Raw genomic sequence first — 52,656 nt, 5'->3', positions numbered from 1 at the left:
CTGCGCGTCCATGCCGAGGGTTTCCAGATGCAGACGCCCGGCCTGTTTGTCGAGCAGACGCATCACCACCCTTTCACCATGCCCGGTCGGCACCGTTGAAACACGAATATCAATCGGCCGCCCCGCCACGCGTAAGGCGATACGACCGTCCTGCGGCAGGCGTTTTTCAGCGATGTCGAGCTGGGCCATGATCTTGATCCGCGACACCAGCGCACCGTGCAACGCCTTGCGTGGTGAGACCACGTCACGCAGGGTGCCATCGACGCGATAGCGCACCACTGAATGGGTTTCGAACGGCTCGATGTGAATGTCGCTGGCCTCATCGCGCGCCGCTTGGGTAAGCAAGGCGTTGATCATGCGGATCACCGGCGCACCGTCCTGGGTGTCGAGCAGGTCGGTGATTTCCGGCATGTCCTGCATCAGGCGGTCGAGGTCGACTTCATTCTCTGCCGCGCCGACCACAGCAGCGGCACTGCCGGTGTCGGCATAGGCAGCGGCGAGCAAGCCATCCAGCTCATCATCGCGCACCCGCTGTATCGTGGTCGCACCGAATTGGCGCCGTGCCTCGCTGATCGACCAGCCCGGCGTCGACGGGCACACGGTCAACACGCCATCGCACAACAGAATGCGCTGCGCCTTGGCCCAGGCGTAAGGCAGTGAACTCATCTCATGCCCTCCCCAACGCGAATGATCTCCCCCGTGGCAATACGATCCCCTGTAGGAGCTGCCGAAGGCTGCGATCTTTTGATCTTTGGCCGTTTGAGTCCGTCGAAGAGCAAGATCAAAAGATCGCAGCCTTCGGCAGCTCCTACACGTCGGTTTTCCAGATCAAGGGGCGATGTCGGCGTCATTGGATCGGTACCGCTTTGATGGTTGCGCGTGGGCCGGAACTCGGTAACACCGCCGGCACCCCCTGCGCCGCCGTCGGCAACTGCGGCGCCTGCATGTCCGGCATCGCCCAGCTGCGTTCCGGCTGCAACCCACCTTGAGCGCGACGCATGAAATCGTAGCGATTGAGAGTAATGCTGCGCCCCGCTTCGCTGTCGCGGATGATGTACGGCCGCAGGAAGACCATCAGGTTGGTCTTGGTGATCGCCCGACGTTCGTTGCGAAACAGTGCGCCGATCCCCGGCAAGCTACCCAGCCACGGCACCGCGTCATTGCTCTGGCTGTAGCCGTCCTGCAGCAACCCACCGAGCACCATGATCTGCCCGTCATCGAGCAGAATGCTGGTATCGATCGCCCGTTTATTGGTGACAATCCCCGCAGAATTGGCACTGGCCGAAGCCCGCTCATCAATGCTGCTGACCTCCTGATAGATATCTAGCTTCACCGTGCCGCCCTCGGAAATCTGCGGGCGTACGTTGAGCTTCAAACCCACCTCTTCGCGAGTCACGGTCTGGAACGGGTTATTGCTGGTACCCCCGCCGCCAGTCACATAACTACCGCTGACAAACGGAATGGTCTGGCCGACAAAAATGCTCGCCGCTTCGTTGTCCAGCGTCAGCAGGTTCGGCGTCGACAACACGTTAGTGCCGCCCTTGCTCTTCAAGGCCCGGGCCAACACTTTCAGGTCAAGAATCTTGCCGATACCGGGAATGTCGACGGTGCCGTTGACGTAGCCCAGGTTCAAACCTTGCGGCAACACGTCGATGCTGGTCTTGCCGTTGGTGTTGATCCCCGAGCCGCCCAGATTTGCGCCACCGATCACGCCATTGCCGCCGAGGTTGCCGGTCTGCCATTGCACACCGAACTCGCTAGCATCGTCCTCGCCGACTTCGACGATCAGGCTTTCGATCACCACTTGCGCGCGGCGCTGGTCGAGCAGATCGATCACCTCGCGCAAGTTGCGATACAACGGCTCCGGCGCAGAAATCAGCAAGGTGTTGGTGGTGGCGTCAGCCTGAATCGTCACGCCGCCGGCACTGAAGGCGACGTTCTGCTCGCTGCTTTGCGCGCCGCCGCTACCGGTTGTGCTGCCACTGCTGCCCTGCGCGTAACTGCCGCCCGTGCTGCCGCTGCTGTTAGTGGTCGACGTGCTGCCGCTGCTTTGCGTACCGCTCTGGCCGCTCTGCCCAGCATTGCCGCCAGTGCTAGCACCCATAGAGCTGAGCACCGACCGCGCACTGTCACTGGTGCCGCTGTCGCTCTCGCCCGTGAGCAAACCACGCAACGCCTGCGCCAGTTTCGCTGCTTGCGCGTTACGCAGATAAACCACATGCAGATTGCTCGGATTGCTCTGCGCGTTATCCAGTTTATAGATCAGATTGCGCGCCAGCTCCGTGCGCTCTGGGCTACCAGCGCGAATGATGATGGTGTTGGAACGCGGATCACCAATCACGGCGATTTTCTGCGTCGGATCATTGCCCGGCGCATCGAGCAAATCCGCCACCATCGGCGCGATGTCAGCGGCGATGCCGTTCTGAATCTGCACCACATCGGTGTCGATCGCACTCGGCGAATCAATGCTCGCGATCAACTGCGCAACGCGGGTCAGGTTCTCCGCGTAATCGGTGATGACGATGGTGTTATTGCCCGGATAGGCGTTGATCGGATTGTTCGGCGACACAATCGGCCGCAGCACCGGAATCAGGTTCACCGCGTTCTCGTATTGCAGACGAAACGTGCGCGTGAGCATGCCGTTACCCGCCGGTTTGTCGGCACTGTAAATCGGCCCGCCAAGCAATTTGGCATCAGCCTCCGGCACCACCTGCGCCACACCGCCAACATCCACCACACTAAACCCCTGCATGCGCAACGCCGCCAGCAACATGTCGTAAGCCTGCCGCGCCGGCACCTGACCTTCCGAGACCAGGGTCAACGTGCCCTTCACCCGAGGGTCGACCAGAAACTGCTGCCCGGTCGACCGCGACAACGCCCGCACCACCGCTTGAATATCCGCGTCGACAAAATTCAGCGTCACCGGTTGATCACCCAAAGGATTGCTCGGCAAGGCAATGCCCGACGCCGCCGCGCCACTGCGCACACTCTTGCTGATGTTGTGCAATTGCTTCGGCGCCGGTCGCGCTTGGGCCTGTGCGCGTTCGCGGTCGAGCACCGCGTCGCCGCTGCGCTGAGTATTGGCCAGCGGCCGGCCGAGTTCACTGTCGACCAGCAACGGCGGCTGATTCTGTGGTGTGGTGCTGGTGTTGCTGCATGCGCTCAGTGCCAACAACAGAAACGGCGCGGCCGTACGTACATAATTGGAACCTGACCACTTCATGAAGCTTCCTTAGCGCCCTGCGCCTGATCCATGCGAACGGTTCCCGACAGAGTGCCTGCCGTATCATCGACCTTGACCTCACCTGCACGCTGCAAACGAGCCTCGACCACTTCAAGTGAAAACTGCACGGGGTGGATTAACAGCCAACTGATGACGGCATCAGCGGGTGCATCCTCGAACGTCAACTGCCAAGCGGTGCCAATTGCCTGCAACTGGTAGTGACCAAGCAGCCCGTTGCCATCGAGAGATTGCTGCAATGACCGCTCGACGTTTTGCCCAATGGGCGCTGTCGCCACCTCGCGCAACAACAGATCCAGCGCTTCGGCCTGGCCACGCAACTTCGGCGTTTCGGTCTGCCAATGTTCAATCTTTTTCAGCGGAGGCTGGACGAGCAGCAGCCAGATCAGCACGCCCCCCAACATCAATGCGGTGCCCGCAACCAGGCGTTTTTCGCGCAAGCTCAGCGGCGCCCAATGCCGATGAATCTGTGCACGCAGCAGCAGCCAGCGAGCCCGATAGATCGCCAGTAGATTATTCATCGTCGCGGTCCATGACGGCATCGTCCTCAACCGCTGCCGGCTCAACCTGCGGGCTGAAAATCCACACGTTGTCTTCGCGTCTGGCGACCAACCCTGCCTGCGTCAGCGCTCCCGGCAAAGCGCCGTCGGCGGGTGCCTGCGCAGTATCGGCAGCCAACTCCAACTGCAAACGTCCCTGCTCAAAGGTCATGCGCTGGACGCTGCCCGCCATAAACGGCAGCGCGCTCGCGGCATGTTGCACCAGGTAGGCAAACCCATGATTCGCGTCGGCCGTCACACCGCTGTGCCGGGCTGTCAATTGCTGGCGAGCCTGCTGCAACGGATTGAGAATCACCGGTAACTCTGGAAAAGCCTGCTTCACCCGCAAGCGCATTTGAACCTTGAGCTGCTCGCCCTGGGTCACCTCACGTGCCGCGTAAAGGTTCAGACCAGACACCCAGATCGCAACCGCCAAGGCACAGCAGAAGACGGCCTTGCCCCAACCGCGAGCGGGGCCGGCAGCCTTGCCGATGCCTGCATGCAACCCCCATCCCGGCGCAACGCCACACCAGCGCTGCTCCGCAGGTCGTGGTTCGACGACTGTTGCAGGAGCATCCGCGCCGATCCACTGCAAGCCGCGACCACTGGTGACGAGTTCATCCAGACGTTCCTGCGCCAAGGGTTCTACCGAAGCCTGCGCACGGCTGAAGCGCAGCAGCAATTGCCCGTCCAACACGCACGCGCTGACCTGCCCCTGCGCGGGCACCGGCAACGCATAAGGCGCCGGGTAAAGGCCTCGCAGCTTCAATCGGTGCTGAGCCAATAACAGCCCGAAACGATCCAGAGATGCCTGCGCGAGCCAGGCCAGCGACACTTGCCCTGAGACCTCACGAGCACTGTGCGCAACGTACATTTGTTCAGTGCCACCCAGAATCAGCGCCTGCGCGGCACACTTCACCGCCGCCTCGATCTTCACCGGCGCCAGCGGTGGCAACTGCAAACTGGTCAGTACGCTGTCCGCCGGATGCAGAAAAAACTCGACGGGCTGTAACGGCCACTCCTGTTCAATCAGCAACAGCGTACTGACACCGGTCTGACTGACCTGGTCGTGCCGATCCAGGCGCGCAAATTCAACCTCAGAGTCTGAGGTCAAACCCGCCAGCGGCGGCAAGGCGACTCGCAGGCGAGTCATACGCCGAGCCTCGACCAGACCACTTTCGGCAGGTCGTCGGCAGGTCGATGCAGCAGCGCATCCAGGCTGACGCGGCGCTGGTCACGACGTGCGTGTCCGCGCAGCAGAAACCAATCGCTGCTGATGCCGACGTTCAGTCCGTCGACGGTCAGATGCGGCAAGTGCAGACGGTTGACGAAGTCCCCGCGATTGAGGAACCACTGGCCACGATCGCGCTCTCCCACTACGGCCCTGGCCTGCGCGAGCGATAAACCCGGTACCACCGCCACCAATACCTCGGCGCTGGCAGTATTACCGTTGACCCAGGTCTTGGCAGGAATCAGGCTGACGTACTGATTCAAGCGACCAAGCAGTTGCTCGTTCATGCCTTCGAGGCCACGTAAATCATCAAGGCTGCGTAACATCGGCTGAGTGGCCGGCAAGGGCCTTTGGCGCGCACTCGGCGACGTCGCGCGGACGCCGTCAAACCCAGTCTGCGCCATACTCTGCCCGGCGGCTTGCAGGTCGGGCATTCTCGGGTAGGAGGCAATGACGCGCTGGCTGATGCGCTGGCTGAGGGCAGCATCGATTCCGATCATTTCGCAGAGGCGTTCGAAGCTGCGCAACTGTCCGCCATCGACGCGCTCATTGCTGAGTAAATTGCGTAAATTGAACTTGCCCTGCTGATCCTCGATGCGCCCCTCGAAACCGCCCCCCGGCAAATTCAACAAATGGCTTTTGACAGGCTGCGCCCAAGGTTGATCGAGCCGGGTCAGCGCGTCCTGTTGACGCGTGTCCCAGAGCAGTTGCCGACTCAGCTCCAGCCCCGCCAACAGCGCGGCCGCGCCCTGCACTCGGGATTGTTCCGCTTCAAGAGAGCGGGTAAAGACGCTCTGCCGGGTGAGCATGCCAGCGGCGATCACCGCAACCACGGCGGCAATCAGCAAGGCGCTGATAATGGCCATGCCGCGCTGTTTCTGCGCCTGTGGCGAGGATGATTTCATGGCCGCTCTCAGAGCTGCCAGGAACCAATATCGGCATTGACGCCGTCGCCGTCGGGTTGGCCGTCTGCGCCGAGGGAGAAGATATCGATCTCACCGTTCGCGCCAGGATTCAGATAGTTGTAAGGACGACCCCACGGGTCGTTGGGCAAGCGTTCCAGATAAGAGCGCCAGTTGCTGTTTTTCGCATCCGCCGGACGCTCCACCAACACCTTGAGCCCCTGATTCAGCGTCGGGTAAGTGCCGTGGTCGAGGCGGTAGAGTTTGAGCGCCTGCATCAGGCCGGCGATGTCTTGTTTTGCCGCAGTGGCTCGGGCCTGATCAGGTCGGTCGAGCACCTTGGGCACGACCATCGCCGCCAGAATGCCGAGGATGACCACCACCACCATGATCTCGATCAGGGTGAAACCCTGCTGGCCTCGACGGCCTGCGGACTGAGATTTGACGCGCGCGAAATCCATTTCAACCTTCCTTGGCATGATTACATTCGGCGCGCAGTGTAACAAAAGCCAGTCATCGTACAACAATCATTAACGCACTGTTTTTCTGCACATTCGCCAAAAGACGGGTGTTATTCTGCGGGTCGGTTTCAACCGCAGAGACAAGCATGGAAGCGTTGCGCAAGGAGCAAGGTTTTACCCTCATCGAGGTTCTGGTGGCCTTGGCAATCATCGCCGTGGCGATGTCTGCGGCCGTTCGCGTTGCGGGTCTGATGACCCAGAGCAATGGTCTACTGCGCGATCGCTCGATCGCTTTGCTGGCGGCGCAAACCCGGCTCGCCGAGCTGCGTCTGGAGGAAGATTTTGCCCCGGGAGTGAAAACCTTCGAGTGCGATCAAGGTCGCCTGCAACTGCGCTGTGACCAACGCGTGACCCCGAGCACCGACGGACAACTGATGCGCGTGACGCTGCTGGTTTCCGATCGCGAACGTCAGGCGCCACCCCTGGCGCGACTCGAAACCTTACTCGGCCGGCCGCAGGAAAAGCGCCAATGACGCTGCTCAGGGTCGAGTCAGTCGAGGCAGCGAGGGGGAGTCTGGCAGCGTGCTGACTTTTAATCGGCTCTGTTCTGCGCCACGCTCAATGACCACCGCATCCTGTTCAATGGCGATCACGCGCACACCCAGGGCCAAGCGATCACCCACCAGAAAACTGCGCGGCGGACCGTCGTTGAGACTTAGAATTGCCACCGCAGCGTGCGCCCCTGCCAGCACTCCGGAAACTTTGATATCCAACGGTGCCGGCTGGTTGGAAAACCACTGCAAAGCCGCTGTGTCGGCGCGCGTCGGCAGCACTTGGGGCTCCAGCGCCGGAACGTGGGATTGTGCCGGCGTCAGCAACAACGCAGACCAGAACAGTCCCCCTGCCAGTGCAGCGATCAGCGCCGCCGATTGCACAAGCTGCGTTGCGGATAAGCGAAAAGTAAATGCCAAGACCCAACCTCCCTGTTGTCCTGCGTCGCAGTCTACAGGACAACATTCGCTTTTCTATCGGGATTGATGGTTCGAATCCGCCAGGATGGATGCACAACGAAGGAACGTTGCGGTATGACCAAGGACAGACAAACGGGCTTCACCCTCATCGAATTGATGGTGGTGCTGATCATCATCGGTATTGCCAGCGCCGCCGTCAGCCTGAGCATCAAGCCTGACCCGGCGCAACTGCTGCGCAAGGACGCCAATCGCTTGATCCAGTTGCTGCAAATCGCCCATGCCGAAGCCCTGGCCGATGGACGCCCGATCACTTGGCAGGCGGAGAAAAACGGCTTTCGTTTCAGCCGTCGCAATGAACAAGGCCCCGGCTTCGATCACTTCCTCGCCGATCCGCAACTGCGCCCTCGTCACTGGGAAACGCCATCGCTGAAGGTGCGAGTGACACCCAGGCAGCCGCTGATACTGAACGCCGAGTGGTTCGATTCACCCGTGCAACTGCAACTCTCGGACGGCCAGAACACGCTCACCGTGCAACGCACAGCCACGGGCAAATTGACCTTGGCCAACCAGCCATGAATAACCGGCAAGAGGGTTTTACCCTGATCGAAGTGATGGTCGCGATCATGCTCATGGCGATCGTCAGCCTGATTGCCTGGCGCGGTCTGGACAGCGTGACCCGCGCCGACATGCACCTGCAGGCGAGCACCGAACACACCGAAGCACTGCTGCGCACGCTGCATCAACTGGAACGAGATATCGCCTTGCGCGCCAGCATCGAACTGCGTGAGCCACTGTTGAACGACAACGATGACGAACGATCCGAGCAGCCAGCGGCAATCAGCGTGCGCAGTGCCGACGACCAGAGCTTTCGTCTTGACGTGATCCGCAGTGCAGCCACCTCGCAGAACGGCTTGCAGCGCGTGCGCTGGTGGTTGAAAGATCAAACCCTGTACCGCGCCGCCGCCACGCCACGTGATCGCTACCCGCTGCCTGCGCCGAAACAGGCAGTGGCGGTGCTCGACAGCATCAGCGATCTGCAAGTGCGCGTCTGGGAACCCGAGATGGGTTGGCGCCAGCTCAGCGGCAACCGCAAAGAAAACCCCCAAGGCCTGGAAATCCGCCTGACCCGGCAGACGCCTCAAGGCGAAGAACACTACCGCCAGGTCTTGGGCCCACTGGATTAGTCTCTGGGCGATATTGCGTATTGCCCTGACACGCACGGCAACTGTAACGTCGAAAGTCAGTTACCGAGGAAATCTCATTGCACGACTCTAAACTTCTCGAAGATCTACGCGCTCGCTTCAACGCTGGAGAGCCTCTGGATTTCACTTTTTTCTGGGGACACCAGCGAAGCAAAGACGCCGTCACGGCTTCGTGCTTCAGCCAGTGGTACGAAGCCGAATTCGTTGTCGAGGGGCAACGCTACCCGACAGCCGAACACTTCATGATGGCCGAGAAGGCAGCCTTGTTCGACGATCAGGAAATTCGTGCACAAGTACTCCAGGCCCCGACCCCGAACGCCGCCAAAGCCCTCGGCCGCAAGGTGCACGGGTTCAACGACCAACGCTGGCTGCAACACCGATACGACATCGTCGTCCAGGCAAACCAAGCCAAGTTCTCCCAAAACCCGGAACTGAACGAATACCTGATGCGCACTGGATCTCGGGTCATTGTCGAAGCGAGCCCGGTTGATGACATTTGGGGAATTGGGCTCGCGCAGGATCACGCAAATGTTAACGATCCGAATCTGTGGAAAGGCCTGAATCTTTTGGGGTTTGCACTGATGCAGGTTCGGGACGGCAGGGTTGGATCGTCCTGAGTTTTATCGGCGGTGGCGTCAGCAACGAAAAAGCCTTGGCGTGTGCCAAGGCTTTTCTAAGGGGGTTTTACACCGCTTTAGGTCGCACTACCCGCAAGTCATAAATTGCAGGTGTATTGATATTCGAAGGGGAAGAATACGGTATCGACCACCAATGAAAATGGCGCATCGATCAATAAAAATGGAATCAACTTGCCTTTGGATGTACCGACCAACCACCAGTCGAGCCGAACACCGATGTAGGGGCATCGATGCTTGTCATAATCCATCCGCATGGCCGTTGCTGCACAGCCGCTTGAGCTGGCGATCAACACCAGTAACATCAGTTTTTGAAACACTTAATATCCTTATTAGTTGTTGATACTGAGCTGTGTAAACGGGGTTGCAGATGAATTGCCCTCTACGACGGGCCGCCCACGTGGGTGGAGTAGAGCCCTACGCCGATTACCGAGCACGATCGTAAGGACAATGAGAGATCTTAACCAGATTGGAATTGGCAAGATGCATGAAGCACGCAGGCGAGGATGCAGATCTGATGGACTTTATTGATTTTCTGGGAAACCTTTGCAGCGCATTCAGTAACTATCAAGGCTATGAAAAGCCTCGCCGGGTGTTTACCCGAAGATTCGTTGCGTTCTGCGTATTTGTGGCTGTGTTTGAGCTGATTGCGCTGAACCTCTACTACGCATAGACGGGATTGAACTGAAGGATTCAGCAAAGATCGCCAAGCCGGAGCGAATCCAGATCTTATTAAAAAAATCACTGTGTAGTTTCGCGCAGGCACAAAAAAGCCGATCCATCCGATCGGCTTAACTGTCTGATTCTACTCAGGAATTATGGTCGGGACGGAGTGATTCGAACACTCGACCCCTAGCACCCCATGCTGGAGAGCATAGCGACCTAAGCACTTGTTTTATAACGATAACAGCCCTTTCTGGTCGTGGCAAAACATCCTCTTTTTTGTGCTTATGCAAACGGAAACACGCGGCCTCCAGAGGAGGTTTTGCGCAACACCGGATGCACGCCATCGCCCCCTCCTCGCACCCTCCAAAAAAGCATCTATCGTGGGAATTGCAACTCTAACTTGCATTACCAAGGAGATGGTCATGTCAAAATCAGGTGGCGGAAAAGCAGGTCCAAGTTCAGCTGGAAAATCTGGCGGCTCGAAAGCTCCAGCAGTTGCGAACCTCCCGAGTACAACCGGAAAGCCGTCTGGAGGCGGCCGTGGCAACGCTGCACCTAAAGGCAAGTAACCATAAATAGTCGCAGTTCCTCCGGCGCCCAGGTTCCCGGGAGCCGGAGTTTCTTTGAGACGCCACCATGTAACGGTGACCCAGAAACCTACGCAAGCCACTGATACATAAGGAAAAGCTCCAGATTTTCTAGGGGTACAAAACAGCGATATCACCCTATAAGAATCAATAACTTAGCGTTGTAAATTCCTAAAGTAGCCTCCCTCCCCCGGCGTTCTGCCAACCGTCAATATCCTTTAAATGCGGTGCTACGCTTCCTTGATCCACGGAGGAAAGCACATGCCAAATTCAGACCTACTCCCTTCCCTGCTGTTCAAGATCAACGAAAACCAGCTCGCCTTGGAAGCGGCCATCATGGAGCTGTCCAATTGGGTCGAACAACGCGGCGCGACCGACGTTGCTGAAAACGTGCGCGGCGCCCTGGAAGCGATCGACCGAAACGAGGAGTTCATCAAGATGACGCTCGCCGTCATGATGACGCCGTAGTGAGCATCTCGCCGAGTCGAGCAGCTCACCATCAAAATTGACTTCACGACGCTCATCGATAAAGCTCAATAAATGAAAAACATCGCCGATAGGCAGGATAGTGCCCCCGGCTGGGGATTTTTCAAATTGGTGGTAGCAGGTTCAAGCGTATGAAAGAGATCTATCTTCTAATCGAGCACGGTATGGATCAGGGCGAGGTTTATGTACTTGGCTGGTTCGATGACGAGAAAAAAGCTCAGGACGTAGCGCAGGAAAAAGAGTGGGAGGCTTACCGTGCCGGGTTAAAAGCTGAAAACTTTTGGCCAAATCAAAATCCGTTGCCTCCAGATCAGACCAAATATCGCCGCTTCTGGGTGAAAGAAATTTCCAAATTTGAGGGCGCTTCGGCCCCCCGGTCCTCTGCTGTCCATTGACTCTGTAGCCGCCCCGGCTTCATCAAGAAGACCGGTCGACCGTGTGGCGTTAATCCTTACAGTCCGTCGCCAGACCCTCGCTCAATCTACGCGCCTCGATTACTGTATATCCAAACAGTATCAGCAAGGCGCAATGATGGACCGCTACGGAGTTGAAGACACCGACGACTGGCTCGGCAGCCCGACGCCGCTCGAAACTTGCCGGCACCAGCTGGCCCTCTACGAAAATGAGTTCGAGGAACTGAACCTTCAGCTGCAACAGTCCAGGGAGCGGATATTCAAGCTGGTTGAGATGCACGCTGCGGCTTCGGCCGAGTGCAAAACCCTCCGCTCTCAATTGAGCGTTGCGAAGTCTGAAGCGGCAGATGCCAGCAGGCGCGCTACCGACATAGAGACCAAAAGCAATTGGGAGCTGATGGCTAAGACTAGACACGTTAGCGAGCTGGCTACTCAGATACGGATCCTTAATGGAGACAGCCCGTTCAAAGACCCATTCCCCCATCAGCGCGAAACCGACCGCACGTAATTCTGGCACGCCTGTAGCGCAATCAATCCACGGTCGCCGGTGTCGGTGATGGCGATAATTCGTTGAGCATGCGCCGGGTCAAGTCGGGCGCGTACGGTTGCATGATCCACGCCGCCGGCGCTGGAGGTGGCTGGCACGTTGCAGTCTTTGGCAACGTCGGTTGCATCGAGGAGGACTGACAACCGCACATCAGCAGTGGCAAGGCGATCGCGCAGGCGATCTTGGTCACGTTGGGCATCGGTCATTTTCCTGAAGTGGGTTTGCTCGCTGGCCGCCAGCCGCTGCTCGAGCGCCAGACGCTTGCCCTGCTCGGCCTGCTGCGCGGTGGCAGCGGCCTGTGTCAGTTGATTGAGGGTTTCGGCGTGCTGCTTGTCTTGCTGGGCCAATTGATTCCCACAGCGCCAGTCTTGAAACTGCCAAGCACTGCCGAACCCGGCGAGAACCAGCGCCAGCGCCCCGAGAAGCCGCCACGGAACGACCATCACGGCACATCCTTGAAGAAAATGTGCCCGCCCAACTTCAGCGTCTGCTTGGCCTTCGCCGCCCAGGCCGGCGCTTTGATGCTGGTGGCGTAATAGTGCGTGGCGCCGCCGGTAGGATCAGGCACCTTGCCGTCGATCACCTGGTCGGCAGCGATCCGACATTGCGCCAGCTCGCGGAAAGGAATCTGCTTCACGCCGATCAGGAATTGATAGTTCGGGTCGGCCTTGTTCCAGCAGCTGAACTGGTACGGCTTCTGGCAGACGCCGGCGTAGCCCTCGCCCCACCACGATTTATCCTTTCCGTCGAACACGCGGTTGCGGATCGTCCAGGCCACGGCCACTTGGCCGGCAGTGCCCTCCCCGCGCGCCTCACCCCAAATTGTGCGGGCGAGGATGTCTCGGTCTTTATCATTTACAGGCATCGCTTTTCTCCAGACGAAAAAAAGCCCGCGTCTTGGCGGGCATAGAAAAAGATCTGCAGCAGCTGCTGCGATGTGATAGACATTCTTTTCTCAAGCAAGAATTAGACGTACAGTGGCGCTCTGAGGTTTATTCTGTTAAATAAAATAGGATTGAGTCGCTCATGGAACTAAAGCACTTATCAGAAGCAGTGATGCATCGATGGAAAACCAAAGAAGTTCATGACACTGATTTTTATGGCTTCACAATAGGCTCAAGACGCATCAACACAATACTCGACATAGGTGCAAATCTTGGCCAAAGCATTATATCCTTCCGAATACTTTTTCCAGACGCGACCATTCACTCGTATGAAGCAAACCCGATACTTATAGACGAACTAAATAGCCTGGCGAACGAAGTACCCGGAAACATAGAAATAAACCCCTACGGCCTAGCCGACAAAGGGGGCAGCTTTTATTTAAACATACCATATTCAAACGAAGAGGCCTTCATAGAAGAGGCGTCTATAACAGACTCATACTACGAACTACCCTGGGTCAAGCAAAAGTTCTTGGAGCGCGGCGGGCTTACAAGGCTGGAGAAGGTCAAATGCGACTTGAGGGTTGGTGATGATTTAAAATTATCTCCCGACCTAATTAAGGTTGACGTCGAAGGCGCCGAGTCGATGGTTCTTCGCGGATTAAAAAGAACAATCGAGCGATCGAAGCCAATAATAATGGTAGAAAACTCAGATTGGCACAACGTATCCACAATCATGAAGTCATTGGGATATGTTGCACGACGTTATGATCACGATGAAAACAAGTTATTGCCGATGAATGGGCCAACAACAAACACATTCTATATACACCAAGGCCTTAGCCTGACTGATTCCATCAAGAAATTATTATTTCTCAAATAGCTAACAAAGCTGTATTGGGCACTCTAAGCCGGATGCCCAATACGCGGTTGGTTATTGAAGTTACAGCGCCGGTTAATCTTGATCGGCGTTTGGCTTGGCTTCCGGCGAGGCAGGCCACTCAATCGTCATCGGATATCCCATCTGCGCTACGACCTTACTGAGATCAACTCGGTATTTCTTCCAGAGCTTCAGACTAGCCAAGACTTCTGCATTAGCCTCATCAATATCGACAGCATCCTGCAAAGGCTTGATGTTGTAATCTGCGATTGCACGCAGCCGCGAAATTTCAAGCGAAGCCTCAATAAGTTTCTGAGCTTTCAACTCGTCCTCGCTGAACCTTGGGTCCGGTGCATTACCTGCAGCCAGCCATAGCTGATAGGCCTGCCATTCCGTGTTTTCCGGGTCCGCTGGAATCCAGAACCCGGTGTCAGTGGTGACACTTTCGCCTTCTGATTGCTTGTAATTCATAGCTCGGCAGACGCCTCCCAGTGGCAAAGAAATGTTTCACCAGCATTACGAGCACAGTGCGCCCAGATGTACGCCGTGCTTGCCTGAACAGTGCGAAATGTATCTCCCGTGAATCCATTGGTCTGAACTCCGCCATCGGAATTACCCACCGTAAAGGCATTTACGATCCCCTGCTGGTCCCAATATCGCAGCGTTGGGGTGGATCTCTTCTCAACCGAGAACTTGGTCCGCCCCATTGCCCGAGTCCCTGATCCTGAGCAAGAAAGGGTCATACCGTTTGAAATGTTTGGGGGTGCAAATCCTGAAATTGTTCCGGGCTTGATGTCCGTCGGATAGGACTTCTCGTAGTAGCGCTGGCAGAGAATCAGCTCTTCCCCATAACTCCGGTCCTCGTACCCCGTTGGCAGACTGCCCAGCTCAAGCTTCGGATAGAACAGCGTTCCGCCGATGAACCTGATCGTGCTGTTTGATCCGGCGGTCAGCGTTACCTGAGCGCCGTTCGCGACCGCTACGGTATTGACTGTTGCTGTAGCAGTGCCTTCCCAGGACAAGGTGTAAATCCCCCCACCAATGAAGCTCCCTTCTATCACCTGTTCAAGCCCGCCAGAGGGCGGATTCACAGTTCGACCATTCTTGTTGACCTGGGAGGAAAGGCTCTGTCCAGAGGTGACAATTCGCCACCGGTCGAACGTGTATTGACCGGCGGCCGTGGTCGCCTCCGCGCCGTAAAGCCGTTGATTGACGTTAAAGAGCGGATTCATGATTAGGTTGCGGCGCGGCCCAACTTGAAGCTTGGCCCTGGCGCCGGCGACGGTATTCGACTCAGTACCGCCTTTGCTGATGGGCTGCACGTCATCAATCTGAAGCGCCTCGCGCGCGCTTGCAAGATCAGTAGCCCCGGTACCGCCCTTGGTCAGCGGAAGGATTTCGTAATTGCCGGTAGTCCCGAGTGCTGCCAGTTTATCGCCGTAGTCATTGAGGATTGCGCGGACCTGATCGGAAAGATCCTTCTGGTATCCCTGCACCGGCATGATGGCGTAGAAGCCGCCAGCCACTGTCGGGCCTTCGTAGTTCGGCGAGATCGACAGCGCGGTATTGCTGGCGATGTTGGTCACCTCGTACCAACGACCGTCCGGGCCGCGAAAACCATCACCGACCCGACTGTTGGCAATAAAAGCCGTACCCGTGCCGATCACCGCGTTGGAATTTTGGGTGACAGAGACCGTTCCCGTCTTGTACCAGGGCATTGTGTATCTCCAGAAATGAAAGATTCAGGCCAGCAATTTGGCGCAGAGAAACGGGCGGTGGCCCTGATTGGTCCACGCAGTGAAAGCGAGGCTGTACATCATGATTCGGCCGTTGGCGTAATCGACGCCGATCGCACAACTACCGCCGGTACCTTCATTATGACAGGCCATAGTGAAAGGGTTTATTGATACGTACTCCCCAGCTCCAAGCGCTTTGTTGATGCCCCAGATATATCGGCGACTAACACTCAGTTGCTCAGTGCCTATATACGTCCAGTCTCCCGCCGCGAATGTCACGATGACCGCTGGCGCACCGCTGTCATAGCAAAGCGCACCGTTCTGATCCCATAAGCGAAGACCATAGGAGGCGCTGCCCATCGACGCCCATGCCGCAACGAAATACTGACCGCTCAACGACTCATTGACCTTTGAGGCGTTCATTGAAAACCCCGTCCAGTTGCCAGGGCCTCCGGTGAACCAGACCGAGTACGGAACCTGAATTACCCCCGTTTGATCAGGACGAATGAAAACAAGCGGCGGATCTTGGCTCGTTACTGCGCGAGGAAATGTTGCCGTGGCATTGGCCGTCCCTGAATACGATCCCCGCGTCAACATACAAAGCCGTGGAGCCTCCGAGTCGATTTGCACGAAAGCGTTGTCATTGATGCTCTGAAAACCGTAACTCATGTCCCATACCTAATCGCGTAAGCCTTGGCCACTACCGTTGACCCAATTGTGGAAGCGCTCGCTGATGGGTTTTTCCTGAGCACAACAACCTGGCCTACCGCGGTAGTGACGAATGGATAGGATTTTTGGTTAGCGCTGCCGTCCGTCTCTGATGGCTGCACGTCCTGCAGCCTCGTCGGGATGATCATGAACACGCAGTTGGCGGGGTTGAATCCGGGGATAGCGATTGTGTAACTGGGCACGGCACCGCTGAAATCGATGACGCCCTGCCAGATCACTTGGTAGGTGAAGCTGTTGGTGTCCATAGCGAGCTGCCCGCTCTCGTTAAAGACACGCAGTCCAAATAGCGCCATTGATTACCCCAGATAGCCGAGACGAACACGCAAGACGTTATTGGCGTCGTAGACCGAGACGTTCAGTGAGTTGATCACCAGACGCCCCTGCCCCGGAACGATGCCGTTTATTTCGAGTGTGCCGTCTTTGTTCAGGATCCAGCCTTGCTGGCCGGCGATGTAGTTGGTCGAGCTGATATAGCTACCGATCTTCGCGTTGGTGATCGTTCCGTCCTGGATGAACGCCGAGTTCATGAACACCTGCCCGCCTTGTACGGCGAACGGAACCGCGATGGCACCGCCGGCAATGGTGTTGACGATGGCGAAACGGTCGGCACTCACCAGGAACTGGCTCTGCAATCCTGCTGGCCCGTTTTCAATACCAAGCCCGATACCGGCAGCGATGTACTGGCCCGTGCCGGAGTTGTATTGCATCTTCACCGACCAACTGGCCGATATCTTCCCGTTCACGTCGTTGACGATCGATGTATTTTGCTCGATTGCTGTTTGCTGACTGCCGACGGTTGTGCTCAGCTGAGTGATCTGCTGCACAGAGGCCTGCTGGTTGGTGACCACCACCTCTTCAAGCTCGGTGATGTTCGCCGCGTTCTCTCCGATCTTCGCGTCGAAGGTCGTCACACGCCTTGCCATTGCCTCGTTCTCGGAGGCGCGAACCTTCGACTCGGAAGCGATTGCGGCGGTGCTGGTGTGGCTTTTGATCGCGTCCGCGAGATCGCCAGCACCGTCATCGTCTCGATAAGAGGCGCGAAGGGCTTCGAAGGCAGTGGCTTGAGCAGTAACGACGCCGTCGATCTCAATGATCTCGGCGGTGTTTGTCGCCACCTGCTGAGCAAGGCCATTGGCCGTTTCCACCGTCTGACCAACGTCGAGCCAGTAGAGCGGGTTTGGCGGTGGCGTATCGACTGGTACCGGACCGGTAGCCTGATAGATCCGCTTGCCCTGCACTACGAGGTCGTACTCTTCGTAGGTGGCTTCGGGGTCGTACCCCTTCAATCCGTCAAGCGCATCGATCTGCGCCTGCAAGCCTGGGATCTTGTCGATCTCGTCTCGCAGATCCTGGCCAAGCTCTGTTTCTGTAATTTGGCCGGCGATCATTTCAAGAATGGCGGCCGCGTCCGAACTGGACTGGCCCTGCACGCCAAGCCCGATCGGATGCCACGGCCCGATGTTGCCGATCTTGTCGACGATGCGGCCCCAGAAGTAAAAGGTCACGCCGGCGCGTAGGCCGAGCATGGAGAAATCACTTTGCGGGTAGGCCAGGTCTGTCAGCTTGGTCGCGGCATCCAGCTCAGTCGTCGGCCCGTACCAGATCTCCGTGCGCTGGCTGTCCTCGGCGCCAGCAGGGAAGCCCCACTTGAGATAGATGCCGAACAGCAACGGTGTTGCGGTCAGGAAAGCCAGTGCCGGCGGCAGCCCTTGCTTACCGCTGAGGTTGGTCAGGATCGAGTTGCGCCACGGCGACGTGATGTCAAACGCGCTCACCGCGCGAACCCTAGCCACATAAGCGCCGGCGTAGATGCCGACCACGTCCACGTTGGTCATGCCGGTGCGCTGCAGCTTGATCCAGTTGCCGCTGTCCTTGCGCCATTCAACGTCATAGCCGACCGCGCCATCCACGGCCGGCCAAGTGATCGTCATGGTGGCCACGGCCAGACCCTGAACAACCGATGAAGTCGACGACAGCGTAACGCTCGTCGGCGCCGGAACAACGGTGATCGGGATCACGCTGATCGGGCGTTCTTCCAGGCGTGCGCCGGTGTCGATGAAAGCGAACTTACTCGGCTCGAACTGCAGCGCGCTGATTTCGTAGTCGCCTTCGGTGGTGCGCTTGGTGCGCAGCACGCGATACAGCGGGATCGCCAGATCATCAGCGTCGAGCGCCCATTGCAACTGCACCACCGGCGGTTCGCTGTAGGCGACCGTGACAGTCACGGCGCGGCCGTTGACGCTCTGCACGGTGCGGCCTTCAGCGCGGCCGCCCGGCAGGTTGATGATCAGTCGATCGCCTGCCTTGGCCTGGGTGTCGCGATCGAGCGTAACCACCCGCCCCGCCACCGCCGAGATCCGGCCGCCGACTTCACGGCCCGCCAGCAACGAGTCAGCTACAGGGATGATGTGACCCGGCAGCGGAATCACGCCCTCCATGCCGGTCTTGAACGACACGGTGCGGTCTTGGTTGTTGCTGAGGATCGCCCACTTGCCGCGGCGCTGAGCCTCGGACGCGCGGGTGCAGCCAATGGCGCTCAGCTCGGTCGGCCGGTCGCCGTAGCGGCGTTGCAGATCCAGGTCAGCGAACGGAATGACGTCGGTGTCGTAGTTGTTCGCCGGGTTGTCGTAGCTCACCAGCGCCCGCGTGTAACGGGTCTTCGCCGAGGCGCTGCCGTACGAGAATTTTCCATCGATGACGTTTGCCCGGGTGAAGACGTAGTCGAAGTCCTGCGCGCGCGGCATGTCCGCCTGCATCACCAGTTGGCCCTGCGCCCAGTACGTCATGCCTCGGTAAATCGCCGAGATGTCGCGCAGTAGCGACCACGCATCAGCCTTGCCCTGCAGGTTCATGTCACAGAGGAAGCGCGGCTCCTGCCCGCCCAGTCCGTTCGGCACCAGCTGGTCGCAATACTGAGCGATGCGGTACAGCTCCCATTTGTCGACCATGAACGGCTTGATGCGCTTGCCCAGGCCGAACCGGTCTTCGGTACAGATGCCGTAGGTGATCCACGCCGGATTATTGGTCCAGGCCGATTTCATCGAACCGTCCCACGTCCCGGTGTAGGTGCGCAGGATTGGGTCGTAGTTGCTCGGCACCATCCAGCGACGGGCCTTGCACTTCACGGTGACCGCCGGGATGTTGGTGAACTGCTCGGCGTCGAACTCGATGTAAAGCAACGCAGTGTTCGGGTAACGCAGCTTGGCGTCGATGACTTCGGTGTAGCCGGCCACCAGCATGGTGTCGGCGATCTTGTTGGTGTTCTGGTTCGGCGTCAGGCGGCGCACGCGGATCTGCCAGCCAGTTGTAGCGTCCGGCAAATCGATGCGGCGCGAGCGCTCGTAGCGCGTAGTGGTCTTGCCGTCGACCGCATCCACCAGCACCTGCTGATAGGAGCCGCCGTCGGTGGCCACGTCGATCGCGTATTCGATGCGATAGCCGCCGACATTACCCTGGTCATCAGACCGTTGCAGCGCTGGCCAAGCCAACCGCATGCGCACGGCGGATAGCTGAGTGTTGGTGATCGAGCGCACCCATGGCGAATCGCTGCGCAGCTCAATGTTCAGCGACGTCTCGTTCTCCACGGATGGAATGCCCGGGATGTAAGTCTGATCCACCGATCCCGGGCGCCAGTCCCACTTCACGTTCGGGAAGTTGTAGTTGCCGCTGGCATCTCGGATCGGTGTGTTGTCCAGGTAGATGTCGTAATCAGTCGGGACGCTGTCGAACTCACCCTCACCCACGGCGATCAGCAGCTTAGCCAAGTTGGTCGAGCGCAGGCTGTCGCTAGCTTCGGTCGGCGACTTTGGCTTGCTGTTGCCGCCCTTCTCGCCACGGATATCGATCTGTGCTGCTGCGCCCATGCTTTCCTCCAGGCATTAAAAAACCGCCTCTTGGGCGGCCTAATGGCATTTCTATAAAAGTCGTGATGATAGAATTCGCATGCTGAGCCCTCCTACGATGAGGCGCTCGACTCAGTCATCAAGGAAATAAGTGCTGATGAAAAAAGCTCCAACTTGGCTACGAACAATCCTTTCGCTTCCGGTGTACGCAATTTCAGCCGTGTTGTGGATTTTCACTGCATACACAATCATCACCTCTTCGGTAAAAATGCTCTCCAGATATGTAACGCCCCAACAGATTGGTCAGGGATTGGCCGAATTGATTTTCGCTCTAGTGTTTGCCGCAGTTGGTAGCGGATTATGGATGCTTGCCAGGTACATTCGGACCTCAAACTTTAAGAAGCAACCGCGCCCTTCCGCCTCCCCTCAGTCATAAACTTTTTACACTTTGTCCTCAGCCAGGATGGAGGCTGAGATGATCATGCCACCCCAGCGGCGCTCGCCGATGCAGATCGGTACCGGGTTGCCGCTGGCCGTGGTGTTCTTGGCGCTGCCGAAGGCGTAGGACGGTGAGTTTTCAGGGGATGCACTTTGCTTCAGGCCTGAGGCTTGGGGGCTGAGCATTTGGATCACGCCGCCGGCAGTCATTGCCAGACCAGCCGAGAACAGAGATGGACCAGCACCACCGGCAAAAAATGATGCGGCAATCAGCACGACGCCGATGATTGTTTGAAGTACGCCTGCGCGCTTGCTTCCTGAAATCACTGGAACAATTCGAATTTCCTGAGCGCCCCCGAGTGCAAAATCTTTTTCGCCCACATTTTTCCGATTTCGGAAAATCGCGAATCGCATACCGCGCCGGTCCAGATCCTTGATCGCTCCTTCAAACCCGTCGATTGTGCATTTCAATGCCTGGAACGCTTCGCCAACGGATTTACTGCCAAGCTCTCGATAATGCACGCGTCCGAATAGCCTTGCCAGCGGGCCAGATAGGAGGATGGTGGTCATCGATGGTTTAGAAATTGCTGCGGCTGCCATGGGTTATCTCCTGACGAAAAAAAACCGCCAATTGGCGGTTTTGATAAATTGTTCGGTTTACAGGCACTCGCGAACTGCTGCCTCAAGTGCCGAGCGGCCCCACATTTTTGACCACGGCAACCGCTGGTACAGTGCGACTTTGCTGCCTGCTCCAGCGCTGATAACTTCAAGCACCTCATCGGTCATCATGTCAGTAGCAACGACCAGCCGATAGCCGTTCTCTGTCTCAGACATGGTCGAAGTCGAGCGCTGCTCCTGCCACTTCGGGAATACGCACAGAGCGTACTTCTTGGCTGATTTATTGGTGGATGCGCTGATGGTCGGATCGTTCTTCTTCACATCTCCGGGCGACGAGCACCCCGCCAACAGCGCTACCGCTAACGCCCCTATCACAATCCGCATATTTACTCCTCATGGTCTCGCACGCTGAAGGTGAAGAAATAGAACGAAATTTTTTCGTCCTCGATATCCCTTAACTCGTAACGGATTCTATCCAGACCGCGGTCGATGCGAGTTACGACGAGGTCCATGAATTGGGTTAGTCCGCCCCCGAAGCCGCTTAGGTTCACTGAGCTGACATCATGAAAAATAGCCGTCACACCCTCGATTTCTGGATCTTCCGAGGAAGACATAGTCAGGCTGAGGCTGTACTTGAAATCCACCATTTCGAGCTTGATCGCAGCTACGCAATTGTGCTCGAAAAGGAGTTCGTTTAAGCGAGGCAGCTCCATTTATGACTCCGATTGCAGATCGGCTGAAGCACGCAGCGCTACTGCTCCAATACCAGTTCCAGTTGCGCTCGTGATTTCGAGTCAGGGATCGACCTTCTCATCGAAAACTATTTGATACTGTTTTCTACCAGTACCCTCAAGAAGGTCCTTCAGAGCTTGGGCTCGACGATCTAAGCAGGCTTTAAAACCTGAGCTTTCAGGGGGGCCGAAATCTAAGCAAGGGTCACGATTATCAAGTGGTTGCCTCTTGTGGGAGCACCCCAACAGAAGCGCTACCGCCAGCGCTCCTACGATCAATTTCATGCAGGTCACTCCTGTGGAACTACAACTAGTTCGCCCGTTTTTTAAATTTGAAACCAAAAGGCTTACGGTTTTCCTTAGAAGTTACACATTTTCGGGCATGGCTCGGAGGACGTGACCTAGATCATGATCACCGTAGTTAACAACCCAGCTGTTATCGTCCAGGCGTGCCAAATGACCTAGGCGCTTGCCATTGGGGCAGAACAGTACCCCTTCCACCACCTCATACGTGCGCTCACCTAAGCGGATCGATCTACCTTTCCCGTCGACCAAAAGGCCGATCAAGGCAGTAGATGCACGGTCCTTGTAGACGCCCCATTGACCTTTCTCGTACGACCTCGGCATGACAGCTCCTTTATCAACCTGCAATTCAATGAACGATCATTCCCTAACCAGAGCAATCCATCAAGTGCTTACTGTCCGGACGTCCAGCATGGATAGAATGCCAGTGGCACGGACCTTTATTCGATAGTAGCTTTTGGCCTCCATCGAAATAAGGAACAAAGGAATGGCAACAAAAGCAAGGTTTTTTAAAGTTATTGTTCGCGACGGGAATGGTAGTCACATTTCTTTTGAAGCTGCGCATAGCGAAGCTGATCTTCGAAATAGCATCACCCCCCTGCTCAGCCCATACCAAAATCTAGAGTCAATCCAGCATCTAGGCTTCCGATTGGTAGATACCAATCCGGATGAAGAAAATGACGCCGTCGAGTTCAGTGTTCAGATGAAATCCGGCGGGCGATGGTACTGCCGCAAAGATGACTTTTCTTATCCGCACCTACTGCAACAGTTTGCCAAGAACGTTCAAAACATTAACGATTTCTATGAGGAGCGTGACGCGGAAAGGTATATGGAATAGCAAGGGGAGACACCCAGTCCTTTGCCTGCAAGCCCAAGGACTGGGATTGCGCCAATTTCGGCGCGGATATCGCAAGGAGCATCAAATGAGTGAAAAGAAAGTTCTGAGTTCATTCGAGACGGGAACCCTCGCAGCGATCACCCTAATTGGGACGGCCCTTGCTAGCCTGGATTTGTCGAAGCGCACGAAAATCAGCAATGCGGCGCAGGAACTTATGGAAGCGCTACCTTTTGATCGAGATTACGCTGATGGCTCATCGGGCAATCATTTGGCGCTTCGAGCGCTGATAAAAGGTTTGCACCCAGTTGAGTCACCGAAATCTGACGACTGATCCATTCCAACAACTTCCCTGCGTCAGCGCGACCAGGGAAGTCGCTAACGGGCTTATTTTTCGATTCTATTTCACTCATCAATAGCTCCAGCGGCACCGCCGCGTCATTCGGTTGGTTGTGCATTTTTGTGCCTGAGGATCAGGCGCGTGCGATCCAGCCACGGCCCGCCGAAGACAATGACCTCTGACGGCCTGCCGTACAGGTGGTGCAGCAGGAACGGCCCAGGGCCGAACGTTGCAGCATCCTCACCCGGCAGCGCTGGATCAGAGCCGAGGAATATCCCGGCGTGGTTTGGGTAAACGGTGCGCCCCACCTCCATCACGATCATGTCGCCGCGCTGCGGCTGGTCGACGCGGTAGAAGCCGGCGGCCTCGTAGTTCGCTTCGTACAGGCTGGTGTTGTCCTTGCTCTCCCACCAGCCATCAGCGCGCTTGAAGGCCTCGAACCCCAAGCCCCACTCGCGCCTGTACCAGTCCGCGCAGACCTGCCAGCAGTCCCAGGCGCCGTGCACGAATGGCCGTTTCAGCAGCGGCACATCGCCAGACGGCATGATCGTTCTCAGATCCCCTTCCGGCCAACTGAGTATGTGCCACGGCAGCGCGGTCGCTTCGCACATGGCGAGGTCACGCGGTGAAGGTCTGCTGGTTGCGTCCGGGTGTGAATGAACTACGCCGATCACTTCGCCGACGTCTTCGGCCGCCGCGTATTCCTCCGGGTCGATTCGAAACTCCTCGTTCGGCTCGGTTGAGACATTGATGCAGGGGAAGTACTGCTGCTTGCGAGCCACGGCCAGCAGCAGCCCGCAGCACTCTTTCGGGTACTCGGCGGCCGCGTGCGCCTGGATCGCGTTCAAGATGTGCTTTCGCATGTCAACTCCGTGCGATCAAAGAAACAGCAGGGAAGCCACCGAACGGCAGCGGGTTACCTTCGCCGAAGCGCGGGATGCAGCCCTTACCGAGCGTGGCATCGCATTCGTCCAGTTCGGGGTTGTCGGTGATCACGCCATCCTTCGTGACGTATGGCCCGGTGTACCCGCAGTTCGGCCCGCGATAGCCGCCAGTGAGACACCAGTGGCAAAGGGTTGTGGCCTGCCGGCCGATCGATTCGTTACCTACGTCGCCCGGGCTGGCCAGCTCCCAACTGACACTCTCCCCGTCCTCGTTGGTTTTCTGGTCGATGTACCAGACCTCGATCGTCTCTTGGGTTGGGTCGGCCGTCGGGTTACCGGCGGGGAAGTTCGCCGCGTCGAGGTAGCTTCCGAGCGTGTGCCGCATCGTCAGCTTGAACTCGAGCAAATCCTCGAACGCGAGGCACAGCGCCGTGATCCGCCCATTGACGTTACCGACCGACAAAGTGGGCCGAACCGCGGTGCCGTCGCCGTTTGCTTCAATGCCGTCAACCTGCATCGGCCAGGCGCTGTACTCCTGGCCCTGCCAGTAGATCGGCTTCGCCGGCAGTTGATCTGCATTGTCGACGGCGGCGATCAGCTCGGCTGCTGTGTGCGGTATCGCATGCCCGTGGAAGCGCAGAACGTCTGCACCGTAGTCCGTGCCGTCCAATTCGAAGAGCAGCACCTCGCTGCCAGGTTCAAGCACCTGGATGTCACTGATCAGCGGCATGATTGCCCCTTATGGTTGGAATGCCCGTTCGAACGTGGCAGTGAGTTTGAAGACCCCGCCGCCCATTGGTATGGGAGCGGGATTTTTGCAGGTGAACAGTCCGAGTTCGCCGAGCGGCGTTGTCCAGAGAAACGCCTTCGCCCCGGCGTGCCGGTCGAGGAACGCCATGATCTGCTGCACCTTGGCCTTGTGGCCGACGCAGGTGATCGGATAGGAGTCCTCTTTGTTATTTGGTCCGTCGCCGACGTTCTGCGCGTAGCCGTTGCCGAATTTCGAGGTGCGCACCCGATAATTGATATCGGGTGCTTCCCCACGCTCGGTTGGCCAGGTGAATTTCTCGATGGCCATTAGGCCCTCCCATTTGCGCGTCTGAAGCTGGCACCACCCGGCTGCCAAGAATCGGCCACGGCTCTTTCCGCCACGGCGAGCATTTGTGTTTGGAGATTTTTCGACAGGGCCTGCTGGTCAATCTGCATGCCTTCGGAGCCTCGATCCTGCGTCACCACCGTTACCGGTGCGCTGATGCTGATTGCAGTCCCGGAGCCACCGCCGGCGGCGAGAACACCCAGCTTGCCGCTGGAAGTCCGGGTCAGCGGCATGATCGCCTCCGGCCCCGCCTCCCCCATGACTCCCGCCCTCCCGCCGGACATGCCGAACGCGGTCGGCGCGCTGACGATGCTGTTGGTGAAGGCACCGCCGTTGGCGAACATCTGCACGCCCGACGACCAGGCACCGCCGAGCGCCTGCGGGAAGTACGTGCTGGAGTAACCTGCCGAGGACGCGCCGAGATTCGAAGACGTTGCACCGGCAGATCCAGCCGCGAGCCCGTTACCGCCGCCTCCGCCAGTGAAGTAACTGGTGGCAGCACCGACGAGGCTGCTCAGCAACGCCGAGCTGGCCTGCCGAGTCGCGATCCGCGCCATGTCCGCCAAAATCGATTTGGTGAAGTCAGCAAACGACAGCTTCCCTGTCATGGCGAAGTTGACGACCGCGTCTTCCATCGAGCTGAAAGCGTTGCCGAACAGGGTCTTTGTCTGGCCGGCAATATTGCTCGCCGAGTCCAGGTAATTAGCCCAGGCCGACGTTGCGCCCTTGGTCCAGTCCCCTTGAGCTTTCTCGACATCGGCGTAGTTCTGCTGGATCTGATCGGTGGCAGCTTTGTTCGCATCGGCGAGAGCCTGCGACTTCCGGGCGAACTCCTCCTCCGACATGTTTCGCGACGGATCTGATTTCTGGCTTGCCAGTTCCAGCGACTGCTGAGCGAACCGATCCTGTTGGCTATTCAGCTCATTGTTGAGTGCGTTCTGTCGATCGCCCTGTCCGACGCCGAGAACGGCGCGCTGCCCTGCCAGTTCCAGCGCTCGCTGTTGCTGAGCCAAGGCCTGAACGTAGGTGGTGATTGAACGCTCTTGTCGGGCGAGACGGCCGGTCTCGTTTGTGGCCAAGACATCGAGTTGGCTATCCGCGTCCTTCTGCGCTTTGACCATTCCCGCGCGCGCGTCGGCAATCTTCTGATCGAGCTGGATGCTTTGCGCGGCAGAAGTGGTCTTCTTCGCCTTCGCGGCTTCCAGCGCAGCAATCTCCGCCTCGTAGGCCGCAGTAACCTCGTCGCGCTCGTTGCCGATCAACGCTTCGCGTTTCAGGGCATAGTCGGCTTGAGAAACGAGTCCGGCCTTCTGCGCGGCGTCCAGTTCCTTCTGGGCGTTTTTGTACTCTTCGCTGATGGCTGCCAAGTTGTTCTTGGCGTTATTGAAGCCGGTCAGATCGACCTGTGAACCAGCCGCTTTCGAATCCTTGAACTGGTCATTGATGTTCGCCAGGTTCTTGTCGATTGCGGCCTGATTCAGGCGCGGATCGTTCGGCGCTACCTTGCGGATGTCTTCGAGCTGCCGCTTGTACTCATTGATCGCGTCGGTACGTTTCTGCTCATTCGTCCATGCTGACTTGGTGCGTGCGTCGACCTTCGCCATTGAGGAGACGGCATCGCCCTGAGCTTTCGCCTGCTCGCCCTGCCACTTAGCGATATCGCTTTCTGCTGCTTTCTGATCCTCCAGCATGTTGAGACGATTCTGGTAGAGATCAATCATCTCCTGTTTATTTTGGAACAGGCCGACATTGCCTGCCTGAGCGCTCGCCAAGTCGCGCTGGGCTTGCTCGATATCGGCGCCGATATCACTGCGCCCGATATTCTTCAATCCATCAGCAGCCCGAGCAACGGCGTTGTAGCCCTTCTCCCAGAAACTCAAATTCTCGAGGATTCGCGGTGTGCGCTCGTTGATTGCATCAGCGAACGACTCGGTAGCCAGCTTCACAGCGCCGGCATGGTCGCCCTGCTTCTCAAGAGCAGTGATCTGCGAGTAAACCGAAGCCGTGAGGTAGTGGTACTGCTCATTCAGCGCGGCAGACGCTTTGACCGGGTCGTCGGCGAGCTTGGCGAACTCCGCCACTGTCTCGCTTACGGCCTTGCCGGTTGCTTCCTGCATCGAAACAGCGGCTTGAGTGATTCCGGTGAAGCTCTCGCCGGCGATCTTTCCGTTGTCGGCCAGCAAAGCCAGCACGGCTGCTGCTTGGCCAGTGGTGCCAACGGTTGCGCTGACCTGACGGGCCATGTCGCCCAATTGTCCGGCACTCACACCTGCGTAGTTGCCGGTCAGGATCAGAGATTTGTTGTAGCTGTCCTGCTCCTCACTGCCCTTGTAGAAAGCGTATGCCAGCCCACCCACCGCGGCGGTGGCCAGCGCAAGCGGCGCCAGCATCGCGAGCAGGCCGGCGGCCCCCTCGCCGGCACCGGCGCCCAATTGCGCAACCGCACGCACGCCACTTCCCCAGTCACCAGATGAAAGCGCATTCCCCAGTTGCACGACGTTTTCCTGTGCCTGGCGAGTGCCGAGGCGCAGCTTGTCGAAGCCGGTGGTGGTTCTGTTGAGTTTGTCGTAGTCCTTATCGATCTTGCTCAGGGCGGTGTTGTACTCGTCCTGGCTGATCCGGCCGGCGTCCAGATGCTTGCCCAATTGCTCGACCTGCGTATCCAGCTTCGCCAGCGCGGAGCGGGCGGGATCGATGGCGCCCAGCAGGCTGTTCAGCGCCTTCTGTTCATCCATGGCCGACTTGGCCAGCGCCACCTGTTGCTTGTCGAGCTGCGCAGAGATCTTCGCGGCCTCAGCCTCGCCATAGGCGCCGGTCTTGGTCAGCTTCGCCAATGCATCGCGCTGTTTGGCAAGGTCCTGTGTGGTCTTGGCGTTGGTAGAAAGCGACTTCTCCAGCGCCTGCATTTCGTTCATCAGCGAAACGGCGGACTGCTCGGCCCGGCCGCCGGCCTTCGCCATTTCATCCAGGCTCGTTTTAGCCTCAATTGCATCGGCCGAGTCGATCTTGACGCCGAGTTCTGCAATGTTCATCGACTCACCTTGAATAAGTGCCCGTGACTACGGGCTGTTTTCCCTTTCCTCCGCCATGACGCGCAGGGCTTCGCCTTCCAGCACCTGCAGGTCAGGAAAGATTTCAGCGAGTTTCTTTTTCTTGATTTCGAGGAAGCCGGCGACATCGCGAATGCAGTTGTAATCGAGACCGATCGGGCCACCGGTGCCGACCCGCCACTGTGTGGACATTCGGTTGAACAAGAGAAAGGCCGGCCAGTTGCATGGCCAGACCTCTACATCGTCACCAGACAAATCAGCAGCCGTCAGCCCGAGGATTGCCAACTGCTCAGCAGATGGTCCGCTTTCGTACAACGCCGCGGCGGCCGCCCTCAGTTTCCCAAGCGGGCCTGATTGAATGCGCTCTGATAGGCATTCACTACCGCTTCGGCAGTACCCTGGCATGACTTCACAAGGGCGAGGATGCTCTTGTCGTCGAACTTGTCATCGAAGCCCCAGCCCGCTACCAGATCCTTGATCTGCTGCACCTGATACTCGGTTTCGGCAGCAACGACATCCGATAATGTAGTGCCCTCCCCGAATCCCTCGCGCATTTCCTTCGCCTTCAGGTTCCATTCGTCGAACAGCGCGGCGAGTGCCGGGCGATCGCGATACTTGAAGGTGAACTCGATTGCCTCGGGCTCACACCCAACGACAGGGATGTGTACAAGTGCCCTGAACGTAGGGTTCTGGGCGATCCTGATCTTTGCCATGGGGAGTCCTTATGCGCCGGCCAAGTAACGAAGCGAACGAGCCGAAAGCCCGATGCTGATGGTCCGCGTCATCACGTTGTTACGCTCCATCGTTGGATCAGGAGTGATGCTCACATAACCCGGGTAGAGGATCTGATCGCCGTTACGCAACTTCATGCGTACAACGGCCAGCTCTTTGGTGTCGTCGAAGCCTTCGACAGTCTCGATGTATTGAGCGGTCGGCTGATCCTCCACCACGATGGTGATCGTGGTCGGGTTGCGGTTGGTTGGAAATTGCTTGTCATCGTCATCTTCCAGATACCCGACAGTTTGGTATTGCTGCTCACCGCCGGAGGATGTGAAGGACGTAACTTTCGAGATTTGCGTCCATCCGGACACCGGGATCACTGAACCAGAACCTGCACCGACAGTGAATTTGTCGGTGTTGGTGGTGTTGAGGCCGGCCAGCGCAAACGCATCGGCGGTAATCCCGGACGCCTTTACTGCGCGATCATTTATCAGCGCCCAACCGGAGTTGATCAGCAAAACGTCGCCGTTTTCAATGTCGTGCCCTACAGAGGCGGCGACCGGCGGTTTCGCATTGGTCAAAGTAGTAAAAGCGACGGCGGATCCCATAACGCTGGCGATCTCCAGCACAGCGCCGTTCGGCAGCGGGAAGCGTGCGGCCATGGTGTGTTTCCTCTTGAGTGCCCGCCTGACGGCGGTAGGTTATGCCCCGGCGGGCGGTTGGTCTGCGACACCTGCGTAGGTGAAGCTGGCCGGGACCGTGTAGGTCGCCGACTCTGTGATTGTTGGTCCTTGATCTACTGGTTCCGTGATGAGGCCATCGAACCCGTTGCGGGCCAGTGGCGTGTCTACGCGAAAGAGTTGGGTCAGCTCCTCAACAAGCGTCTCTGCGGTGGCCATGGCCTGGGCAGATGGACAGACGATGCTAATCTGATATACGCCGGCGTATTCGTAGGCGTCCCCGCCGAGATAACGGCAAGTGGTGCTGGCTGGAAGCTGAAAGGCCCGGAGATAGGTTTCAGATGGATTTGGCGTGAATGGCTGATTCGAGTAGGCCACTCGTATTGGACGCGCAGCCGACCATGCGGCCAGCTTCGTTTCGATGGCCTGACGGGCGCGTGCGTGACTCATACCTGATTGTTCCTGATGGCCTCCTGCACGATCTGCTGAAAGCGAGCCACGGTTACCCGGACCATGCCGCCGGGGGCCTGAGTGGAATGGCCGAACTCCAGAGGAATCGCATAGGGCAAGTTGTTGATGATGTAAGCCATCTGGCCGGCAGTGAAATCGCTCATCGCGGCGACCAGCGCGGCGGTAGTTTCGGCGCCGCTCGGGTCAACCTCGTCGAAGGTGACGCTTTCGACCACACCGAGGGAGATGTGCCAGTTCGCGCGGAACCGGCCGCCGACGTAGCCTTCAAGCGCCTTGATGTCCATGCCGTCGTTGAGCTTGCGGCCCTTCTTCAGTCTGCCGCCCTTCGTGAGGTTGGCCGGGTCACTGCGCAAAGCGCTGTTGTGGTCGTCGACGGCCTTGTTGTACTCGGTCGCGACAGCGTTCTGCGCCCAGATCTCCGGGTTACCCACTGGAGACATTCGGATCAGGCTGCTGCCGACCTCGATGATGATCTCGCGCACACTCGCGTCGATGGCTTCGCTTGTCTGCGCGGCAAACTCGACAAGGCTCAGAGCGAAGCTGCCGGATTGACCGGCGCCCGCCCTGCTCACGACCGCACCTGCAACTCGTAGAGGATCGGCGTCCCGGCGGGATTCACCTCTTTCAGCGGCGGCACAATTGACCAGGTGCGTCCTTGGATGATCACTTTGTTCAGCAGATCCGGAACCCATTCCAGCCCCTGCGCAGCGATCTTCAGTTTTTTGTCGCCCTGCTTGATGAGGCTGTTGTTCTGGAATTCTTGGCCGGTGAAGTCGAGCAAGATGCCTTGGGCGGCCTGCTCGATGGTAACGCCCGGTGACTCGCCACCGGTCTCAGGGTCGTACTCGCCAGGCTCCTTCTTGCTGATGGTCACGGGCTGGCCGAACTCTGTGATCATCTCCAGAGCCATCACGGCCATTTCGTCGTAGAAGGCCATGAGGGCTCCGTATGCATAGGTCAAGCGGGACGGTTAGTATCGTCCCTCCAAGAGCATGGTTGATGGAACAGGAAGCCACGATGACGAAAGAAGAGCAGCATGCCCGCGAAGTGATATGCAAGATGCGCAGTTTCTGCAGCCAGGCCAACGAGTTAATGGCACTGCACAAGCCCAGACTCAATCGCCTAGAGAAGGACGAATTGCAGCAGCGTTTCAGATTGCTCAAGGAAGAAATCAAGCGATACGCCAAAACCGGCACTGTAGATGGCGAAAGACGTGCCCGCAGCGAATGCGAGGAGTTTTACTTCGAGCCAGCTGTCAGCACAGCGGCAGCCAACATTCTTGTGAGCGTAAACGCCGACCCAGCAACGCAACAATGGTTCTCCTGCGTCTACGGCATCAATACAGATATTGGACATCTGCTTTCCCAACTGGAAGAGCAGTATCCTGACTAAGCCCTTACAGCGAACAACCCTCTTCGCTGAAGGTAATCAGCAAACTGCGTGGCGCTCGGCCGGTCCGGCGCCGCCGGCAACAGTCGGCCGCTGGTGTTGGAGATCGTCGCGTACTCGCGAGTCACTGCCCCTTCGACACGCTCCAGCGTCACCGCGCCTTTGCGCTTCTCGATCGGGTCGACGTCGTCGGTGTGGATCTCGGCGGCCAGCGCCATTTGGCCGTACTGGATTCGCGCCGGCAGGTAGTTGTCGGGCTTGATCTCGTAATCCAGCTCGACGCCTCGGCGCGGCCAGGACAGTGCTTGTTCACTGTTGGACTTTCGCCCCTTCCACGTCATGCCGTCCATTGCCAGCGCGGCCCGGCGCAGCAGCGCTTCCTGCGCTGGCACATCTGCCGGGATGGTCACGCCGAACTTCACGGCGTACATAGCCAAGTCCTCGGCGGATGCGTAGCTTTCGGCGTCTAGCTTGCCGGTACCGTCCTCAATGATAAGAGTCATGAATCAGCTCGCTGTGGTGTTCTGGATCGGGCACCGCGTTGCCGGGCACCCGGATTATTACGCCTGCTGCAGATCAGCTACTGCCTTTTCCAGCGATTCTACCGACGCGTTCGCCCGATACTGCACTTTGGCAGCGTCGAGTTGCGCTTTAAGGGCGGCGATTTTCTCGGCGTTTTCGTCAGGCTGATTTACCGCAGCTTTCAGGCGCTCGATATCAGCGTTCAGCGATTGAACCTCGCTCGCCAGATTATCGCGCTCCCCCTCAAGGGTGACGACACCTTCGTGAATGGCCTTTAACGCATCGTACAAGCGGATCGGCAGTTCGCCGGCGCCCGGATGTTCCAGCTCCGACAGACCTTCGGCGGCTTCGATCAGTCGCAGAATGCCGTCGCGCTCGGCGCGCAGCGTAGCGTTGTTCTGCTCCAGGCCGGAAATGACCGCTGCGCCACCCAAATCAACCGGCTCGCTGAACAAAGGCTTCGTCACCGAGACTTCGACGCCGAGCGCCTCGTAAGCGTCGACTACCTTCGGCCAGTCGCCGATCACAACTGCGTGTGTCACACCCGCTTCAGGCCGATCAAAGTGCGCTGGGTTGCGGTACCGCTTTTCCGGATCGAAGTCCGAATTCTGAGCGGAGTAAACCAGTTCCATAAAAGTCTCCGTAGCGGCCATCGCTGGCCGCTGTCAGGGCCAGTATCAGCCGCCGGCTGGTGGCGTAGTAGTCAGAGTGATCAGCACGCCAGCAGTCACTTTGTTGCTGTTGGAATGCTTGACCCAATTCGCAGCCGAACCCACAGCGGCAAGCGTAGGGTTCGCACCACCAGCGGTTTCCTTCCAGCTGTAGCCGAGAACATCGATGTTGACGGTGCCTTCAGCGCGGTAGCCGATACCCAGGTTCTCTTCGTCGTTCACCGCGTACGAACGGAAGCCCGGCGCCTGCGACTCTGTGATCACAACAGCGTTTGGCAGCAGGCCGAAAATCACATCGGCCGGAGCGGTGTCAGTGACCAGCACCGGCTTGCCGAGAGTGCCTGGCAGGCCGCCGTAGATGACAACACCCGCCTCTTCGTAGACCTTGTTCGCGATCGCCTCGTCGACGATGTCGAAGTAAGCACTGGAGTGCATGACCCACAGCGCGATGCGGCCGAACTTGTCACCGAACTTGCGCATACCGCGGGTCAGGGTCTTTTTGCCGTCGGTTTCAATGTTGGCCGAAACCACCATGTCAGTGTTGGAGCTGATCGAGGCGCGCAGTGCAGCAGTGGCGTACTGGATGAAACCTTCCAAAGTGGCGTCGGCAACGTCGGCGCCGATGATCTGCGAGAACTCGTCGACCGGTCGGCCGCGGCGTTTGAAAGCTTCTTCGGTGGTCTGGTACGGGCCGTACTTCCACGGTGCTTTGACGCCAACGGCTTCGCCCGTGCCGATCTTCTTCGCGGTCACCTTGCCGGTGGAGTTAACGTCGCGGTGCTCCAGCGAACCGCCGATCTTGTAGAACGAGCGCTTGCGGAAGTCGCCTTCGATCAGCTCGTTGTCGAGCACGATCGCACCATTGGACGATGCGTTGAACACATCGAGGTTGTCCTGGACACGCTCCAGGTATGCAGTTTGCGCCTCATCGTTGTAGATAATCAGGTCGCTGTTCACAGTCGTTGCCATGCGTGGATCCCCTTATTTGGGCAATTGCAGGTATGCGGTTTGGCCGTGTTTGCGCTGGTAGTCGCGCTTTTGCTCGGCAGTCATTTCGGAGCGCTTGAATGCAGCCTGGCCGCCACCCCCGCCCGGGGCTTGTGTACCTGAGGCCCTTGGCCACAGATGAGGTGCGCTTTCGCGCAGAGATTCCGCCCATTCGAGCGGGGTAAGAGGGGTCTTGCCGTCTTTACCGAGGATGACCTGACCGGATTCATCAACGGCGACCGCTTCACCCTCTTCGCTCAGCGAGAACACGCCTTTGGCGCGCAGGATGATGTCGTCGGTTGCTTCCGGGAGTGCGCCGGCTTTAAGCGCTGCACCGCGAACCGAATCGCCCAGGACTTTGCCCTGGAACTTGGCGGCGAATGCTTCGGCCTTTTCGGCCCGCGCGGTGACGGCCTTCAACTGCTTGTCGTTGTCGGCTCGTAGGCGTTCAGTGCGGCGATTGAAGACCTCATCCACCTTGCCCTCAGTCAGCAGCTTGGTTTCTTCGTCTTGTCCGGCCCGGCTGAGTAGGCCTTTTACGGCGTCAATGTCGATGCCTTCAAACTGGGTTTCGAACTGGGTCAGCTTGCCGGAGGTTTCCTTCAGCTTGCCCAGCAGTTCCGAGTTCTTGGTCTTCAAACCGGAAACGGATGCTTCAACGGCAGTCGCGATAGCGGCCTTGATTGCCGGGTTTTCCAGGTCGATTTCGTTTTCTTCTGCCATGTTGATGCACCCCTTGGTTTTGTTTGCCCGCTTTACAGGCATAAAAAAACCCGCCGAAGCGGGTTTCTAAAAATAATGTGTAAGGTATTACTAGAGCCCGAGGTCATCCTCCAACTGCCAAATCTTCACTTCGTCCGGGCCATACGGATAACGCGGCTCAGCCACTTCTATGCTTTTCAGCTCCTTGCCTTTGCTAAACATCCAAGTGTTGTGAATGAACGCCGTCAACATCGCGTTGTATATGTTCTTTTCAAGCCGACCTTCGCGTACTGCCCTATCGGTCAAAACCTTAAGCTCTTCGTGTTTAGCCTTGCATAGAGCTGAATCATTCGGATTGGCCATGACGCACCTAAAGATCGCAGCCAATTCTGCTCTTTCGAAAATATTCAGATTTTCAACCATGTTAGGCGCTCCGGACTGATGAGCCGGGCAATCTACAGCTTGGCTTTTTCAAAAGCCAGCGGCTCAAGCGCTCGCATTTGTGCGAGGGTCAGAGGTGAAAAATTGCGATCAAGTTGCAGCTCGCCGAACCGCTCAACGGTCAATCCACCCTCCCGGAACAGCTTGGCCCGAACAGGGCCGATCGCGACGTCCTGAAACGATGCCGGCTGCTGCTGAAGCCAGTGGTAATAATCGAGGCTCGCACTTACCTGCCCGGCTCCATCTGCGCCTACCGAAGCCCGGGTAGCGCCCCTGGCGAATATCTCGCTGAGCTTGGTCAGCAAGATGAACGTAGTGCGGCAATTCGGGTGAAACGGTGGGCGCGGCCCGGACTCAACCGGAAACCGTCGCTTATCCATCGATCGACACTGCTGGCTGGTCTTGCTGTCCAGCGTGGCGACCATCTCGACCTCGGAAACGATGTCCGTGTTGGCCTTGGCCACCTCCATGCGCGCCTGGGACGACACATGCTGCATCGCGGTATGCACCACCGTGCTGGCATTACGGTTGGTGGTGGCAAGAATACCGTCCTTGTGGCCGGCCGATTTTGTACCGCGGATGTTGCGGATGATCTGGAAGTTCGTTTGCCCTTCGAAGAAGCCCTGCCGGATCGTGCCGGTGACGCGCTCGCGCTCGGCACTGGTCCAGCCCTTGATGAACGACTTCAACAGCTTACCGCCGCCGGTGCCGCTCACACTGAGGGGATTGGTCAGCACCGCCGTGCGGATAGCCGCTGCCGTCGGTGCGACCACATCCAGCGAAACACCAACCGGCGCTGAACGGGCCAGGCTCGACGCCTCAAATTCAGCCTCGTAGTTGGCGATGTCGATCAGATCGAGGTTCAGTTGCGTGCTGTAGCGGTCGAAAATGCCCAGCAGCAAGCTATCAACCTCTTTCAGCAGCGCCTCCAGCCGCTTCACGTTGTACTCGGTCAGATCCGATTGGGTGAGCCGGTCGCGGATCGAGCGGTCGATCTCTTTCAGGAAGGGGGCGAACTTGCCGACCTCCCCTGCCTTCAGCTTTTCGAGGAAGACCGCGTGCCGAATCGTGGCGTCAAGGATTGCTTGGTTTGCCGCCATCTACTTTGTCCTCGTCATCCAGACCCAAGCCGTCGCCCTGCTCTGCCAGCTCACCGTCGATTTGCTGGTCTGTGCGCTCGGGCGCGATCAGGCCAAGTTTGCGAAGGTAGGCACGCAAATCCGCTTTGGCGAATCCACCGTTCTGCCAGAGGCCCACCAGTACGGTGATCATTTGCGGATCTGCCGTCAGTTCCACGAACTCCTGGTTGATCTGGTAAGCGACCTTCGCGTCGTCGACGCCCATGTAGATGCAGCACCACATGATCGCCCGGGTATAGGCCTCGCTGACGTTGGCCACGCAGCCGGCGAGCACTGACGTTGATGCGGACTGATCGCCGCGTGCTTCGGTCGCCGTCTTGGACGAGAGAGAAGCCACGACCATCCGGGCACCGAGTTCGATCATCATCTGGTTCTTGTCCGCCATGGCCTCCTTCACCAGCGTGTTCGGCAGTGGCTGGGCATAGCCGAACTGTCCGCCGGCAGGCAGCATCATCGGTGCGCGGGAACCAACGTAGACGCCGCTCTTCTCCATCCAGTCGCGCCACTGTTCATCCAGACCGGAAATCCATGGCTGAGCCTGGCCACACCAGAAGACGCTATCTTCGTAGTCGGCGCTGTTCCGGTAATGGCCTAGGTTGATCATGGCGATGTCGTAGAGCGGCGACTCGTCAATGCTCGGATCGTTGTTCTGCGCGCCGACGAAGGTGAACGGGATCTCCTTCAGGCGTCCGGCGGCGCCGGTGGGTTTGAATTCCTGAACAACGGCCAGCGGCCCGCCACCTTTCGGCCCGGACCGGCGCCAAACGCGGCAGACGAAGCCGTCGCCCTCTAACGCTAGCTCCCGATATTGCTCGACCACCTTGAAACCGAAACCGTCTTCGATTTCCGGCGATTCGCGCAGCACCACCAGGGTCAGCACGCTGTGACCGTTCACCATGCCCGTGCGCCAGTTGATGATGTCTTCGGCGCAGTAGGACAGGATCACGGAGTGGCCACCGGTGCCGGCGTCTTGGTGATAGTCGACGTACAGACCATGCCGTCCAGCCTCAAGCACCTTTTCCAGCGTGCCTTGCGAATGCTGATAGATGCTCACACCGGAGCCGTTGGCATTGTCCTGCAGGTACTCCAGCTTCTTGGCGACCGACAGCGTCGGGTCTTTATGGAAGGCCAAGCCGAGTAGCCCATTGCGCGTGTGACCGGTAGCGTTCTTGAACACCGCCCGTTCGCGATAGGTCTTGTTTCGGTCTACGTTCTCTTGAGATTTGTCGTGAGCGTTTATGTACGGCAGTCGGTCGACAACCCTGTGCTGTCCCGCGCAAACATCGCGCACGGTTGCCCAGCGATCCAGCACTTCGATGTAGTCCGCCCGCTTGAAGGAGACGTCGTTGCTCATCGGGCGTATCCCATTTTGATAGCGGTGACCGGTTTGATGATCGGGTACTCGCGGTGAATGAAGTAACCGCCGCCGTCGTTGGCGTGGTCGTTTCCTTGGCTCTTGTCCGGCTCGCCGTTGGGTGCCCAGATTTGCTGTTCTAAGCCGTCGGCGTAGGTCGGACACGTAAACGGGTTGACCAGATAGCGGCGCTCGCCCTGCGCGTTGCAGAACATGGCGTTCATGGCGTTGATTCGGTCCTTCACCGGTGGGTTGGCCGCCGGCGCGATGACCGTGAAGCCTGCCTGCTTGAGCATGGCGATATCGGTGAGGCTCGCATTGACCGACTTACGCGAATCACCGGAGGCGTCCGGGTAGATCCGGATCTCGCAGGTCTTCTTGTAGTCGTTGCCGGTGTGTTCCCAGTACCGCTCCTTGATGCGACGAATCATGTCCGGCGTGTCGTAGCCATCCATCAACTCGTCCACGGCTCGCGGTAGGCCTTGGTCACGTTTGACGTGGGTGATCGCGGCCATTTTGCCGACGTTGAAGTCCATGCCGATGAACAGCGGCTCGCCAGCCTGCACAGTGTCGAAGCACTGGTTCAGCTTGCGGTCGTAAGCGTGGTAGATCGATCCGGACGTCAGGTTGACGAACTGTCCGTTCAGGTACGCGCGGATCAGCTGCTCGGGGTATGACTCCATCAACGAAGCGATGTAGTCGTCCGGAAGGTTCAGCTCGTTGTCGAAGGTGCTGGCCTGGATCAGCCCATACATTTCCTTCAGCGCCGGCTTGTCGCGCAACTGCTTCACGAACTGGAGAAATACGAACTTGAAGCCTTCCGGCGTTGTGGTCACGTCCACGCCGTTTTTCAGCCCGGGGATGTTGTACCGCATCCGAGCAATAATCTTGCGCCAGGCTTGCTGCGCCTTGATCGACGTCAGCACATCCAGCTCATCGACCAGAGCGTGACCAATCTTGAAGCCCACGATGGTCTGCGGCTTCTCCATCGAGCGACAAATCACAGTGCCGCGATACTGCCGGCCGCTGTAGATGTGAACTTCATGGTTCGCCTGGTTGATCTTGGTCTTCAGCCCCCAGTCGCAGGCCACCTCCTCCATCGTTGGATAGAAGATGTCTCGAATCTGCGGGTAAGTCGGTGCGAAGTAACCAGCGTTGACGCCGGGCCACTCCATGAAATGCTTGCTGAGCGCCGAGCATCCGACCCAGGTCTTCCCGGAGCCGAAACCAGCAACGAATGCGCGAAACTTGTGAGGCAACAGGAGGAACTGCGACTGCGGAACGTTAAGGCTCGGCATTCGGCTTCCTCGCATCCACTACGTCGACCTGAATGCGCGTCGGGATTGCCGGTTCGTCGTCAGGCTCATCCTTCCGGTGGCGATTGACGTAGACGTCGCCGACTTCCTTCGCGGCCTGCTCAAGGATCTGCATGGCCAGGCCAATGTTCTTCAGCGACTCGGCCTTCTCCACAAACCGGTTCATCGCACGAAGGCGGAATGCTCGGTTGGCGATCGGGATCTCGGCGGTTTCTTCGCGAAAGCGCTTGCGGGTATCTTCAAACACCGCTTTCCACTTCACGCCAAGGTCACGGCCAGCGTGTTTCGTTGGGTCGTACTGTTCGCACTGCTGGCGTGACACTTCGACGCCGAATGTTTCCTTGACCGCCTGCACTACCTGAGTCGGCGTATCAAAGCAGGCCAACGCCTGCACAATGAAGCGCTTCACCTCATCTTTCAGGGCTGCCATATGGGTTTATTCCGTCAAGGTCCTGTCAAGGATCAGGCCGACTTGAGCAGACAGGTTCCGCAGGCCTTCGATATGTTCAATTTCCCTACCTCGGCAGGATTGTTTGCAGCGTCCACCAGTTCTTGCACTTGAGGGCTCGCCCCATACCGACGCACAACACCGACGAACTCTTCAACGTCGTGTCCGCGCATCTCAAGCTTGGGTAGACCTTCTTGAGTGAAGGCTGGCTGCCCGTACTTATCGGTCGCTTGGGCTATGTGATACAGCTCGTGTTCGACCAGTGCGCAGAAGTCAGCATCGGAACAGTCGGTGCAGTAGTCGGCAGCCAGGGTGATGATGTAGGCCGGCACATCGCCGAACCAATCCAGCATCTGCTGTTCCATTCGGGCCTTCTGCCAGCCGCCCGCGCGGAAAGCTACCTGCTCGGCTTGGCCCACCACCGTGCGCCCCTTCTTCGTGAAGGCGGCAGATGCCCACATCACACGAATGTCCGCATCGATCAGATGGGCATGGTCTTCGTTGTGGATGCTGCCGGTGTCGGCAAGGATCTCGGCTTGGAGCCACTCCCACACTCCAGGAGCAGGGATCAGGCGGATACCGAAGTCGGAAAGATCGGACAGCTCAAGCAGTGATGCAGGCGGATGCGGTCTATCCATCGAAATGACTCCAATCCGGATGTGCTTAGGAGGAGTTAAGAAAGTGCACCCACGTTGAGTGGCGCTAGAAATCCCCGTGTGAATAATGGGTAGGGCCAACTAAACAACCGTGAGTCATCAAATGCCCTCAATCACCGAAACAATCATCTACATGATCGCTTTTCTGGCCGGACCTCCCGCTTTACATTACTTTGCAGTGTGGTATGCGAGGAGTTTTCGCTGGATCATATCTTCAGTGGCAATCCAAATAGGCTTTTTCGCGTACTGGTATTCCCAACAGCCAAATGGCTTGTAACAACATCACCAGTGCCGCACCCAACCGCGGCACACCTACCCTTCACCGCCGTCCAGCAGCACATCAATCAGCTTCTGTTCGCCCAGCCGCATGGCGCCCAAGCACTGCAGGTCGTCGCACTTGGGGCCAAGCCCGAACACCGTCACTTCGCCTTTCGGCCCAATTAGGGTAAGCGCGCCTACGGTGCATTCCGGATGCACACCAGCATCGAGGTCGTCAGCGATCTTGCGCAGAGTCTTGGCTGCATCGCGCCAGCCCTCACGCTTTAACTCAACGAGCTTCGCGGTCATGCCATCACCTTCTGGAACCACTCTTCGATGATCCGGCGCAGAACCGGCTCGGTCAGGATGGCTGATGGGTTGTCGCCGGCAATCACTGAGCGCACCAGGTCACACGGCAGTACGTGGACACCGTCACCAGCCGCTACCGTCAGGTGTGGGCATTGTTCAGCGATGTCATGTATTTGTGCTGTCATGCTCACTCCGTGTCGCGACACAATTTGCTTATTTGCGAAACGTGTCGCGACTTACTTGCTCTGACTGCGCTTGATCTGCGCGTCCACCTGGTCTGCACAGGTGTCGAGCAGGTTGATGGCTTGATTCTTCAGCTCCCACAACTGGCCGTTGTCGGCGAGGTCTTCATCAGCTAGCCGCTCACAGGGCACCAGCTCAGGGGGCTCGACTCTTACTGCTGCTGTCTTTGTTACCACCGGTGGCTTTCCCGCGCAGGCCGTCAGGCAGAGGCTGAGCAGCCCAATCACGAACAGGCTTGCTGTTGCGTTTGAGTTCTTCAAAGTTCTTCTCCGCCTTTCTGGCTTTTGCCTGGCTGGCCTGTAACCGCTTGTTCAGGTCTTTCTGGTAATCGGCGTTGCGCTGGGCTTCGGCGCGCAGGGTGGTGATCGTGGCTTGGCTTTCGAGGTTGGCGTCGACCGCCTTCTTCTTCTCGCTGGCTTCGAATGCCACCTCCCCGCGAAGGGCGACGACGCGCGACTGCTGGATCCCTATGAGGAGCAGGCCGACCAGGGCGATGATGATTGCTGCAGCAAAGGCCTTCATGCGGCATCCGCCTTGCGACCGAGGAATCGGGTCACCAGTTCGCGAATGGCTGTCACGCCGAGGAACCCAATAGTCCCTCCAGCAGCAACCGACAGACTGGGCGGCCAGGTCATCCACTCGATCACGCTGGACGCAACGAGGCTCAGCGATCCACAGATCAGCGATTCGAAAAGGATCCGACGCTTACTGGTTTCCTTCGCGTCGTACATCACGCGAAGCAACGATACGGTGATGGCCATGATTGCGCCCTGCCAGAGCGGATTGCTCAACGCCAGCCAGATCTTGGCCCAGGTGTCTGGCTTATCAGGCATGGTAGGCATCCGAGTTGCCTCCCCCATGGGGAGATTGATAAATCCGGCGTCCGCTGCACTCCCAGCTCGGAGCAATGGGTGTGGGGAGCCGAAAACGAAAAAGCCCCTGCAAATGCAGAGGCCCTGAATAGGTGCGGATGGCAGGCGCTGATCTCCTGCTTTCGGGGTGGTCGAGTTGCACGACCGTACAGTGTGGTTCCGATTACCACAGGGCCAAGGCCCGTTACCTTTACGCATCAGCCTGCGCATTCATCCGCATAATGCGAGGGTCTTTCCCCTCCTGTCCGCCGAAGGCTATCACAGCGTCGACGCCCCATTGCATCGATCTCGCTGTTCCAGTCTCGCGCCACCCTGCAGCATTGTGAGGTCAGGGTGCGCGGGCTGCCGGTGTTTATCCGTAGCACTGTACTTGCCGGCTTATCAGTGTCCAGACCTCCCGAAGGCCGCTCTGGCTGCGGTGATTTTAAAACGCTGGCGAAATATCGAAGTAGTAATCCTTCCCTTCTTCGAAATGCTCGGCGCGGTCGGCGGCCACATTCACGGTGTATTCACCGTATGGCGTGTACTTGCCATAGATCGCGTCTTCTTCCGCTGGATTGGCCGACCACACAGCACCAAAGTGCAGACGGGTCAGTGATTCCGTCGAGCCCTGAACAGGCCCTTTGGAGCGAAGAGTCATTTTGCAGCGGGTGATGCGGGTCATCGGTAGATCCTCGAACGTCGATTGAGCAGGAGGGTCTTTCCGGTCTTTCGCCTGCATTTGGGCAATAAAAAACCCGGCGCGGTGGCCGGGTTTCGTTTGTCACTCCTCGATACGCGCAGGAATGACAGGATGGGATTAATTTCGCTCATTCGCTCACTGATGTCAACAGGCAATCACGCAGCTTGTTCGATCAGCAAACCTTCCCCTCCGAGAATGTCGGCGGCGTGTGCCAGAGCCTCATTGACCAGGTCGTCGGCAGCTTTGCCGATATCCTGACGCCACCGGCGGCGAGTCGACTCCGGAGTGCCGTCGTTGTCCCAGGTGTTCATGTCGTAGAAGCTGTCCTTGAGCACGATCATGTCGGCGGATCGGGAGCTGTCACGCTTCACCTTCGCTTGACCGGCAGCCAGCGCAGCCTTCACCACAGCCTCACGGCGCCACTCTGGCGCATCGATCGGGATCTCGACGGACACGGAGGTCGCCACCTTGGGCCGCGCACCTTTCAGCTGCGGGATAGCCCAGGCAGTGGTCGCCTTGAACAGGAACAGCTTCGGCGCCGGCGTGTTGATCAGGGTTTGCAGCGCCGCAATAGCTTGAACCTTGCGTGCTTTATGCGTGCTGTACTTCGCCATCAGCGCATCCCAGTGCTTCTGCTCGAGCGCGGTGTGCAGACGGGCGGAAACCCAGCAGTCCACTTCCCGGCGATCCATTCCGTCGGCGCCGCGCGAGCGAACCAGTGTCGCCAGATCGCCGCCCTCGTCCTCATCGGCAGGGTTGTACAGCTTCTGCCACGCCTGCTTGCTGGTGTTGTCGATCGCCTCAGCCGCGAGGGCCGAGACAACTGCGTTCAGAACACTTGGATAGATCATGCTGCAGCCCTCTTCAGTTCGCGGGTCTTGGCTCGGTATTCGGCCTTGATGGTTTTGATTTCTTCGACGGTGGTCATGCTCGGCGCCTCCCGTTGTGGGTAATCTTGGCCGCGAACAGCGCATCGAAATCCGACTTTCCTGCCGCCTTTCTAGCCCTTATCGTTCTGCCGCTGACCAAGACTCTGGGATCCCGAGCCCACTGCTCTGCGGTAAGTCTTTTTCCCTCAAACTCCACCAGGTCGAGCCCGCTACGAAGTGCATGACTTTCAGGAGTGACGCCTCGCTTTACATTGCATCCACGACAAAGAATTCGGAGATTGGCGCGGGCATTGTTCTGCCGGTTTTCGTCTATGTGGTCGACGTGACAGGTGAGCCAGGTCTCATGCTTCCCGCACAGTTCGCAATCACGGCCGCCCGGACCGACATCGGCCCACATGACATGGCGATGTTCGAAGACGTAACCACCTTTGTCCGCAAGTGGATGACCAGGCTCGTACACTCGGACATAGCCGTTTGGCGTGATTACCCTTTGCTGGCGGCTTGTTGGAAGTTTTTCTGTAGTGCCGTTCCGCATTAGGCGGAAGTAGTGCATCTGGCAAAGCTGGACGGCCTTGTACATGGCGCCACGGCCGCAATTCTCTACGCTGCATTGCATTGGGTTCGCGCCTCCAGCCTTTTGCATTTTTTGGTAAAGATGGACTTGAGCCTTTTGAGGTAGTCGATCTCATGACGAACCAAGCTCTGGTTGCGCTCCAGCCATTCCACCTTGTCCGCGCCGATCTTCTCGACCAAGCGAGGTCGGTAAACCATGATGTTTCCGCTCAGATGCGCATTGCACTGGGAGCAGGACTTGTTCATGTTCCAGAGGTTGAAGCGGAGATGCGCGGCGGCGCCCACGCTGCGAAAGTGCGAGCAATGCCATTGGCCGCCCCAACTCGCCGGCTTGTCGCAGCTGATGCAGCCCAGATGAGCGTCCCGCAACCGCACGTAGCGATTGATGACCGTCTGGGCCTCCTTGGCGTGATCCGCCCTGCTCTTCAGCTTCTCCTTGCGTACCTGAATCTCGCGGCGGTCGCGCTGGGCAATGGCCTTGCGGGCTTTGTCCTGATTCTTCGGCGCATCGATCAATGCGCACGCCGGGCTGCAAACTGCCTGCCCCATCCGCGATGGGACGAATGAGGCCCTGCATGTAGCGACACGGCATTTCTTCGGCCTGGGCTGCTTCCGTTCAATCGTCATGCAGCCTCCTGGCTCAGCAGGTCATCGAAGTACACGCCCTGCGGAGCGAACCGCGCGACGATGCGGTCGGTGTACGCCACGCCCTGGGCGCGGTTGAACAGGCTGGTCACTGGGAAACCGTCCGGGCCGAACAGATGGCAGCCGCCCATCATTGCCAGCTTCGTCTCGTACGGGAGGTGACGCATGACGCGGTACCACTCAGCCTGAAACCCGGCATCCTCGTTCAGCAGGATCTGCACGCCTACGTGCAGCTTGCAGTACCGGCGGGCGTCTGCCTCATCGCCGATCTGGGTCATCTCGGCGATGCGCTTGTACATCGCGAACCACAGCCGGTTTTGGTCGAGCGTGCGGTCCTTACCCGGGCGCAGCGACACCACGACGAACCTCTTGTCGCGAAACATGGCGCTGAGTTTGGTTATGGCCTCGGAAAGCTTGGCTTGGCAGTTGACGCTGATCTTGTCGGTCATGACCGCCCATCCTTGCCCATGGTTGACAGGATGTCGTGCAAATACCCTGTCGCCACACTTGGCTGCTTTCCTGCGGAATCACACAGCTTCTGCACGAAATCGGCAGCGTTCCGCAGGCGCTCAGCATCCTTGCGCAGCGCCTCGACCTGCTCCATTGCATACGGGATGCACTGCCCGTGCTCAGGGCACTCGAACATGTTCAGAAAGCGATCACGGTCAGCAATGATCTTGTCGTCCAGCGCGACTTCTTCGCGCAGCGCCTCGTTCTCGGTCTTGAGTTGGTCGATAAGACTGAAATCGGGCTTCTCGCCAAGCGGCGGCTTCCAAAGCTCTGCACCATTATCCGTATAGCGGAGGTGGCCCAATGTTCTCGCAGCAGACTGCAAGCGCTCGTTCTCGGCCAGCAACTCCAACGCCACCTCCTCCACGGTCTTCTCCCCGAGGAATTCCTGCAACGCCTCGGTATTGCGCTTCCAGTCTGCACAATCGGTGCGGTACGACGCCGCCTCGGCCCACAGCAGCTTCTGGAGTTTTGTTTTGTCGATGGTCATCGAGCCTCACTCCTTGCTTCCAATTGTTCGGCCTGCTGGATAAGCAGCGCACGGCGATCCGCCAGCTCATTGGCCGCCAGAATTCGCAGTTCTGTTTTTTCCTCTGCCGATGCTTGGCGCATGGCGAGCATCGAATCCTTCACCGCGGCGAGCTTCTCGCGCAGTTTTGGCGAAGGCCGCGCTGCATCACCGGTCAGCAGCGCAACGACGGCACGGCCGTCTTCGGTAACCGGCGCGACACTCAAGTCGGCCAAGTACAGCTGCCCGCGTTCATTTGGGATCCGTTGCATCTGCACCGCCTTGGTGATCGCCTGGGTGCGGCGGTTAGCGTCGAATCCGACCGACACGTGCCAATTGACATTTTTGTTGTCCTCCCGAGCCTGCCCCACCAAGCGCTCGTAAGCGCTGTTGAACGCCATGCGCGCACCGACCTTGTCGCCGGCGTCGAGGACAGGCTTTGCCGCAGCCAAGGCGAGCTGGATTTCGTCGGTCAGAACCACGGTTTCGAACTCGTCGTTCGTCGTCATGGCGATTGCCCATGCTTCGTCCTTGCCCGGGCGACCATCTGCAACCTGAACTCGCTGGAGAATGTCAGCCATTGCCAACTTGCCTTTCACTTCGAAGCGGCAAGCCTTCAAAGCGGCCTTCACCAACTGAACCGGGTAAGCACAGAGATCTTCAGCCATGATCGCCGCGGTACCTGGGTTCATTTCCTGACCCATGGCCTCGGCGGTGGCGCAGATCGCTGCAGCGAGCCCGGCAACCTGCTGGTCGTTCATTTCAAAGGTACTCATTGCGCTCTCCCGCTTGGCGCTTGGCCAAGACCATTTGCGCGGCCTGCTCGGCGGCGGAGACGTTCGCCTCGGTACGCTCCATCTGGCGAGCGGTCGTCCCGTTGATGCGCTGACCAGTCACCCACTGGGTGTGGTAGCTCTCGGCGTTGGCCAATAGTTCGTTGAGGCTGTGGCACTTGCGTAGGACGGCGGCATCGCTGGTTTTCAGGTAGTGCGCAGCGACGTGGTGGGCAACATCGGCGCCGAGGCGGTCGACCAGTTGGCCGAGCTGGCCACCGACCTTGGCGTTCCACACCGGCCAAGTGCTGTAGCGCTTGCGGTAGGCCATGGCGTAGTTCGCCCAGACCTTGAAGGTTTTGCAGGACTGGTCTTTCGGGCCTGGCATGTCAGCGGGAATCTCAACCCGTGGCGCATCGGTGCGATCAACCACCAGAACCAGATTGCGGGCCGGCTTGTCCGGGCTGCCTTGCAAGTCCTGACTGGTATCCTGATTGGTACCCTGATGATTGGTATCCTGATTTGTCGGAGATTTTTCCGACCCTTGTTCGGATTTTTCTCCGACCTTGCTCGGATTTTTTTCCGAGGTTGATCGGATTTTTTTCCGACCCTCGTTCTTTGGTGGGGTCGGATATTTTTCCGACCCGTCGAGCTTCTGGTTCCACTCGATTGCCTTCTCGGTCAGGCGGAACAGAGTGATGTTCGAAGTGCTGGAAAGCTCAATCAAACCGGCTTCTTCCAGAGCCTTCAGCATGCGGTAGGCAGTGTCTGGCTTATCAGTGAGCAGCGGCAGCTCCTCGATGATCTTGGCCTTGCTCAGCGCGAAGAAGATCCCGTCGTCAGTCTTGATTGGCTTGGTCCAGCTCGGGCAGCCGTAGACGAAGGCGAACAGCAGGGCCTGCTGAGAGTTCAGCCCCCACTCCAACGCCTTCACCTGATTGATCGTGACGGTGAATTGCATATCAGGCCTTCCCGACCAGTTTGGCCAGTTCGAGGAAGCGATCGACGTACCAGTGAGGCTGCGTCTCGCGTGGGGATTGGGGGCTGGTGAGGTTCTTGCCGTACTTGAGGCCCTTATCAGTCACGGACCAGAAGTCGACCATCTCGTGTTTGGAGTTCTTGCGCTGGAGCTGCTTGAGGAATCCTTGGTCAGCCAGCGCACGATTGAAAGCAGCCGGCGCGCAGCGGATGCCGCCGTCCTTCAGCAGCGCTGTAGCTGACTTCGTCGGCATCGAAGATCCGCCAGCTGCATCAGGCGCAGCATCGACGGCATACCCGGGCAGGAACTTGGCATCAAGTCCGTTGTTGGCAGCGATCTTTGCCAGCATCATCATCTTGCTTGACGGTGCCGGTTTCAGGAGGCGATCGAAGCACTCCAGAATGGCGAGCTCGCCGACAATCTTTGAGTTGTTGGCGGGAAGAGCGGCTTGTGCTGCGACAACACGCTCGAGCTCTTGCCAGCGATCCACAAGCTTCGATGTGAACTCCGGCGAGAGCTGAGCGACGATTACGTAGCTGTCACGCTCGCAGATGTTGTAGATACGGGTGGCGCGCGCGCGACCAAGTTTGTCCCTGGACCATTCATCCTCAGATTGAGGATGGACCAACCCGCTAGCGGCCAAGTCCTCAATGGTGCGCTTTACGTTGTCGTGGCGCTTGCCGGTGACATTCGCGATTTCGCGAGAAGACATCGTGCTGCGCGACACGTTTCCAGAATTTGAAAAAAGTGTCGCGACACTCTTGGGGGTATTGATGGTATTGGGTGAACTGTGCATAATCAGCTCCAGAACGTTGTAGAAAACGCAGTTGAAAAAGCCGGGATCGCACCCCGGCTTTTTTGTGCCTGCGATTTGGGGTCTCTCATTGCGGATCCTCAATAGTCCCTTGGGGGCTAATTAGCCCTTGCGTCCTAGCGACCTGACATTGCTCCTACTCGGAGACGTCCTGGTCATTCGGTCGAGAGCCGTATTGATGATTCGCGCTGCCAGCTGCTGGGGCGTGATGCCTTCCGACTCGGCCAGCAAGGCCAGATCGTTTACACCCTTCCCATCCAGCTGGATTTCCAGCTCTTTTGTTTCAGGCACGGGGCCTCCTCGGCGACTTCAGGCCACATCGGTCTTTGCGTTAAGCTCTTCCATCATCTGGTTCAGGCCGCGCTCAAGAATTTCTCGAGCAAGGACAGCTTTCTGTGTGCGCTGGAAACGAGCCATCGCGGTGAGTAGGTCGTCAGCAGCTTCGTCGAGACGAACCTTCGTTGGCCTGTCGTGCATGTGGCTTGGATCAAAGTGCATGTGCAGCTCCTTGGTTACGGATAAATGGTTAAGCAGCGGATTTCTTTGGGTGCGCCTCGACGAGCAGCCAGGCGGGATCGAATGGCTTGCCTTTTTTGGCAGCCAGATCGGCAATCTTTTTGGCGTATTCGGTTTCGCCGGTGTACTCGGTGCGCGGCAGAGCGTCGGCTTCCAGCCACTTGTAGATAGCGCGCGGGGTCTTGCCGCAAGCCAGGGCTACGGACGGAACACCACCAGCGTCATCAATCGATTTCTTGAGCGGCCGCATAAGGCCTCCGAGTTAAATATGAACTTGCGGTACATATTATGTCGGAACTGAAAGTACATGCAAGCGCATGCAACCATGTACCCATGGTTCAAATAGAAGATTTACGCTTTGCGTTCATCGCCCGCCTTAAGAAGGCGCTGGCGGCAAAAGACATTCCTGAGTGGGGCGCTGGCGCTCGCCTGGCGAAAATGGCCGGCGTCACGCCGAAAGCCACCAGCAAATGGTTGAACGGAGAGTCGATGCCGGGCGGAGCAAAAATGCTCGCCGTGGCAAATGCTCTCGGTGTTCGCGTCGAGTGGCTTGAGTACGGGCGTGGAGAAATGGTCGAAAGCTCGGGCCCAGTGACTGCTGAGGATGCAGGCATCCCTCCCCGCGGCTTCGAACTGCAGGATGATCCCAGCTACACCGGCGTTCTCCAGCTTACCGCCCAAGGTTCAACCGGCACCGGTGAAGAAAACACTCACGTCGAGATTCGCGGCGTTATGGCGTTCAAATCATCCTGGCTGCGCGCAAACAATCTCAGCCAGCGATATCTCGACGTCATCTACGCGAAAGGCAACAGCATGGAGCCGACGATCAACGACGGTGATGTGATGTTGGTGGACGGGTCGAAAATCGAACCGAAGGACGGTCAGATTTTCGCAATGCAAAGCATGACGAAGGGCACGATCGTAAAGCGCCTGGTGAAGTCAGACATCGAAGGCTGGATCATCCGGAGCGATAACCCAGACAAGGCGCGATACGGTGATGAGGCTCTCCGGGATGGGGAGATAAACGAGGTTCGCATCATCGGGCGCGTAGTGTGGCGCGGCGGGATGATCTAAGAGTCAGCAGCATCAAGCCCAGCCCTCAGCTGGGCTTTTTTACGCCTGCCTCACGGCTGCCTGATGTCGATGCCGGATGCATAGTCATCGGCGCGAGCCTGAGCAAAGGTGTTGCACGCTATGACCCCCTTCATCGCCCGCGCCGTATCCCAGCCATCCATGTATAGCTTCACCACAGCTGTCCTCCGGAGTTGTGGCATTTCCTTCACCTTCCCCTCAAGGCGCAGCCACTTTACGAAGTCGCCTTCATTCAGCCCATTTTTGAAATCAGAACAACCTGATAGCCAAACTTGCCGGGCATCATAGGAAGCGTCCTCTGCGTCGTAAGGCGCTTTTAGAGCCTCTGTTTCGCCGTAGGCTGAGCCATACACCGTCAAAAGTCCCAGCAACCCTGCTGCAATCCGTTTTCTCACAACCCACCCTCCTCTATTTGATCGCCAGTTTAGCGCCTCGCGCCTGACCCGGATCGCCGAAATGTGTACCGGCGGTAAAAATATGTACTTTTGGTACTTGACCTATGTGAACCATTGGTACATATTTCACCCATCGCAGCGACACAGCCACTGCGAAGGGCCTCAACAGACCCGCCGCTCTTTAACAACCAGCGCCATGAACGACTACCCGGCCAGTCCGGTTAGGTCACTCCCGGCTCCATCGGTGGGAGGTCAGTAAACCGATGAACAAAACCGCACTTGCCTCTACCGGCGACCGGCGATCCGACAGGCCCGAAAGCCTGCCCACGCGCAGCCCACTGCGACGGCGGACGAGGTGTTGACCGAACTGAGTGAATGACCTGGTAAGCGGGTGCGGAGAAAGACCACAGATTTACTGATGCCGCTTCGATGAGGCGGCATTGGAAATCAACGGGAGTCACAAAATGCTCAACATCAATGAAGCTGAACTGAAGAAATCCATCGTGTCGAACGTCGCCGATCAGTTGCTGCGGGAGGATGAAGATCTCTCCGAGATGGTGGCGAAAGAGGTGAAAAAGCGCATCGACAAAATCTTTGATGAGCGCGTTACCTCGCAGATCCAGATGGCGATCGACGAAACCATCAATGGCTCGTTCGAGCGTGAATATCGCCGCGTGAATCAGTGGGGCGATCAGGAGGGGCCATCTACCACGCTACGCAAGGAACTGGAGAAAACGGTAACCGCCTACTGGAACGGCAAGGTAAACCCCGGGGATGGCAAGCCAGCATCTAGCGATTACAACTCAGTCACCCGGGCTCAGTGGCTTATGACCAAGATCTGCGCCGAAGACTTCAGCAAGCAAATGCAGCAAAGCGTGGCGAACGTAACCGGCGCCCTGAAAGACGGCTTGCGCAATCAGCTTGCCAATCAAATGGACCACATGCTGAACGACCTTTTCAAAATCAAAAGCCTGCAAGACCAGGGAAAGGTCGAAAAACCGTACTGAGCGATTTCACTGGCTGGCCTTGGCGACAGGGCCAGACGGGAAATCAACCGAGGGCAAGATTATGGAAGTTGTGTTTCTCGCAGATAGCGCTTCAGTCGAAGCGTGGAAGCTGGACAAGATTCGGGTAGTTGTTGAGGTCGAGCCGCAAGCGCTGCTCGAAGATCTCGATGTCGAGGACCGAATCAAAGGTCTCGACGAACGCGAAGTGATCACCGCGATGGGAATTAATAAGACGCTCAGCCTGCTCGACGAAGCGGAGCTGGCGGATTGGATCAAGAGTAGCGACATCGACACTATCGGTCTTCTCAACGCAATTGGCGAAGAGTCCATTTACGAATGGATCAACTCGCAGGAGTGACAACCAGCGCCACGACAGCCTGTCGTTAACTGCCCGATCCTCTCTATGAGAGCGCATCGGACTGCTCTCCACCTTTCACGGCAGGCTTGAGATTGTTCAAGAACCTCCACCGGAAGCCTGAGAGCAGTCCGATGCGGACGAAACTGCGGCCTATAACCGCCCACCTGCATCACCGCAACACGCAGATGAATGCCCGGGCTGACGGGCAAGTGTAAGACCTGAGGGATCGCGGGAATCGTGGCCGGTAGAGTGAGTAAGCGCCCAGATGGCCACGGCGAGTCCAAGAATAAGCGGCTGAAACCTTCGCCCCGGTGAAACTCCGGTGTCACTAAGGCCGCTAATAGTCATGCCGGGTTCAGCTCCGGCCATCTGCCCCACCCTTCCCGACATCACCCGAATGCACTCCCCTCCGCGCCCAACGGCAACCAGCGGAGCGGATGAGTGCATTGCGAGTTTTGTTGGATCAACCACATGGAGCAAATCATGGCCGAGCAACGAGCGCCGTATCCACGGTCGGCAGACAACGCTGATCAGATGAACCTGCCCGAGGGCAAGACCTGCGGCGACTGCGTCCACTGCAAGCGCTGCACCGCGATGTTCGGCCACATCCCTGCGGATGAGTCGTGCGACTGGAGCCCTTCGCGCTTTCGTGAGGCTGTTCTGGTCGAAGTGTCCGCCTAACCCCAAACACTGGAGGTCGCCATGAGCGATACCAACCGCATTCGTATGGCCCATGAAATTTTCGACGCAAGCATGCTCAACGGAAACTTTCTGGGCGGTTTCAATTCGCGCGTTCATGGTGTTGAGCGAAATTCAGCGGCAGATGGTTATGCACGCTTTGAGCGTGGTCAGGGGTGGGATAAAGCGGACGAGATGGTTCGTGCGGGAAAGATCTACTTCATCCATCCCTTCCCGCACGGTCGGTGCAAGCAAACTGGTTTTGTGTACGGCGGCACCTGGGCATGCAACACCTGCCGCACTGATGGGTTTCAGAAGCCTTGGTGGGCTATTCGGGTGATGAAGGACGGCAACGCATGGTGCGTGGTCGGCGAAGGGTTCGAAGATATTCAGTCTTCAGACAATTACGCGTATGGCGACACCCGCGAAGAAGCTCTTACCGCTTACGCCGAACTGATGAATCAGAAAGCCGCCGCATAAACATCCGCCGATCTGGAGGCAACCATGAACGCAGCACTGAAGATTTGTCAGGCCATGCACGACGCGCAGTTGCCTCCGATGGTGAGCGAGAGCGCGCAGGAATTGGCTCGGGCTGAGTGGCTGTACGAAGCCACCGAACAACTGGTCAGGTTTCGGACGGACGTGAAGTTCCAGCGCCGGCTGCGACCAGCTCAGGGCGTCACCGTGGCCCAATTCGCCCTTGCAGTGGACGAGCATGTGAATGGTCGGCTGGCGGGCTGCGAGGTCAACACCCCTGCGCTGGGTTGGCTGCTGGTCACGACTGATGACAAGCCAGACAAGACAGCAGTCG

The 52,656-nt window shown here is 58.1% G+C and carries 73 protein-coding genes (2 of these 73 cut by a window edge); 17 read left to right on the top strand and 56 right to left on the bottom strand.

What is annotated here, in order from left to right; all coding sequences use genetic code 11:
- From gspE to gspG, 6 genes are all read right to left on the bottom strand, one after another.
- Positions 1-666, bottom strand: the start of a protein-coding gene (gene gspE, locus J0G10_RS11660; protein ID WP_220558496.1) for a type II secretion system ATPase GspE. 741 nt of this gene lie to the left of the window's left edge; only the first 666 of its 1,407 coding nucleotides appear in the window; it begins with the start codon at positions 664-666; its stop codon lies off the left edge, out of view.
- A gap of 181 nt (positions 667-847) precedes the next feature.
- Positions 848-3,223, bottom strand: coding sequence for a type II secretion system secretin GspD (gspD, locus tag J0G10_RS11655; protein ID WP_220558495.1), 2,376 nt, complete (start codon positions 3,221-3,223; stop codon positions 848-850).
- On the bottom strand, positions 3,220-3,762 hold the full coding sequence (gene gspM, locus J0G10_RS11650; RefSeq protein WP_150694608.1) for a type II secretion system protein GspM: 543 nt from the start codon (positions 3,760-3,762) through the stop codon (positions 3,220-3,222). Before gspM ends, gspD begins: the two co-directional genes overlap by 4 nt.
- Positions 3,755-4,933 carry a type II secretion system protein GspL gene (gene gspL / locus J0G10_RS11645; RefSeq protein WP_150694406.1) on the bottom strand — a complete coding sequence of 393 codons (1,179 nt, stop codon included), beginning with the start codon at positions 4,931-4,933 and terminating at the stop codon, positions 3,755-3,757. Before gspL ends, gspM begins: the two co-directional genes overlap by 8 nt.
- Entirely contained in the window at positions 4,930-5,916 is a 987-nt protein-coding gene (gene gspK / locus J0G10_RS11640) for a type II secretion system minor pseudopilin GspK (RefSeq protein WP_150694407.1), read from the bottom strand. The genes gspL and gspK overlap by 4 nt, the downstream gene beginning before the upstream one ends.
- An 8-nt stretch (positions 5,917-5,924) precedes the next feature.
- Entirely contained in the window at positions 5,925-6,374 is a 450-nt protein-coding gene (gene gspG, locus J0G10_RS11635; protein ID WP_016984958.1) for a type II secretion system major pseudopilin GspG, read from the bottom strand.
- A 146-nt stretch (positions 6,375-6,520) separates the two neighbouring features.
- Here gspG and gspI point away from each other — a divergent pair, with 146 nt between their 5' ends.
- Positions 6,521-6,907, top strand: coding sequence for a type II secretion system minor pseudopilin GspI (gene gspI, locus J0G10_RS11630; RefSeq protein WP_038364733.1), 387 nt, complete (start codon positions 6,521-6,523; stop codon positions 6,905-6,907).
- A 6-nt stretch (positions 6,908-6,913) separates the two neighbouring features.
- Here the strand turns inward: gspI and J0G10_RS11625 are convergent, their stop codons facing one another.
- Positions 6,914-7,345 (bottom strand): general secretion pathway protein GspC, encoded by a 432-nt coding sequence (locus J0G10_RS11625; protein WP_220558494.1) that lies wholly within the window; start codon positions 7,343-7,345, stop codon positions 6,914-6,916.
- Positions 7,346-7,459: 114 nt separating this feature from the next.
- Between J0G10_RS11625 and gspH the strand changes: the two genes are divergently transcribed.
- From gspH to J0G10_RS11610, 3 genes are all read left to right on the top strand, one after another.
- Complete coding sequence (gene gspH, locus J0G10_RS11620; RefSeq protein ID WP_127926604.1) at positions 7,460-7,921, top strand: type II secretion system minor pseudopilin GspH; 462 nt, start codon at positions 7,460-7,462, stop codon at positions 7,919-7,921.
- Complete coding sequence (locus J0G10_RS11615) at positions 7,918-8,529, top strand: PulJ/GspJ family protein (RefSeq protein WP_220558493.1); 612 nt, start codon at positions 7,918-7,920, stop codon at positions 8,527-8,529. Before gspH ends, J0G10_RS11615 begins: the two co-directional genes overlap by 4 nt.
- A 77-nt stretch (positions 8,530-8,606) precedes the next feature.
- On the top strand, positions 8,607-9,164 hold the full coding sequence (locus J0G10_RS11610; RefSeq protein ID WP_150694409.1) for an NADAR family protein: 558 nt from the start codon (positions 8,607-8,609) through the stop codon (positions 9,162-9,164).
- 98 nt (positions 9,165-9,262) lie between these two features.
- Here J0G10_RS11610 and J0G10_RS11605 read toward each other — a convergent pair whose 3' ends face one another.
- Positions 9,263-9,502: a YceK/YidQ family lipoprotein gene (locus J0G10_RS11605; RefSeq protein ID WP_141129940.1), complete on the bottom strand. Its 240-nt coding sequence runs from the start codon at positions 9,500-9,502 to the stop codon at positions 9,263-9,265.
- Between the two features lie 1,194 nt (positions 9,503-10,696).
- On the opposite strand from J0G10_RS11605, the gene J0G10_RS11600 reads away from it, so the two are divergent.
- The 3 genes from J0G10_RS11600 (at position 10,697) to J0G10_RS11590 (ending at position 11,842) form a co-directional block, all read left to right on the top strand.
- A complete protein-coding gene (locus J0G10_RS11600; RefSeq protein WP_220558492.1) occupies positions 10,697-10,903 on the top strand; it encodes a hypothetical protein in 207 nt (68 codons plus the stop codon).
- A gap of 149 nt (positions 10,904-11,052) precedes the next feature.
- The gene (locus J0G10_RS11595) at positions 11,053-11,316 is read left to right on the top strand and encodes a hypothetical protein (protein ID WP_097090057.1); all 264 of its coding nucleotides are present in this window, start codon (positions 11,053-11,055) and stop codon (positions 11,314-11,316) included.
- Positions 11,317-11,449: 133 nt separating this feature from the next.
- A complete protein-coding gene (locus J0G10_RS11590) occupies positions 11,450-11,842 on the top strand; it encodes a hypothetical protein (protein ID WP_220558491.1) in 393 nt (130 codons plus the stop codon).
- Here the strand turns inward: J0G10_RS11590 and J0G10_RS11585 are convergent.
- Positions 11,818-12,324, bottom strand: a complete 507-nt coding sequence (locus tag J0G10_RS11585; protein WP_220558490.1) for a lysis system i-spanin subunit Rz — start codon at positions 12,322-12,324, stop codon at positions 11,818-11,820. The genes J0G10_RS11590 and J0G10_RS11585 overlap by 25 nt on opposite strands.
- Entirely contained in the window at positions 12,324-12,746 is a 423-nt protein-coding gene (locus tag J0G10_RS11580; RefSeq protein ID WP_220558489.1) for a cell wall hydrolase, read from the bottom strand. The genes J0G10_RS11585 and J0G10_RS11580 overlap by 1 nt, the downstream gene beginning before the upstream one ends.
- A gap of 161 nt (positions 12,747-12,907) precedes the next feature.
- On the opposite strand from J0G10_RS11580, the gene J0G10_RS11575 reads away from it, so the two are divergent.
- A complete protein-coding gene (locus J0G10_RS11575; RefSeq protein WP_220558488.1) occupies positions 12,908-13,648 on the top strand; it encodes an FkbM family methyltransferase in 741 nt (246 codons plus the stop codon).
- Between the two features lie 72 nt (positions 13,649-13,720).
- Here J0G10_RS11575 and J0G10_RS11570 read toward each other — a convergent pair whose 3' ends face one another.
- From J0G10_RS11570 to J0G10_RS11530, 9 genes are all read right to left on the bottom strand, one after another.
- Complete coding sequence (locus tag J0G10_RS11570; protein ID WP_220558487.1) at positions 13,721-14,116, bottom strand: tail fiber assembly protein; 396 nt, start codon at positions 14,114-14,116, stop codon at positions 13,721-13,723.
- Positions 14,113-15,363 carry a hypothetical protein gene (locus J0G10_RS29965; RefSeq protein ID WP_245398039.1) on the bottom strand — a complete coding sequence of 417 codons (1,251 nt, stop codon included), beginning with the start codon at positions 15,361-15,363 and terminating at the stop codon, positions 14,113-14,115. Before J0G10_RS29965 ends, J0G10_RS11570 begins: the two co-directional genes overlap by 4 nt.
- A 24-nt stretch (positions 15,364-15,387) precedes the next feature.
- Positions 15,388-16,050, bottom strand: a complete 663-nt coding sequence (locus J0G10_RS11560; protein WP_220558486.1) for a hypothetical protein — start codon at positions 16,048-16,050, stop codon at positions 15,388-15,390.
- On the bottom strand, positions 16,047-16,355 hold the full coding sequence (locus J0G10_RS11555; RefSeq protein WP_245398038.1) for a hypothetical protein: 309 nt from the start codon (positions 16,353-16,355) through the stop codon (positions 16,047-16,049). Before J0G10_RS11555 ends, J0G10_RS11560 begins: the two co-directional genes overlap by 4 nt.
- Before the next feature lie 51 nt (positions 16,356-16,406).
- On the bottom strand, positions 16,407-19,973 hold the full coding sequence (locus J0G10_RS11550; protein ID WP_220558484.1) for a TipJ family phage tail tip protein: 3,567 nt from the start codon (positions 19,971-19,973) through the stop codon (positions 16,407-16,409).
- Between the two features lie 420 nt (positions 19,974-20,393).
- On the bottom strand, positions 20,394-20,990 hold the full coding sequence (locus J0G10_RS11545) for a tail assembly protein (RefSeq protein WP_220558483.1): 597 nt from the start codon (positions 20,988-20,990) through the stop codon (positions 20,394-20,396).
- A 57-nt stretch (positions 20,991-21,047) separates the two neighbouring features.
- Positions 21,048-21,392, bottom strand: a complete 345-nt coding sequence (locus J0G10_RS11540) for a hypothetical protein (RefSeq protein WP_220558482.1) — start codon at positions 21,390-21,392, stop codon at positions 21,048-21,050.
- 2 nt (positions 21,393-21,394) lie between these two features.
- Positions 21,395-21,721 carry a hypothetical protein gene (locus J0G10_RS11535; RefSeq protein WP_220558481.1) on the bottom strand — a complete coding sequence of 109 codons (327 nt, stop codon included), beginning with the start codon at positions 21,719-21,721 and terminating at the stop codon, positions 21,395-21,397.
- 81 nt (positions 21,722-21,802) lie between these two features.
- Positions 21,803-22,024 (bottom strand): hypothetical protein, encoded by a 222-nt coding sequence (locus J0G10_RS11530; protein WP_099759305.1) that lies wholly within the window; start codon positions 22,022-22,024, stop codon positions 21,803-21,805.
- 505 nt (positions 22,025-22,529) lie between these two features.
- Here J0G10_RS11530 and J0G10_RS11525 point away from each other — a divergent pair.
- Positions 22,530-22,880 carry a hypothetical protein gene (locus J0G10_RS11525; RefSeq protein WP_220558480.1) on the top strand — a complete coding sequence of 117 codons (351 nt, stop codon included), beginning with the start codon at positions 22,530-22,532 and terminating at the stop codon, positions 22,878-22,880.
- 85 nt (positions 22,881-22,965) lie between these two features.
- On the top strand, positions 22,966-23,211 hold the full coding sequence (locus J0G10_RS11520; protein ID WP_220558479.1) for a hypothetical protein: 246 nt from the start codon (positions 22,966-22,968) through the stop codon (positions 23,209-23,211).
- 104 nt (positions 23,212-23,315) lie between these two features.
- Here J0G10_RS11520 and J0G10_RS11515 read toward each other — a convergent pair whose 3' ends face one another.
- The 10 genes from J0G10_RS11515 to J0G10_RS11470 are packed head-to-tail and all read right to left on the bottom strand — an operon-like array spanning position 23,316 to position 31,055.
- Positions 23,316-24,080: a C40 family peptidase gene (locus tag J0G10_RS11515; RefSeq protein ID WP_220558478.1), complete on the bottom strand. Its 765-nt coding sequence runs from the start codon at positions 24,078-24,080 to the stop codon at positions 23,316-23,318.
- 1 nt (position 24,081) lies between these two features.
- Positions 24,082-24,831, bottom strand: a complete 750-nt coding sequence (locus tag J0G10_RS11510) for a phage minor tail protein L (RefSeq protein ID WP_220558477.1) — start codon at positions 24,829-24,831, stop codon at positions 24,082-24,084.
- A 9-nt stretch (positions 24,832-24,840) separates the two neighbouring features.
- Positions 24,841-25,179 (bottom strand): phage tail protein, encoded by a 339-nt coding sequence (locus J0G10_RS11505; protein WP_220558476.1) that lies wholly within the window; start codon positions 25,177-25,179, stop codon positions 24,841-24,843.
- Positions 25,179-28,229 (bottom strand): phage tail tape measure protein, encoded by a 3,051-nt coding sequence (locus J0G10_RS11500; RefSeq protein WP_220558475.1) that lies wholly within the window; start codon positions 28,227-28,229, stop codon positions 25,179-25,181. The genes J0G10_RS11505 and J0G10_RS11500 overlap by 1 nt, the downstream gene beginning before the upstream one ends.
- 27 nt (positions 28,230-28,256) lie before the next feature.
- A complete protein-coding gene (locus J0G10_RS11495; RefSeq protein ID WP_180699024.1) occupies positions 28,257-28,526 on the bottom strand; it encodes a DUF1799 domain-containing protein in 270 nt (89 codons plus the stop codon).
- 53 nt (positions 28,527-28,579) lie between these two features.
- A complete protein-coding gene (locus J0G10_RS11490; RefSeq protein ID WP_064116694.1) occupies positions 28,580-28,960 on the bottom strand; it encodes a phage tail assembly chaperone in 381 nt (126 codons plus the stop codon).
- Positions 28,961-28,969: 9 nt separating this feature from the next.
- On the bottom strand, positions 28,970-29,629 hold the full coding sequence (locus J0G10_RS11485) for a phage tail protein (RefSeq protein ID WP_220558474.1): 660 nt from the start codon (positions 29,627-29,629) through the stop codon (positions 28,970-28,972).
- A 39-nt stretch (positions 29,630-29,668) separates the two neighbouring features.
- Positions 29,669-30,097 carry a phage tail terminator-like protein gene (locus tag J0G10_RS11480; protein ID WP_064116696.1) on the bottom strand — a complete coding sequence of 143 codons (429 nt, stop codon included), beginning with the start codon at positions 30,095-30,097 and terminating at the stop codon, positions 29,669-29,671.
- The gene (locus J0G10_RS11475) at positions 30,094-30,690 is read right to left on the bottom strand and encodes a hypothetical protein (RefSeq protein WP_220558473.1); all 597 of its coding nucleotides are present in this window, start codon (positions 30,688-30,690) and stop codon (positions 30,094-30,096) included. Before J0G10_RS11475 ends, J0G10_RS11480 begins: the two co-directional genes overlap by 4 nt.
- Positions 30,687-31,055, bottom strand: coding sequence for a hypothetical protein (locus tag J0G10_RS11470; protein ID WP_220558472.1), 369 nt, complete (start codon positions 31,053-31,055; stop codon positions 30,687-30,689). The genes J0G10_RS11475 and J0G10_RS11470 overlap by 4 nt, the downstream gene beginning before the upstream one ends.
- Before the next feature lie 62 nt (positions 31,056-31,117).
- Between J0G10_RS11470 and J0G10_RS11465 the strand changes: the two genes are divergently transcribed.
- Positions 31,118-31,510, top strand: coding sequence for a hypothetical protein (locus J0G10_RS11465; RefSeq protein WP_220558471.1), 393 nt, complete (start codon positions 31,118-31,120; stop codon positions 31,508-31,510).
- Here the strand turns inward: J0G10_RS11465 and J0G10_RS11460 are convergent.
- The 26 genes from J0G10_RS11460 to J0G10_RS11335 form a co-directional block, all read right to left on the bottom strand.
- On the bottom strand, positions 31,507-32,010 hold the full coding sequence (locus J0G10_RS11460; RefSeq protein WP_220558470.1) for a DnaT-like ssDNA-binding protein: 504 nt from the start codon (positions 32,008-32,010) through the stop codon (positions 31,507-31,509). The genes J0G10_RS11465 and J0G10_RS11460 overlap by 4 nt on opposite strands.
- A 57-nt stretch (positions 32,011-32,067) precedes the next feature.
- On the bottom strand, positions 32,068-32,661 hold the full coding sequence (locus J0G10_RS11455; RefSeq protein WP_220558469.1) for a hypothetical protein: 594 nt from the start codon (positions 32,659-32,661) through the stop codon (positions 32,068-32,070).
- 45 nt (positions 32,662-32,706) lie between these two features.
- On the bottom strand, positions 32,707-33,669 hold the full coding sequence (locus J0G10_RS11450; RefSeq protein WP_220558468.1) for a major capsid protein: 963 nt from the start codon (positions 33,667-33,669) through the stop codon (positions 32,707-32,709).
- A gap of 12 nt (positions 33,670-33,681) precedes the next feature.
- Positions 33,682-34,410: a hypothetical protein gene (locus J0G10_RS11445; RefSeq protein WP_220558467.1), complete on the bottom strand. Its 729-nt coding sequence runs from the start codon at positions 34,408-34,410 to the stop codon at positions 33,682-33,684.
- A 90-nt stretch (positions 34,411-34,500) separates the two neighbouring features.
- A complete protein-coding gene (locus tag J0G10_RS11440; protein ID WP_220558466.1) occupies positions 34,501-34,812 on the bottom strand; it encodes a hypothetical protein in 312 nt (103 codons plus the stop codon).
- 32 nt (positions 34,813-34,844) lie between these two features.
- Positions 34,845-35,930, bottom strand: coding sequence for a minor capsid protein (locus tag J0G10_RS11435; protein ID WP_220558465.1), 1,086 nt, complete (start codon positions 35,928-35,930; stop codon positions 34,845-34,847).
- A complete protein-coding gene (locus tag J0G10_RS11430) occupies positions 35,905-37,323 on the bottom strand; it encodes a DUF4055 domain-containing protein (protein WP_220558464.1) in 1,419 nt (472 codons plus the stop codon). The genes J0G10_RS11435 and J0G10_RS11430 overlap by 26 nt, the downstream gene beginning before the upstream one ends.
- A complete protein-coding gene (locus J0G10_RS11425) occupies positions 37,320-38,621 on the bottom strand; it encodes a terminase large subunit domain-containing protein (protein ID WP_220558463.1) in 1,302 nt (433 codons plus the stop codon). The genes J0G10_RS11430 and J0G10_RS11425 overlap by 4 nt, the downstream gene beginning before the upstream one ends.
- Positions 38,608-39,069 carry a DUF2280 domain-containing protein gene (locus J0G10_RS11420; protein ID WP_220558462.1) on the bottom strand — a complete coding sequence of 154 codons (462 nt, stop codon included), beginning with the start codon at positions 39,067-39,069 and terminating at the stop codon, positions 38,608-38,610. The genes J0G10_RS11425 and J0G10_RS11420 overlap by 14 nt, the downstream gene beginning before the upstream one ends.
- 32 nt (positions 39,070-39,101) lie before the next feature.
- On the bottom strand, positions 39,102-39,725 hold the full coding sequence (locus tag J0G10_RS11415) for a putative metallopeptidase (protein ID WP_220558461.1): 624 nt from the start codon (positions 39,723-39,725) through the stop codon (positions 39,102-39,104).
- Between the two features lie 330 nt (positions 39,726-40,055).
- A complete protein-coding gene (locus J0G10_RS11410; protein ID WP_220558460.1) occupies positions 40,056-40,310 on the bottom strand; it encodes a hypothetical protein in 255 nt (84 codons plus the stop codon).
- A complete protein-coding gene (locus J0G10_RS11405; RefSeq protein ID WP_220558459.1) occupies positions 40,307-40,495 on the bottom strand; it encodes a hypothetical protein in 189 nt (62 codons plus the stop codon). Before J0G10_RS11405 ends, J0G10_RS11410 begins: the two co-directional genes overlap by 4 nt.
- 51 nt (positions 40,496-40,546) lie before the next feature.
- Positions 40,547-40,729: a hypothetical protein gene (locus J0G10_RS11400; RefSeq protein WP_245398037.1), complete on the bottom strand. Its 183-nt coding sequence runs from the start codon at positions 40,727-40,729 to the stop codon at positions 40,547-40,549.
- Complete coding sequence (locus tag J0G10_RS11395) at positions 40,689-41,075, bottom strand: hypothetical protein (RefSeq protein ID WP_220558458.1); 387 nt, start codon at positions 41,073-41,075, stop codon at positions 40,689-40,691. Before J0G10_RS11395 ends, J0G10_RS11400 begins: the two co-directional genes overlap by 41 nt.
- Positions 41,072-41,395 (bottom strand): phage holin, lambda family, encoded by a 324-nt coding sequence (locus J0G10_RS11390; protein ID WP_122597479.1) that lies wholly within the window; start codon positions 41,393-41,395, stop codon positions 41,072-41,074. Before J0G10_RS11390 ends, J0G10_RS11395 begins: the two co-directional genes overlap by 4 nt.
- A 454-nt stretch (positions 41,396-41,849) precedes the next feature.
- Positions 41,850-42,089, bottom strand: a complete 240-nt coding sequence (locus tag J0G10_RS11385) for a hypothetical protein (protein ID WP_220558457.1) — start codon at positions 42,087-42,089, stop codon at positions 41,850-41,852.
- 173 nt (positions 42,090-42,262) lie between these two features.
- Entirely contained in the window at positions 42,263-42,958 is a 696-nt protein-coding gene (locus J0G10_RS11380) for a hypothetical protein (RefSeq protein WP_220558456.1), read from the bottom strand.
- 73 nt (positions 42,959-43,031) lie between these two features.
- Positions 43,032-43,577, bottom strand: a complete 546-nt coding sequence (locus J0G10_RS11375) for an HNH endonuclease signature motif containing protein (protein WP_220558455.1) — start codon at positions 43,575-43,577, stop codon at positions 43,032-43,034.
- A 20-nt stretch (positions 43,578-43,597) separates the two neighbouring features.
- Positions 43,598-44,197: a recombination protein NinG gene (locus J0G10_RS11370; protein WP_220558454.1), complete on the bottom strand. Its 600-nt coding sequence runs from the start codon at positions 44,195-44,197 to the stop codon at positions 43,598-43,600.
- Entirely contained in the window at positions 44,194-44,664 is a 471-nt protein-coding gene (locus J0G10_RS11365; RefSeq protein ID WP_220558453.1) for a hypothetical protein, read from the bottom strand. Before J0G10_RS11365 ends, J0G10_RS11370 begins: the two co-directional genes overlap by 4 nt.
- Positions 44,661-45,215 (bottom strand): hypothetical protein, encoded by a 555-nt coding sequence (locus J0G10_RS11360; RefSeq protein WP_220558452.1) that lies wholly within the window; start codon positions 45,213-45,215, stop codon positions 44,661-44,663. Before J0G10_RS11360 ends, J0G10_RS11365 begins: the two co-directional genes overlap by 4 nt.
- Positions 45,212-46,009, bottom strand: a complete 798-nt coding sequence (locus J0G10_RS11355; RefSeq protein ID WP_220558451.1) for a hypothetical protein — start codon at positions 46,007-46,009, stop codon at positions 45,212-45,214. Before J0G10_RS11355 ends, J0G10_RS11360 begins: the two co-directional genes overlap by 4 nt.
- Positions 45,996-46,967: an SIR2 family protein gene (locus J0G10_RS11350; protein WP_220558450.1), complete on the bottom strand. Its 972-nt coding sequence runs from the start codon at positions 46,965-46,967 to the stop codon at positions 45,996-45,998. Before J0G10_RS11350 ends, J0G10_RS11355 begins: the two co-directional genes overlap by 14 nt.
- 1 nt (position 46,968) lies before the next feature.
- Positions 46,969-47,781, bottom strand: a complete 813-nt coding sequence (locus J0G10_RS11345) for a Rha family transcriptional regulator (protein WP_220558449.1) — start codon at positions 47,779-47,781, stop codon at positions 46,969-46,971.
- Positions 47,782-48,108: 327 nt separating this feature from the next.
- Positions 48,109-48,297, bottom strand: a complete 189-nt coding sequence (locus J0G10_RS11340; RefSeq protein WP_220558448.1) for a hypothetical protein — start codon at positions 48,295-48,297, stop codon at positions 48,109-48,111.
- A gap of 28 nt (positions 48,298-48,325) precedes the next feature.
- On the bottom strand, positions 48,326-48,565 hold the full coding sequence (locus J0G10_RS11335; protein WP_220558447.1) for a helix-turn-helix domain-containing protein: 240 nt from the start codon (positions 48,563-48,565) through the stop codon (positions 48,326-48,328).
- An 83-nt stretch (positions 48,566-48,648) separates the two neighbouring features.
- Here J0G10_RS11335 and J0G10_RS11330 point away from each other — a divergent pair, with 83 nt between their 5' ends.
- The gene (locus tag J0G10_RS11330; protein WP_220558848.1) at positions 48,649-49,389 is read left to right on the top strand and encodes a LexA family transcriptional regulator; all 741 of its coding nucleotides are present in this window, start codon (positions 48,649-48,651) and stop codon (positions 49,387-49,389) included.
- Positions 49,390-49,439: 50 nt separating this feature from the next.
- On the opposite strand, the gene J0G10_RS11325 is transcribed toward J0G10_RS11330, so the two are convergent.
- Positions 49,440-49,802, bottom strand: a complete 363-nt coding sequence (locus J0G10_RS11325) for a hypothetical protein (RefSeq protein WP_220558446.1) — start codon at positions 49,800-49,802, stop codon at positions 49,440-49,442.
- Between the two features lie 464 nt (positions 49,803-50,266).
- Here J0G10_RS11325 and J0G10_RS11320 point away from each other — a divergent pair, with 464 nt between their 5' ends.
- The 5 genes from J0G10_RS11320 to J0G10_RS11300 form a co-directional block, all read left to right on the top strand.
- Positions 50,267-50,809 (top strand): hypothetical protein, encoded by a 543-nt coding sequence (locus tag J0G10_RS11320; RefSeq protein WP_180698942.1) that lies wholly within the window; start codon positions 50,267-50,269, stop codon positions 50,807-50,809.
- Between the two features lie 61 nt (positions 50,810-50,870).
- Positions 50,871-51,167, top strand: coding sequence for a hypothetical protein (locus tag J0G10_RS11315; protein ID WP_220558445.1), 297 nt, complete (start codon positions 50,871-50,873; stop codon positions 51,165-51,167).
- 483 nt (positions 51,168-51,650) lie between these two features.
- The gene (locus tag J0G10_RS11310; RefSeq protein WP_245398036.1) at positions 51,651-51,848 is read left to right on the top strand and encodes a hypothetical protein; all 198 of its coding nucleotides are present in this window, start codon (positions 51,651-51,653) and stop codon (positions 51,846-51,848) included.
- Positions 51,849-51,869: 21 nt separating this feature from the next.
- A complete protein-coding gene (locus J0G10_RS11305; protein ID WP_220558444.1) occupies positions 51,870-52,325 on the top strand; it encodes a hypothetical protein in 456 nt (151 codons plus the stop codon).
- Positions 52,326-52,349: 24 nt separating this feature from the next.
- A protein-coding gene (locus J0G10_RS11300; protein WP_220558443.1) for a hypothetical protein crosses the window boundary here: on the top strand, positions 52,350-52,656 show its 5' portion. It continues 119 nt past the right edge of the window; only the first 307 of its 426 coding nucleotides appear in the window; it begins with the start codon at positions 52,350-52,352; its stop codon lies off the right edge, out of view.

It is taken from the genome of Pseudomonas germanica, from assembly GCF_019614655.1.
Taxonomy (GTDB): domain Bacteria; phylum Pseudomonadota; class Gammaproteobacteria; order Pseudomonadales; family Pseudomonadaceae; genus Aquipseudomonas; species Aquipseudomonas neuropathica.
The sequence above is the reverse complement of the archived record's forward strand: the minus strand, read 5'-3'. Positions and strand labels throughout refer to the sequence as shown.

Excerpts from the sequence above, each read along its gene's own strand:
- J0G10_RS11370 (WP_220558454.1), bottom strand. The coding sequence starts at position 44,197 with ATGACGATTGAACGGAAGCAGCCCAGGCCGAAGAAATGCCGTGTCGCT.
- J0G10_RS11560 (WP_220558486.1), bottom strand. The coding sequence starts at position 16,050 with ATGAGTTACGGTTTTCAGAGCATCAATGACAACGCTTTCGTGCAAATC.
- J0G10_RS11420 (WP_220558462.1), bottom strand. The coding sequence starts at position 39,069 with ATGGCAGCCCTGAAAGATGAGGTGAAGCGCTTCATTGTGCAGGCGTTG.
- J0G10_RS11615 (WP_220558493.1), top strand. The coding sequence starts at position 7,918 with ATGAATAACCGGCAAGAGGGTTTTACCCTGATCGAAGTGATGGTCGCG.
- J0G10_RS11520 (WP_220558479.1), top strand. The coding sequence starts at position 22,966 with ATGAGTGAAAAGAAAGTTCTGAGTTCATTCGAGACGGGAACCCTCGCA.
- J0G10_RS11380 (WP_220558456.1), bottom strand. The coding sequence starts at position 42,958 with ATGATCTATCCAAGTGTTCTGAACGCAGTTGTCTCGGCCCTCGCGGCT.
- J0G10_RS11355 (WP_220558451.1), bottom strand. The coding sequence starts at position 46,009 with ATGAGTACCTTTGAAATGAACGACCAGCAGGTTGCCGGGCTCGCTGCA.
- J0G10_RS11395 (WP_220558458.1), bottom strand. The coding sequence starts at position 41,075 with ATGAAGGCCTTTGCTGCAGCAATCATCATCGCCCTGGTCGGCCTGCTC.
- J0G10_RS11600 (WP_220558492.1), top strand. The coding sequence starts at position 10,697 with ATGCCAAATTCAGACCTACTCCCTTCCCTGCTGTTCAAGATCAACGAA.
- J0G10_RS11585 (WP_220558490.1), bottom strand. The coding sequence starts at position 12,324 with ATGGTCGTTCCGTGGCGGCTTCTCGGGGCGCTGGCGCTGGTTCTCGCC.
- J0G10_RS11510 (WP_220558477.1), bottom strand. The coding sequence starts at position 24,831 with ATGCCGCTGATCAGTGACATCCAGGTGCTTGAACCTGGCAGCGAGGTG.
- J0G10_RS11310 (WP_245398036.1), top strand. The coding sequence starts at position 51,651 with ATGGCCGAGCAACGAGCGCCGTATCCACGGTCGGCAGACAACGCTGAT.
- J0G10_RS11595 (WP_097090057.1), top strand. The coding sequence starts at position 11,053 with ATGAAAGAGATCTATCTTCTAATCGAGCACGGTATGGATCAGGGCGAG.
- J0G10_RS11455 (WP_220558469.1), bottom strand. The coding sequence starts at position 32,661 with ATGGAACTGGTTTACTCCGCTCAGAATTCGGACTTCGATCCGGAAAAG.
- J0G10_RS11410 (WP_220558460.1), bottom strand. The coding sequence starts at position 40,310 with ATGACCGCGAAGCTCGTTGAGTTAAAGCGTGAGGGCTGGCGCGATGCA.
- J0G10_RS11445 (WP_220558467.1), bottom strand. The coding sequence starts at position 34,410 with ATGGCAGAAGAAAACGAAATCGACCTGGAAAACCCGGCAATCAAGGCC.
- J0G10_RS11330 (WP_220558848.1), top strand. The coding sequence starts at position 48,649 with ATGGTTCAAATAGAAGATTTACGCTTTGCGTTCATCGCCCGCCTTAAG.
- J0G10_RS11490 (WP_064116694.1), bottom strand. The coding sequence starts at position 28,960 with ATGGCAAAGATCAGGATCGCCCAGAACCCTACGTTCAGGGCACTTGTA.
- J0G10_RS11375 (WP_220558455.1), bottom strand. The coding sequence starts at position 43,577 with ATGTACAAGGCCGTCCAGCTTTGCCAGATGCACTACTTCCGCCTAATG.
- gspG (WP_016984958.1), bottom strand. The coding sequence starts at position 6,374 with ATGGATTTCGCGCGCGTCAAATCTCAGTCCGCAGGCCGTCGAGGCCAG.
- gspM (WP_150694608.1), bottom strand. The coding sequence starts at position 3,762 with ATGAATAATCTACTGGCGATCTATCGGGCTCGCTGGCTGCTGCTGCGT.
- J0G10_RS11360 (WP_220558452.1), bottom strand. The coding sequence starts at position 45,215 with ATGACCATCGACAAAACAAAACTCCAGAAGCTGCTGTGGGCCGAGGCG.
- gspL (WP_150694406.1), bottom strand. The coding sequence starts at position 4,933 with ATGACTCGCCTGCGAGTCGCCTTGCCGCCGCTGGCGGGTTTGACCTCA.
- J0G10_RS11480 (WP_064116696.1), bottom strand. The coding sequence starts at position 30,097 with ATGAGTCACGCACGCGCCCGTCAGGCCATCGAAACGAAGCTGGCCGCA.
- J0G10_RS11590 (WP_220558491.1), top strand. The coding sequence starts at position 11,450 with ATGATGGACCGCTACGGAGTTGAAGACACCGACGACTGGCTCGGCAGC.
- J0G10_RS11535 (WP_220558481.1), bottom strand. The coding sequence starts at position 21,721 with ATGGAGCTGCCTCGCTTAAACGAACTCCTTTTCGAGCACAATTGCGTA.
- J0G10_RS11580 (WP_220558489.1), bottom strand. The coding sequence starts at position 12,746 with ATGCCTGTAAATGATAAAGACCGAGACATCCTCGCCCGCACAATTTGG.
- J0G10_RS11570 (WP_220558487.1), bottom strand. The coding sequence starts at position 14,116 with ATGAATTACAAGCAATCAGAAGGCGAAAGTGTCACCACTGACACCGGG.
- J0G10_RS11365 (WP_220558453.1), bottom strand. The coding sequence starts at position 44,664 with ATGACCGACAAGATCAGCGTCAACTGCCAAGCCAAGCTTTCCGAGGCC.
- J0G10_RS11390 (WP_122597479.1), bottom strand. The coding sequence starts at position 41,395 with ATGCCTACCATGCCTGATAAGCCAGACACCTGGGCCAAGATCTGGCTG.
- J0G10_RS11530 (WP_099759305.1), bottom strand. The coding sequence starts at position 22,024 with ATGAAATTGATCGTAGGAGCGCTGGCGGTAGCGCTTCTGTTGGGGTGC.
- J0G10_RS11540 (WP_220558482.1), bottom strand. The coding sequence starts at position 21,392 with ATGCGGATTGTGATAGGGGCGTTAGCGGTAGCGCTGTTGGCGGGGTGC.
- J0G10_RS11500 (WP_220558475.1), bottom strand. The coding sequence starts at position 28,229 with ATGAACATTGCAGAACTCGGCGTCAAGATCGACTCGGCCGATGCAATT.
- J0G10_RS11485 (WP_220558474.1), bottom strand. The coding sequence starts at position 29,629 with ATGGCCGCACGCTTCCCGCTGCCGAACGGCGCTGTGCTGGAGATCGCC.
- J0G10_RS11450 (WP_220558468.1), bottom strand. The coding sequence starts at position 33,669 with ATGGCAACGACTGTGAACAGCGACCTGATTATCTACAACGATGAGGCG.
- J0G10_RS11315 (WP_220558445.1), top strand. The coding sequence starts at position 50,871 with ATGGAAGTTGTGTTTCTCGCAGATAGCGCTTCAGTCGAAGCGTGGAAG.
- J0G10_RS11575 (WP_220558488.1), top strand. The coding sequence starts at position 12,908 with ATGGAACTAAAGCACTTATCAGAAGCAGTGATGCATCGATGGAAAACC.
- J0G10_RS11460 (WP_220558470.1), bottom strand. The coding sequence starts at position 32,010 with ATGACTCTTATCATTGAGGACGGTACCGGCAAGCTAGACGCCGAAAGC.
- gspH (WP_127926604.1), top strand. The coding sequence starts at position 7,460 with ATGACCAAGGACAGACAAACGGGCTTCACCCTCATCGAATTGATGGTG.
- J0G10_RS11385 (WP_220558457.1), bottom strand. The coding sequence starts at position 42,089 with ATGACCCGCATCACCCGCTGCAAAATGACTCTTCGCTCCAAAGGGCCT.
- J0G10_RS11525 (WP_220558480.1), top strand. The coding sequence starts at position 22,530 with ATGGCAACAAAAGCAAGGTTTTTTAAAGTTATTGTTCGCGACGGGAAT.
- J0G10_RS11345 (WP_220558449.1), bottom strand. The coding sequence starts at position 47,781 with ATGCACAGTTCACCCAATACCATCAATACCCCCAAGAGTGTCGCGACA.
- J0G10_RS11305 (WP_220558444.1), top strand. The coding sequence starts at position 51,870 with ATGAGCGATACCAACCGCATTCGTATGGCCCATGAAATTTTCGACGCA.
- J0G10_RS11320 (WP_180698942.1), top strand. The coding sequence starts at position 50,267 with ATGCTCAACATCAATGAAGCTGAACTGAAGAAATCCATCGTGTCGAAC.
- J0G10_RS11405 (WP_220558459.1), bottom strand. The coding sequence starts at position 40,495 with ATGACAGCACAAATACATGACATCGCTGAACAATGCCCACACCTGACG.
- gspI (WP_038364733.1), top strand. The coding sequence starts at position 6,521 with ATGGAAGCGTTGCGCAAGGAGCAAGGTTTTACCCTCATCGAGGTTCTG.
- J0G10_RS11335 (WP_220558447.1), bottom strand. The coding sequence starts at position 48,565 with ATGCGGCCGCTCAAGAAATCGATTGATGACGCTGGTGGTGTTCCGTCC.
- J0G10_RS11340 (WP_220558448.1), bottom strand. The coding sequence starts at position 48,297 with ATGCACTTTGATCCAAGCCACATGCACGACAGGCCAACGAAGGTTCGT.
- J0G10_RS11550 (WP_220558484.1), bottom strand. The coding sequence starts at position 19,973 with ATGGGCGCAGCAGCACAGATCGATATCCGTGGCGAGAAGGGCGGCAAC.
- J0G10_RS11350 (WP_220558450.1), bottom strand. The coding sequence starts at position 46,967 with ATGCAATTCACCGTCACGATCAATCAGGTGAAGGCGTTGGAGTGGGGG.
- J0G10_RS11515 (WP_220558478.1), bottom strand. The coding sequence starts at position 24,080 with ATGCGAAAGCACATCTTGAACGCGATCCAGGCGCACGCGGCCGCCGAG.
- J0G10_RS29965 (WP_245398039.1), bottom strand. The coding sequence starts at position 15,363 with ATGCCCTGGTACAAGACGGGAACGGTCTCTGTCACCCAAAATTCCAAC.
- J0G10_RS11440 (WP_220558466.1), bottom strand. The coding sequence starts at position 34,812 with ATGGTTGAAAATCTGAATATTTTCGAAAGAGCAGAATTGGCTGCGATC.
- J0G10_RS11430 (WP_220558464.1), bottom strand. The coding sequence starts at position 37,323 with ATGAGCAACGACGTCTCCTTCAAGCGGGCGGACTACATCGAAGTGCTG.
- J0G10_RS11470 (WP_220558472.1), bottom strand. The coding sequence starts at position 31,055 with ATGGCCTTCTACGACGAAATGGCCGTGATGGCTCTGGAGATGATCACA.
- J0G10_RS11435 (WP_220558465.1), bottom strand. The coding sequence starts at position 35,930 with ATGGCGGCAAACCAAGCAATCCTTGACGCCACGATTCGGCACGCGGTC.
- gspD (WP_220558495.1), bottom strand. The coding sequence starts at position 3,223 with ATGAAGTGGTCAGGTTCCAATTATGTACGTACGGCCGCGCCGTTTCTG.
- J0G10_RS11465 (WP_220558471.1), top strand. The coding sequence starts at position 31,118 with ATGGAACAGGAAGCCACGATGACGAAAGAAGAGCAGCATGCCCGCGAA.
- J0G10_RS11415 (WP_220558461.1), bottom strand. The coding sequence starts at position 39,725 with ATGGATAGACCGCATCCGCCTGCATCACTGCTTGAGCTGTCCGATCTT.
- gspK (WP_150694407.1), bottom strand. The coding sequence starts at position 5,916 with ATGAAATCATCCTCGCCACAGGCGCAGAAACAGCGCGGCATGGCCATT.
- J0G10_RS11545 (WP_220558483.1), bottom strand. The coding sequence starts at position 20,990 with ATGGCAGCCGCAGCAATTTCTAAACCATCGATGACCACCATCCTCCTA.
- J0G10_RS11425 (WP_220558463.1), bottom strand. The coding sequence starts at position 38,621 with ATGCCGAGCCTTAACGTTCCGCAGTCGCAGTTCCTCCTGTTGCCTCAC.
- J0G10_RS11505 (WP_220558476.1), bottom strand. The coding sequence starts at position 25,179 with ATGGCCATCGAGAAATTCACCTGGCCAACCGAGCGTGGGGAAGCACCC.
- J0G10_RS11555 (WP_245398038.1), bottom strand. The coding sequence starts at position 16,355 with ATGGACACCAACAGCTTCACCTACCAAGTGATCTGGCAGGGCGTCATC.